54 protein-coding genes (1 of these 54 running past the window's edge) are annotated in these 57,671 nt (G+C 36.0%); 48 read left to right on the top strand and 6 right to left on the bottom strand.

Annotated elements, in window-relative coordinates:
- The 16 genes from L1267_RS13385 to L1267_RS13310 form a co-directional block, all read left to right on the top strand.
- A protein-coding gene (locus L1267_RS13385) for a DUF481 domain-containing protein (protein ID WP_235383156.1) crosses the window boundary here: on the top strand, positions 1-509 show its 3' portion. The gene continues 271 nt to the left of window position 1, outside the view; the window shows 509 of its 780 coding nt (coding positions 272-780); the start codon falls outside the window, past its left edge; it ends in the stop codon at positions 507-509.
- Positions 510-614: 105 nt separating this feature from the next.
- The gene (locus tag L1267_RS13380) at positions 615-3,296 is read left to right on the top strand and encodes an SLBB domain-containing protein (RefSeq protein ID WP_138558752.1); all 2,682 of its coding nucleotides are present in this window, start codon (positions 615-617) and stop codon (positions 3,294-3,296) included.
- Positions 3,297-3,310: 14 nt separating this feature from the next.
- A complete protein-coding gene (locus L1267_RS13375) occupies positions 3,311-4,345 on the top strand; it encodes a nitroreductase family protein (protein ID WP_235383155.1) in 1,035 nt (344 codons plus the stop codon).
- A 75-nt stretch (positions 4,346-4,420) separates the two neighbouring features.
- On the top strand, positions 4,421-4,816 hold the full coding sequence (gene gspG, locus L1267_RS13370) for a type II secretion system major pseudopilin GspG (RefSeq protein WP_235383154.1): 396 nt from the start codon (positions 4,421-4,423) through the stop codon (positions 4,814-4,816).
- On the top strand, positions 4,816-6,471 hold the full coding sequence (locus L1267_RS13365) for a GspE/PulE family protein (RefSeq protein WP_235383161.1): 1,656 nt from the start codon (positions 4,816-4,818) through the stop codon (positions 6,469-6,471). Before gspG ends, L1267_RS13365 begins: the two co-directional genes overlap by 1 nt.
- Complete coding sequence (locus L1267_RS13360; protein ID WP_235383153.1) at positions 6,471-7,670, top strand: type II secretion system F family protein; 1,200 nt, start codon at positions 6,471-6,473, stop codon at positions 7,668-7,670. Before L1267_RS13365 ends, L1267_RS13360 begins: the two co-directional genes overlap by 1 nt.
- Complete coding sequence (locus L1267_RS13355) at positions 7,654-8,055, top strand: type II secretion system protein (protein WP_235383152.1); 402 nt, start codon at positions 7,654-7,656, stop codon at positions 8,053-8,055. The genes L1267_RS13360 and L1267_RS13355 overlap by 17 nt, the downstream gene beginning before the upstream one ends.
- A complete protein-coding gene (locus L1267_RS13350; RefSeq protein ID WP_135923340.1) occupies positions 8,048-8,455 on the top strand; it encodes a type II secretion system protein in 408 nt (135 codons plus the stop codon). The genes L1267_RS13355 and L1267_RS13350 overlap by 8 nt, the downstream gene beginning before the upstream one ends.
- Positions 8,449-9,153 carry a prepilin-type N-terminal cleavage/methylation domain-containing protein gene (locus L1267_RS13345; RefSeq protein ID WP_135923341.1) on the top strand — a complete coding sequence of 235 codons (705 nt, stop codon included), beginning with the start codon at positions 8,449-8,451 and terminating at the stop codon, positions 9,151-9,153. Before L1267_RS13350 ends, L1267_RS13345 begins: the two co-directional genes overlap by 7 nt.
- Positions 9,153-10,052, top strand: coding sequence for a general secretion pathway protein GspK (locus tag L1267_RS13340; RefSeq protein WP_135923342.1), 900 nt, complete (start codon positions 9,153-9,155; stop codon positions 10,050-10,052). The genes L1267_RS13345 and L1267_RS13340 overlap by 1 nt, the downstream gene beginning before the upstream one ends.
- A complete protein-coding gene (locus tag L1267_RS13335; RefSeq protein ID WP_135923343.1) occupies positions 10,039-11,145 on the top strand; it encodes a hypothetical protein in 1,107 nt (368 codons plus the stop codon). Before L1267_RS13340 ends, L1267_RS13335 begins: the two co-directional genes overlap by 14 nt.
- Entirely contained in the window at positions 11,135-11,698 is a 564-nt protein-coding gene (locus L1267_RS13330; RefSeq protein ID WP_135923344.1) for a hypothetical protein, read from the top strand. Before L1267_RS13335 ends, L1267_RS13330 begins: the two co-directional genes overlap by 11 nt.
- A complete protein-coding gene (locus tag L1267_RS13325; protein ID WP_138558750.1) occupies positions 11,695-12,162 on the top strand; it encodes a hypothetical protein in 468 nt (155 codons plus the stop codon). The genes L1267_RS13330 and L1267_RS13325 overlap by 4 nt, the downstream gene beginning before the upstream one ends.
- Positions 12,155-14,236, top strand: coding sequence for a secretin N-terminal domain-containing protein (locus L1267_RS13320; RefSeq protein WP_138558749.1), 2,082 nt, complete (start codon positions 12,155-12,157; stop codon positions 14,234-14,236). Before L1267_RS13325 ends, L1267_RS13320 begins: the two co-directional genes overlap by 8 nt.
- A gap of 474 nt (positions 14,237-14,710) precedes the next feature.
- Positions 14,711-16,174, top strand: a complete 1,464-nt coding sequence (locus tag L1267_RS13315; protein WP_135923347.1) for a hypothetical protein — start codon at positions 14,711-14,713, stop codon at positions 16,172-16,174.
- A gap of 274 nt (positions 16,175-16,448) precedes the next feature.
- Entirely contained in the window at positions 16,449-17,033 is a 585-nt protein-coding gene (locus L1267_RS13310) for a hypothetical protein (RefSeq protein ID WP_235383151.1), read from the top strand.
- A gap of 62 nt (positions 17,034-17,095) precedes the next feature.
- On the opposite strand, the gene L1267_RS13305 is transcribed toward L1267_RS13310, so the two are convergent.
- On the bottom strand, positions 17,096-17,983 hold the full coding sequence (locus L1267_RS13305) for a sulfotransferase family 2 domain-containing protein (RefSeq protein WP_235383150.1): 888 nt from the start codon (positions 17,981-17,983) through the stop codon (positions 17,096-17,098).
- Positions 17,955-19,286: a flippase gene (locus tag L1267_RS13300; RefSeq protein ID WP_235383149.1), complete on the bottom strand. Its 1,332-nt coding sequence runs from the start codon at positions 19,284-19,286 to the stop codon at positions 17,955-17,957. The genes L1267_RS13305 and L1267_RS13300 overlap by 29 nt, the downstream gene beginning before the upstream one ends.
- Before the next feature lie 129 nt (positions 19,287-19,415).
- Here L1267_RS13300 and L1267_RS13295 point away from each other — a divergent pair, with 129 nt between their 5' ends.
- From L1267_RS13295 to wzx, 8 genes are all read left to right on the top strand, one after another.
- On the top strand, positions 19,416-20,564 hold the full coding sequence (locus L1267_RS13295) for a polysaccharide pyruvyl transferase family protein (RefSeq protein WP_235383148.1): 1,149 nt from the start codon (positions 19,416-19,418) through the stop codon (positions 20,562-20,564).
- A 145-nt stretch (positions 20,565-20,709) separates the two neighbouring features.
- On the top strand, positions 20,710-22,182 hold the full coding sequence (locus tag L1267_RS13290) for a hypothetical protein (RefSeq protein WP_235383147.1): 1,473 nt from the start codon (positions 20,710-20,712) through the stop codon (positions 22,180-22,182).
- A gap of 452 nt (positions 22,183-22,634) precedes the next feature.
- The gene (gene wecA, locus L1267_RS13285) at positions 22,635-23,699 is read left to right on the top strand and encodes a UDP-N-acetylglucosamine--undecaprenyl-phosphate N-acetylglucosaminephosphotransferase (protein ID WP_235383146.1); all 1,065 of its coding nucleotides are present in this window, start codon (positions 22,635-22,637) and stop codon (positions 23,697-23,699) included.
- Between the two features lie 50 nt (positions 23,700-23,749).
- The gene (locus L1267_RS13280) at positions 23,750-24,697 is read left to right on the top strand and encodes a Wzz/FepE/Etk N-terminal domain-containing protein (RefSeq protein ID WP_268842617.1); all 948 of its coding nucleotides are present in this window, start codon (positions 23,750-23,752) and stop codon (positions 24,695-24,697) included.
- A 3-nt stretch (positions 24,698-24,700) separates the two neighbouring features.
- The gene (locus L1267_RS13275) at positions 24,701-25,966 is read left to right on the top strand and encodes an O-antigen ligase family protein (protein WP_138558741.1); all 1,266 of its coding nucleotides are present in this window, start codon (positions 24,701-24,703) and stop codon (positions 25,964-25,966) included.
- A gap of 143 nt (positions 25,967-26,109) precedes the next feature.
- Entirely contained in the window at positions 26,110-27,249 is a 1,140-nt protein-coding gene (locus L1267_RS13270; RefSeq protein WP_235383145.1) for a glycosyltransferase family 4 protein, read from the top strand.
- 4 nt (positions 27,250-27,253) lie between these two features.
- On the top strand, positions 27,254-28,180 hold the full coding sequence (locus tag L1267_RS13265) for a glycosyltransferase family 2 protein (RefSeq protein WP_235383144.1): 927 nt from the start codon (positions 27,254-27,256) through the stop codon (positions 28,178-28,180).
- Positions 28,180-29,511, top strand: coding sequence for an O-unit flippase-like protein (gene wzx / locus L1267_RS13260; protein WP_235383143.1), 1,332 nt, complete (start codon positions 28,180-28,182; stop codon positions 29,509-29,511). Before L1267_RS13265 ends, wzx begins: the two co-directional genes overlap by 1 nt.
- Positions 29,512-29,540: 29 nt before the next feature.
- Here the strand turns inward: wzx and pssE are convergent, their stop codons facing one another.
- The 4 genes from pssE to L1267_RS13240 all read right to left on the bottom strand — a co-directional run bounded on the left by pssE (position 29,541) and on the right by L1267_RS13240 (position 32,470).
- Entirely contained in the window at positions 29,541-29,990 is a 450-nt protein-coding gene (pssE, locus tag L1267_RS13255; RefSeq protein WP_135923358.1) for a PssE/Cps14G family polysaccharide biosynthesis glycosyltransferase, read from the bottom strand.
- Complete coding sequence (pssD, locus tag L1267_RS13250; RefSeq protein WP_205994291.1) at positions 29,987-30,469, bottom strand: PssD/Cps14F family polysaccharide biosynthesis glycosyltransferase; 483 nt, start codon at positions 30,467-30,469, stop codon at positions 29,987-29,989. Before pssD ends, pssE begins: the two co-directional genes overlap by 4 nt.
- Before the next feature lie 76 nt (positions 30,470-30,545).
- Positions 30,546-31,598, bottom strand: coding sequence for a glycosyltransferase family 4 protein (locus L1267_RS13245; RefSeq protein WP_235383142.1), 1,053 nt, complete (start codon positions 31,596-31,598; stop codon positions 30,546-30,548).
- On the bottom strand, positions 31,595-32,470 hold the full coding sequence (locus tag L1267_RS13240; protein WP_276605827.1) for a glycosyltransferase: 876 nt from the start codon (positions 32,468-32,470) through the stop codon (positions 31,595-31,597). The genes L1267_RS13245 and L1267_RS13240 overlap by 4 nt, the downstream gene beginning before the upstream one ends.
- Positions 32,471-32,710: 240 nt before the next feature.
- On the opposite strand from L1267_RS13240, the gene wecB reads away from it, so the two are divergent.
- The 24 genes from wecB (at position 32,711) to L1267_RS23815 (ending at position 57,433) form a co-directional block, all read left to right on the top strand.
- Positions 32,711-33,826, top strand: a complete 1,116-nt coding sequence (wecB, locus tag L1267_RS13235; RefSeq protein WP_135923361.1) for a non-hydrolyzing UDP-N-acetylglucosamine 2-epimerase — start codon at positions 32,711-32,713, stop codon at positions 33,824-33,826.
- Positions 33,827-34,327: 501 nt separating this feature from the next.
- On the top strand, positions 34,328-35,443 hold the full coding sequence (locus L1267_RS13230; RefSeq protein ID WP_135923362.1) for a polysaccharide export protein: 1,116 nt from the start codon (positions 34,328-34,330) through the stop codon (positions 35,441-35,443).
- A gap of 8 nt (positions 35,444-35,451) precedes the next feature.
- Positions 35,452-35,886 carry a low molecular weight protein-tyrosine-phosphatase gene (locus tag L1267_RS13225; RefSeq protein ID WP_135923363.1) on the top strand — a complete coding sequence of 145 codons (435 nt, stop codon included), beginning with the start codon at positions 35,452-35,454 and terminating at the stop codon, positions 35,884-35,886.
- Positions 35,887-35,899: 13 nt separating this feature from the next.
- Positions 35,900-38,143 (top strand): polysaccharide biosynthesis tyrosine autokinase, encoded by a 2,244-nt coding sequence (locus L1267_RS13220; RefSeq protein WP_235383141.1) that lies wholly within the window; start codon positions 35,900-35,902, stop codon positions 38,141-38,143.
- Between the two features lie 197 nt (positions 38,144-38,340).
- Positions 38,341-39,426: a dTDP-glucose 4,6-dehydratase gene (gene rfbB, locus L1267_RS13215; RefSeq protein ID WP_135923365.1), complete on the top strand. Its 1,086-nt coding sequence runs from the start codon at positions 38,341-38,343 to the stop codon at positions 39,424-39,426.
- 18 nt (positions 39,427-39,444) lie between these two features.
- Positions 39,445-40,317, top strand: coding sequence for a glucose-1-phosphate thymidylyltransferase RfbA (gene rfbA / locus L1267_RS13210; protein WP_135923366.1), 873 nt, complete (start codon positions 39,445-39,447; stop codon positions 40,315-40,317).
- 2 nt (positions 40,318-40,319) lie between these two features.
- Positions 40,320-41,399: a DegT/DnrJ/EryC1/StrS aminotransferase family protein gene (locus tag L1267_RS13205; protein ID WP_135923367.1), complete on the top strand. Its 1,080-nt coding sequence runs from the start codon at positions 40,320-40,322 to the stop codon at positions 41,397-41,399.
- Positions 41,396-42,085, top strand: coding sequence for a WbqC family protein (locus tag L1267_RS13200; protein ID WP_135923368.1), 690 nt, complete (start codon positions 41,396-41,398; stop codon positions 42,083-42,085). Before L1267_RS13205 ends, L1267_RS13200 begins: the two co-directional genes overlap by 4 nt.
- Complete coding sequence (locus tag L1267_RS13195; protein WP_135923369.1) at positions 42,085-43,047, top strand: hypothetical protein; 963 nt, start codon at positions 42,085-42,087, stop codon at positions 43,045-43,047. Before L1267_RS13200 ends, L1267_RS13195 begins: the two co-directional genes overlap by 1 nt.
- Entirely contained in the window at positions 43,044-43,991 is a 948-nt protein-coding gene (locus L1267_RS13190; protein WP_135923370.1) for a sulfotransferase, read from the top strand. The genes L1267_RS13195 and L1267_RS13190 overlap by 4 nt, the downstream gene beginning before the upstream one ends.
- Entirely contained in the window at positions 43,988-45,502 is a 1,515-nt protein-coding gene (locus L1267_RS13185; RefSeq protein WP_135923371.1) for a lipopolysaccharide biosynthesis protein, read from the top strand. Before L1267_RS13190 ends, L1267_RS13185 begins: the two co-directional genes overlap by 4 nt.
- 193 nt (positions 45,503-45,695) lie before the next feature.
- Positions 45,696-46,655 carry a phosphoribosyltransferase family protein gene (locus L1267_RS13180; RefSeq protein WP_135923372.1) on the top strand — a complete coding sequence of 320 codons (960 nt, stop codon included), beginning with the start codon at positions 45,696-45,698 and terminating at the stop codon, positions 46,653-46,655.
- 80 nt (positions 46,656-46,735) lie between these two features.
- Positions 46,736-47,782 carry an O-antigen polymerase gene (locus L1267_RS13175; RefSeq protein WP_235383140.1) on the top strand — a complete coding sequence of 349 codons (1,047 nt, stop codon included), beginning with the start codon at positions 46,736-46,738 and terminating at the stop codon, positions 47,780-47,782.
- Positions 47,760-48,794: a glycosyltransferase family 2 protein gene (locus L1267_RS13170; RefSeq protein WP_168246711.1), complete on the top strand. Its 1,035-nt coding sequence runs from the start codon at positions 47,760-47,762 to the stop codon at positions 48,792-48,794. The genes L1267_RS13175 and L1267_RS13170 overlap by 23 nt, the downstream gene beginning before the upstream one ends.
- Positions 48,791-49,627, top strand: coding sequence for a glycosyltransferase family 2 protein (locus tag L1267_RS13165; RefSeq protein WP_135923375.1), 837 nt, complete (start codon positions 48,791-48,793; stop codon positions 49,625-49,627). The genes L1267_RS13170 and L1267_RS13165 overlap by 4 nt, the downstream gene beginning before the upstream one ends.
- 21 nt (positions 49,628-49,648) lie before the next feature.
- A complete protein-coding gene (locus tag L1267_RS13160) occupies positions 49,649-50,509 on the top strand; it encodes a sulfotransferase (RefSeq protein WP_135923376.1) in 861 nt (286 codons plus the stop codon).
- On the top strand, positions 50,506-51,252 hold the full coding sequence (locus L1267_RS13155) for a glycosyltransferase family 2 protein (protein WP_235383139.1): 747 nt from the start codon (positions 50,506-50,508) through the stop codon (positions 51,250-51,252). The genes L1267_RS13160 and L1267_RS13155 overlap by 4 nt, the downstream gene beginning before the upstream one ends.
- Positions 51,253-51,849 carry a sugar transferase gene (locus tag L1267_RS13150; RefSeq protein WP_135923378.1) on the top strand — a complete coding sequence of 199 codons (597 nt, stop codon included), beginning with the start codon at positions 51,253-51,255 and terminating at the stop codon, positions 51,847-51,849.
- A gap of 1 nt (position 51,850) precedes the next feature.
- On the top strand, positions 51,851-53,026 hold the full coding sequence (locus L1267_RS13145) for a DegT/DnrJ/EryC1/StrS family aminotransferase (RefSeq protein ID WP_235383138.1): 1,176 nt from the start codon (positions 51,851-51,853) through the stop codon (positions 53,024-53,026).
- 56 nt (positions 53,027-53,082) lie between these two features.
- A complete protein-coding gene (cysD, locus tag L1267_RS13140) occupies positions 53,083-53,988 on the top strand; it encodes a sulfate adenylyltransferase subunit CysD (protein WP_135923380.1) in 906 nt (301 codons plus the stop codon).
- Entirely contained in the window at positions 53,988-55,403 is a 1,416-nt protein-coding gene (cysN, locus tag L1267_RS13135; protein ID WP_235383137.1) for a sulfate adenylyltransferase subunit CysN, read from the top strand. The genes cysD and cysN overlap by 1 nt, the downstream gene beginning before the upstream one ends.
- Positions 55,404-55,425: 22 nt before the next feature.
- Complete coding sequence (locus L1267_RS13130) at positions 55,426-57,153, top strand: SLC13 family permease (RefSeq protein ID WP_135923382.1); 1,728 nt, start codon at positions 55,426-55,428, stop codon at positions 57,151-57,153.
- 54 nt (positions 57,154-57,207) lie between these two features.
- Entirely contained in the window at positions 57,208-57,351 is a 144-nt protein-coding gene (locus L1267_RS23820) for a hypothetical protein (RefSeq protein ID WP_442960564.1), read from the top strand.
- Entirely contained in the window at positions 57,332-57,433 is a 102-nt protein-coding gene (locus L1267_RS23815; RefSeq protein ID WP_442960563.1) for a four helix bundle protein, read from the top strand. The genes L1267_RS23820 and L1267_RS23815 overlap by 20 nt, the downstream gene beginning before the upstream one ends.
- Positions 57,434-57,671: the final 238 nt, after the last annotated feature.

Genomic DNA, 57,671 nt, shown 5'->3' with positions numbered 1-57,671 from the left:
ACTCAATCTCAGCGCAAGGTAACTACAAGTTAAACGAAAAGCACTCACATTTATTCATCTACGGCTCGCACGTATCTGATTACTTTGGTGCATACCGTAACGAGTCAGTTATCTCAGCGGGTTATGGTTTACGTTTAATCGACCGTTCTGACATGTGGCTTAATGCTGAAGTTGGTCCGGGTTATAAGTATTTCCAATACCCAGATGACAGCACTGAAGTTGATGACAACGGTAATTCGCGTGCTGGTGACCGCGAAGGCGAAGTAATCGCACTAGGTAAAGTTGATTACAACTGGCAAATTTCAGACAGCGCACGTTTTACTCAGTTAGTATCAGTTGAATACGGTGATACCAACACCAAAACACGTTCAGAGTCTGCAATTCTTGCTAAAATCAACGGCTCACTGCAAATGAAAGTGGCATATAACATCACCCACAACTCAGATGTTGCCGATGACAAAGAAAACACAGATACAGAAACGTCATTGACGCTTGTGTATAGTTTCTAATTTTTAAGTTAATAATAAATGGGTAAACTTGTTTACCCATTTTTTTTGCTTATAAAATGATGTAGTATGCCGCGGTTATCTTTATTTTCTTAGAAGGGAAACTTTGTGAAGTTTTTTAGACTTGTAATCGCTCTTTTTATCTCGCTTATATTCATAACTGAGGCTCATTCAGTCACTCCAACTAAGCAACAAATAGAACAATTTAAAAAGCTACCTAAGTCGCAACAAGAAGCGCTCGCTAAGAAATATGGCTTAGATCTTAGTATGTTGGATTCAACAGGTCAAAACGCGAATCAGTTAGAAAATGAAAATACTGATACTGTTTTGTCTCGAGGGATGTTTGACGATAATAAAGATAACAAAGAAATTACAGAAGAAGATAAGTTTAAACCTGAAGAAGATAAGCTTAAACCATTCGGTTATGAACTTTTTTCTGGTGAACCAACCACGTTTGCACCGTCAGAAAGTGCTCTAGTGCCTGATTCTTATATTGTTGGTCCAGGTGATACTTTCTCAGTTAGCTTATTTGGTAAAGAATCTTCTACAGAAGAAGTTGTAATAGACCGTGAAGGCCGCTTAACAATTAATAAACTTAAGCCAGTCACAGTTAGTGGTATGCAATACAGTGATGTAGTTGAACTTATTAAAGCTAAAGTTAAACAAGAGGTTATTGGTACTGAAGCCTTTGTGTCAATGGGCAAAACACGCTCAATCCGTATTATGGTTTTAGGTGAGGCATACAAGCCTGGTGCTTATACTGTTCCTTCATTAGCTTCAATTACCCATGCGTTATTCGTGAGTGGTGGTGTATCAGAGATTGGTTCTCTTCGAAATATACAACTAAAGCGTGCAGGAAAGACAGTAACAACTCTCGACTTATATAACCTGTTGATAAAAGGTGATAGTAGTAATGATGTCATTTTAAAGCCGGGTGATGTTGTGTTTATTCCACCTGTTGGTATGCAGGTGAGCGTTAAAGGTGAGGTACGTAGACCTGCCATTTTTGAGCTTAAAAAAGATGAGTCTAGTCAAGATTTAATAGCTATGGCTGGCGGATTTAATGCCGCTGCATATCCGCAGAAAACAGTTGTAGAGCGCTATACCGGTAATAGCTCGAGAACAGTTCTGCAACTTAACTTATCTAATAAAAATGCGTATAAACCAAATGATGGTGATGTAATTCGTGTTCCATCTTCTAGCCAAGAGCTTGATAACGCTGTGACCCTGCTTGGTGCTGTTGCTCATCCTGGCAATTATGCTTGGCATGAAGGAAAAAAAGTGAGCCAGCTATTTGGTTCACTTAAAACTGATTTATTGCCAATTGCTGATTATGACTATTCTTTAATTGTCCGAGAAATTAATCTTCGTGGTGATATAGAGGTACATCAATTTTCACTTCTAAAAGCGATAAGTGGAGAAGAAGACCTAGAATTAAAACCTCGAGATATTGTGGTTGTATTTAGCCGCTTCCAATCTTTAGAAAATGAAGAAAATGCGCTTACTGGTATGGCGTTAACTCAAGAGCAGTTAAAGCAACAAGAAAAAATCAAGCTTTGGGATGAGTACGAAGAGCGCAAATTCTATGAGTTTATTGATCTTGGTACAGCCTTGGATAAAGAGCTTGCAGAGTCTTTAGTTGAAGAAACTAAGCAGGAAGTGCTATCAATAACTGAGCTGTTGACTAACAAAGAAGAGTTGAAAGAAGATGAATACGCAGTATTTAGCCGTAAAAAGCTATTAAAGCCTATCCTTTCTAAGTTGAATCAGCAAGCTACAAAAGATGGTGGACTTCAAATTATTGGCGTGCGTGGCGAAGTATTTTATGAAGGAGTTTATCCTCGCCCTGTAAATGCTAATGTGGGTGATGCAATTATTGCGGCTGGCGGCTTAAAAGAGTCAGCGTATCTTCAAAATGCAGAAATTACGCGCTATAAAGAAAATTCTGTACTTGAGCACATCGGTGTTGATTTATCCAGCTTAAAAGATAAAAGCTCAATCAGTAAATATGAGTTAAAGAGCAAAGACACGATCAATATTTATCCAATTCCGAATTGGCAGCAAGATCGAAAAATCAACATTATTGGTGAGGTAAAGTTCCCTGGTGTGTACAGTATAGCTAAAGGTGAAACGCTATCTAGTGTTATTGAGCGTGCAGGGGGCTTCACTGAGTTTTCATTCCCTGAAGGTGCTATTTTTACTCGAGAATCTATTCGTTTACAACAGCAGCAGCAATTAAATAAAATATCTGAAGACTTGAGAAGAGATATTGCCTCTAAGAGTTTTAACAGCTCAATAACTGATGCTTCTTTATCATATCAAGATATGAATAGCTTACTTACAGATCTTGCTAAAGTTAAAGCCGTTGGCCGACTAGTTATTGACTTACCTTCGATCGTTAATGGAAAACGCCGTTTAGAAGTAGAAGATAGTGATGTTTTATATGTTCCTTCTAAGCGTAATAGCATTAATGTTGTCGGTGAGGTTAATTTCTCAGGTTCTCATCTATTTCAAGATGAGCTATCACTTGATGATTATTTAAATCGAAGTGGTGGTCTTAAACAGCGCGCTGATGAAGAGCGTATTTATATCATCAAAGCAAGCGGTTTAATTGAAGTTCCTGATGCAGGCTCTTGGTTTGCAGTTAACAATGACTTCCAGCTGTCACCAGGCGACACAATTGTTGTTCCACTCGATACGGATTACATTGATAATTTGACCCTTTGGAGTTCGGCAACACAAATTATGTATCAAATGGGTGTAGCTGTTGCAGCAATAAGCTCACTGTAATTAGTTAGAATTTGATGAAAACAACGGTAATCAAATTATTAAAAAAGGTAATAGAGCAACTTCAAGCTGCTCTTTTACCTTTGTGTAGCAAATCTGCAATTCTATCTGGACTGTATTTCACTTTCTTCTCACGAGATTTTTTCTATGAGCATCAAGCCATACTGAAAGCGCGTTTAGCCTATAAAAGACAGCAAGGCATGCATGGGAAATCAAGTGCATTATTGCGTAGAAATATACATCGCTTAGAGAAAGGCTTAATTATGCAGCCTAGGAGAAGTATTTATGCACTTGATTATATAAGTGAAACCATTGCTGCTTATCGTGTTGCGCTAAGTAACTCTGAGGTAGACCAGTCAGAACTGCAGTGGGCGTCAGATGTAATAACGGAGTACTTTTCTGTAGTAGATAAAAATAACCCTGTTATTAATGAAAGCTTTTTAGCTTTTAACCAGCTATCAACTTTGTGTTCAACCTCGAAAAAACCATACTCTTACCATCAAAAAGCTCCTCACAAAGTAGAGTATGAGGATTTCTTAGCCTTAACAAAGTTTCGTACGTCGGTACGCTGGTTTCAATCAAAAAGCGTAGAAATAGAAAAAATAAAAAAAGCGATCGATGCTGCTTTACAAGCTCCAAGCGCATGTAATAGGCAGCCTTTTCAATTTTATTCTATTTCGAGTCAGCCATTACTTAAAAAGCTAGCTAATCTCCCAGGAGGAACAGCTGGTTTTGCAGACAACATTCCACATTTAATTGCGGTTGTGGGTGATTTATCTTATTACCCACTTTCACGCGACCGCCATGTAATATATATCGACAGTTCGCTTGCATCAATGCAGTTTATGTTAGCACTTGAAACTTTAGGGTTAAGCAGTTGTCCTATTAACTGGCCTGAATTAATTAATCAAGATAAGACTGTCGCTAGTTTACTCAACTTACCACAATATAAGCGTGTTGTTATGTTCATTGCTGTAGGTTACCCATCCAATTCAGGAATGATACCTTATTCTGATAAAAAGCAAGCTAAAGACATTCTAAAACATGTTTAAGACATATTAATTCGTTATATCGACAGCTTTTTTCCCGCTTGATATACTCGAAAAAGTTAAATTTAAGGAGTTCTCATGAAAAAAAATAAAGGTTTCAGTTTAATGGAACTAATGATAGTTCTTATCATACTTGGGCTGTTAGGTTCTCTAGTCGCTCCTAAATTATTTTCAAAGGTAAGTTCATCTAAAGTTAAAACCGCGATTGCTCAAATGCAAATGTTTGAAACAGCAATTGATACATACCGTCTAGATATGGGGACTGTACCTCCATCTCTTCAAGCATTACGAAAAAGTGACTCAGCAAATTGGGATGGACCATATTTGCCAAAAGACATTCCTCTAGACCCGTGGGGTAAAGTATACATCTATAAGGTGCCTGGTGAAAATGGCTCTCCTTACAGCATTATGAGTTATGGACTTGACGGCCAACCTGGTGGTGAAGGTGAAAACGAGGATGTAGTTCATAAATGATGGAGCTAAGCCAATTACTTGCTGAACAATTTAAAATATCTGCGGCTGATATAGATAAAGCTAAGTCATATCAAAGTCGCTATGATGGCAGGCTAGAACAAATTTTAGTTAATATGGGCTGCTTGACAGAAGAGGACTTAGCACCACTTTACAGCAAGTTATTAGGCTACCCTCTTTTTAATGCTGAAGATTATCCAAATTGGCAACTACCTGAAGACATCAATGTCGAAATACTTCGAGCGTTAAAAGAGCTTGATTGTGTTTTACTCGAGGCCAATGAGGTATGGACTATTGCATGTAAAGATCCATTATCTTTGTCACTTGCACAATTTATACAGCAGCATAATGTTGATGTTATTATTTTGGTTGCAACAGAAGCTCAGCTTCAAACTTTCTTTTATGAAATTCAAAGTTCATCAGAGAATAGTGTTGAAGAAGATGAGTTAACAGGTGACGAGGAGGCAAGATTAAGAGAGTTAGCTTCAGAAGCTCCTACGGTTAACCTTTTAAACTCACTGATAACTAAAGCATTAGCTAGAGGTGCTTCTGATATGCATCTTGAGCCGCATCAAGGGCGCTTTCGCGTTAGATATCGAATTGATGGGGTCTTACATGAGGTTGATAAGTTAGCTCCAAAAATGCAGCTTCCTATCACAACTCGACTTAAAATACTTTCTGGAATGGACATTGCTGAAAAGCGCCGACCTCAGGATGGAAAAATAGAACTACGCATAGCCAATCAAGAGCTTGATATTCGTGTTTCTGCTTTGCCATTGAACGATGGTGAAAGTATTGTTTTGCGTTTCCTGCTTAAAGACTCGATTCGTTATGATATGTCTGTTCTTGGGCTTTCCAATGATACACAAAGTCTAATTCAGCAAGACTTACGTAAAACAACAGGTGTAATCTTGTTAACTGGGCCTACAGGCTCAGGTAAAACAACAACACTTTATACATTCTTGAATGAGCTTAATCGTCCAGACGTAAAAATCATTACATTAGAAGACCCAGTTGAATATCAGTTAGAGGGGGTTAACCAAGTACAAATTAATAACGATATCGGTTTTAACTTTGCCGCAGGTTTGCGCTCTATAGTACGACAAGATCCAGATATTATCATGGTGGGTGAGATACGTGATGCAGAAACAGCACGTATCGCTTTGCAGTCGGCACTAACTGGGCATTTAGTATTCAGTACTGTGCATACAAATGATGCTGCAAGTGCTTATACGCGTTTACTTGACTTGGGTGTCGAAGAATTTTTACTAAATGCGGCTTTAGTTTCTGTTGTCGCGCAACGTTTGGCTAGACGTTTATGCCAACACTGTGCTGAGCCCTTAGAAGATACTAGCGAATTGCTTTCTCAGTATCCATTAGAGCTGGTAGCTAAAAACGCAGCAATTAGTGAATTAAATATTAAACAGGCTGTAGGCTGTGAGCATTGCAATCATACTGGGTTCAAAGGCCGAATCGCTATAAATGAATATCTTCGTTGTGATGATGAAATTAAGCAATTACCTAAAAACGATCAATTTATATCTCGTGCGCAAGCCCATAATGCTCAGCTAAAGCGACGTAATTTAATGCAAGATGGTTTGTATAAAGTAATTACTGGCGTAACCACCATTGATGAAGTTCTACGAGTAGCTGGCTAATGGAGTTTGAATATAAAGCGATTGATAATCAAGGCACGCGTCATCAAGGTGTTGTTAGTGCAACTAACCAAGCAGATGCACAAAAAAAACTCTTAACAGAAGGGCTCAATGCATTATCGATTAAGCCCATTGATAATACAAAAAGTATTAGCAGTCTGTTCTCGCAAAAAGTAACCCTTGATCAACTCGAGTTTTTTACGAGTGAGCTAGCTCTACTTTTAGAAAGTGGAATTCGCGTAGATCGCGGAATTGATATTATTAAAAAAGCAAATGGTCATCCTGCATTGACACGTTTGTTAAGCCAAATTTCTGCATCTTTAAAAAAAGGTGCTTCGTTAAGCGAAGCGTTCTCACAGCATGAGCAGCTGTTTGGTCCTTTGTATATTAGCCTACTTAAAATAGGTGAAACGTCAGGAAATCTACCAGAAGTTTTACAGCGCTTATCAAACGACTTAAAGTTTCAAAAAGATTTACGTTCTCAAATAAGCACCGCATTAACTTATCCTAGCGTTATATTCTTTGTTTGTATCATGGCGGTTTATTTTGTGCTTACATTCATTGTCCCCAAAATGTCAGGTATTTTTACTGACCTTAGCCAAGCTCCCTGGTACACACAAATGATTATTAATGTCAGTAATTTTTTTGTGGATTATCAAGTGATTATTATCAGTGGGATTGTTGCGGCAATTACAGGTTTGACATATGGCTTAAAGCAACCTGAAGTGAAAAACTGGTTTTATGTCAAAATATCGCATTTACCAGGTATCGGAAGTGTAATTTTAACGGCTGAGCGTATCCGTTTTTCCCAATCAATGGCAATGATGTTAGAAGCTGGTTTACAGCTAGATACAACACTGGAGTTGACAGCCAACACTTTAAAACATCCAGAATTAAAACGAGATGCCAAACTAGCACTTAAGCAGCTAAAAACCGGTAAACAGTTGAGTCATGTGTTAGAAAAAACACGCATATTTCCAGACTTTTTTCTATCGATAATCAAAGTTGGCGAAGAAACAGGGCGTTTACCAAGAGTTTTTTCAGAAGTTGCTCAGCGTAGTAAATCTGAATTGGAAGGAATTATTAAAAAGCTGACCACTATGCTAGAACCTATAATGCTTATTTTTATGGGTGGTTTTGTTGGTGGTATCGTAATCACTATGTTGATGAGTATGGTATCAATTAATGATGTCCCCTTTTAAAATCAAAGGATTCTCTCTCATTGAGCTAATGGTCGTTATGGCAATAATGGCTGTTTTAATGGGGTTGACGGGCGGTGTTATTGTTAAGAATGTTGCTCAACAGACTCGTTTAGTTGAGCTTGAAAAAACCCAAAATTACTTCAAAATGCTGAGTTATAAGGCATATTATGGCGGCTATCCTATAAAGGTTGATCTTGATGGCAGCATGTTCAAAATCAGTATTGCCGATCAAGTCACGAATCTTGAATTTGAAGAACTTGAGTTTGAAAAGTCAAGTTATACCATAAACACAAAATCAGCCATTATGCCGAACTCCTTCACTGTAAAGTGGAATGAAACTAGTCGTGAATTTTCAATAAATACAATGTTCAAGCCTTATGAATAAAAATAAAGGGTTTACGCTGCTTGAAGTATTAATCGCGGCGATTATTTTGTTTACAGCATTAGCTTTAGCGAGTGAAATTTTTAAAAGTGCTACATTATCAACTGATATTGCAGTTAAAAATGCCAAGTACTTCCAAATCACCCCTTCAGCTATCACTGCTATAAAATTCGATCTGCGAAGTAAAGTAAAAAATCGCGACATACCAGAAGCAGATGGTGAATTGGAGTTATTTGGTATTTATTACTCTTGGCAAGCAAATCGAGAAACTTTTAATAGCCCGCCGACAGATGAGTTATCTGATTTTTCAGAGCGAAACCGTTTCTCAATTTATAATGTAGATATACTTGCTAAAAGTGCAGGCCGAGAAAGAGAGTTCTCTTTTAAGGTTGCAACATGGTGAGAATACAAAGTAAACAAACTGGCTTTACATTAATCGAGCTTTTGTTAGCTACAAGTGTATTGATGCTAGTGTTATATGCAGGATATTTTGGCTATGGTTTGTACACTCAAAAATGGCAGACAAGAACCAACTACTTTTGGCAGCAAAGCCAACAAGCACTTGCATTCGATGCAATTACTCGAGTCTTTGAATCAGCAAGCACATACGTTGTTGAATCGGATAAAAACGAGCCTGCACAATATTTTTCAGGTGACAAAGAAAGAGTCATATTTATAAGCACTTCACCTTTATTTAACCATGAAGCTTCTGTCGTAGAATTTAAGATACTACAAAATGATGGAGTTTATTCACTCGTATATAATGAGGCTTCAATGAGAAATAACTTACTGTTGAAACAATCTGATGTTATTGAGTGGGAACATCAAGTTACGTTGCTTGAGAACTTAAAAAGAATCTCTTTTGTTTATTATGGGTGGTCTGGCTTAGATGAGGTTTCTAGAAACTACAAAGAAGATAATGTAAATAGTCAAACTAAGCCACAGCTTTATGCCAAACATGTTATGGAAGATATTCGTATATTACCAATTAGCTTAACACTCGAAATAGAAGGGCATGAGGGAGAGCGAAGTCATTTTCCTGTAGCTCTACCAGAAGAAGCTTTCTCTGTTCTGATCGATTACTTAAGGTTAGAAATATAATGCAGTTCCAAAGAGGTATTGCTCTGGTGCAGGTACTGATAATTACTCTTGTCCTAAGTACCCTTGGGTTATATATAATAAAATCCTCGAGAGAACAGGTCGCCACAACGTTCGAAATTAAGGAAGCGTTGTCTTTGCGTATAAAAATTGAAAATACCGAGGCTCGAGTTATTAATGCGCTATTAAGTCAGTTTCGGATTCAAAACGTAACAAATGAATCTGACATCGCCAAAAACTGGAATTTTTATAATAAACCTTTTGAAGTAGAGGGGGTTTCAGTCCAACTTCAAGACTTAAACGGCTTAATTAGCTTGAATGTTGCAGATTTACAACTACTTAAAGATGTTCTGATGAAGTTAAATGTTTCGCCATCTGAGAGTGATATATTTATTGATTCGCTAGCTGATTGGAAAGATGAAAATGACCTTAAAAGATTGAATGGAGCTGAAAGGGCATATTATGAATCGCAAGATATGCCAGGTCCTAGGAATGGTTACTTGCAATCATTGGCTGAAGTTAGTCACATTAGAAATAGCGATATATTAACCCCTCAGCAATGGAGTGAGTATTTTACCGTTGAACATATCACAGGCTTTAACCCGGCAAACGCTCCGGAGCCAATTTTGCAGGCATTTATTAAAAATGATACAACGGTAGCTAATTTAGTTGGACTGCGCGATAATGCAGGATTAAATGGTAATACCTTTTACAGGGAATCAGGCATTGAGCCTGACGAGTTTATTAACTTTCTCCCTGGCGATAGTGTAAAAGTTACTCTAACAGCAAAAAAATCTAATCAACGAGTGTCAAAAAGCTTTACGGCGAAAATAAGAACGCGTTCTTTAACTCGCCCTATTGTTATTACTAATGTTATCTGGAATCAAAATGAAGTTGAGTGAGTTACTTCAAAACGTTAAAAATAAAAAATGGTTGCTCAATAGCATTGCTTACTACCACGAAAATTTATTTTTACTGGCAGCAAGTGAATTCAAGGTAACTGACAAAAGTAAAAAAGTAATCATAGTCTCTCGCCGTAATTATAACGAAAAATGGCAGACTTACCCTTCAGTAAGCTTAAAAGAGTTGAAAGACATTTTAAAGCTTCAAAAAGAGACTTCGAATAGCCTTATAATTGAAAGCTTTTCTAAAAATGAACAGCAAGAGGGCTACGATGTAAAGACGATTACTTTTTCAGAAAAGCTTACCGATGAGTTTTCTAAGCATATACTCATCCCCGAGACTGAATTAATTAATCACTACTATAAAGATCAAAAGGTTGTTATCGAAGCACAGACACCTGCCGGTAATCTATTTTATAGTAAAGTGGAAGGTAAAACGAAAAGTGCATACAAACAAGGTTTAGTATCATCATTAGAATCGTTCTGCTTAAGTATTGGCGTACATAGTGATGTAGCTAAGGTATCGCTTACACAGGACGATTATGCATCTTTGTTAAATGAAGCTATTTTGAATACACCTTTCTTAAGCCTTTATAAAACTGCTGCTTTTGATTTTAAATCGAGCGTAGATTACAAGCTCTTACATAGTCTTTATTATGGGCCGTTAATTTCTGCAGGGATATTCATTGCAGGAGTAAATGCCTTTTATATGTATAAAGCCAACTCTCTAGAAACAACACTATTAAGCTATCAAGGCGGGGTCTCTGAGCTTCTGGAGCAAAAGCAAAAAATTGATCTAGATAAACTATATGTTGAACAGGTATTACAAGAGTTTGAACTCTACCCTAATGTTCATAGCCATTGGGATATTGCATATAAAGCGATTTCAGAAGGAATGGACATACAGGAGTTTTCTGGTTCTAAATCGAATGTTACACTCAGGGGTTTTGCAGATTCAGCTTCAAGTATTCTTGCGGTCATAAGTGAGTTGCCAATGGTTGAAAGTGCCCAATTTAGTGGTCCCGTCAGGAAATCAGGCAAGAGGGATTACTTTATCATGGAGCTAAAGGTAGTGGGTGAAAATGAAAAGTAACCTTTTAAAATATAAAAATTATCTTTTTGTCTTGTCGGCTTTGATTGTTGCAAATTTTGTATTGGATCCTATGTGGAAAAATATTGAAACGTTGCAGCAAAAAGTTTATTTGGATGAATCCAAAGTAGTTAAGGTTGAAAATTTAATAGCTAATAAAAAGCAAATAGAAAAACAAAGTGGTTTATTATCTATTAATAAGTTGAAGTTACAGCCGTATCTATTTACTGCAAGTACAGAGTCCGAGTTCAAATTAACAGCTCAAGGAAAAATAGAAAAACTGTTGCAAACCAATAATTGCAATGTTGAGCGAATAGGTTGGGCGGGTAAAAGTAATATTGAACAACAATTAGTACGCTGGACATTAGAAGCCAGATTTAGAGGTAATCCGGAATGCGTATTGAATGTATCTAGACAATTAGAAAGTTTAGAGCCAATGGTTAAAATTGCTGATTATTCCTATGCAGGTAAAGAAGTATCAGGTGATAAACAAAATTATATGGTTGTCGCTCTTACTTTGATAATGTGGCAAAACGCAAATGAGGTTGCATTATGAAGTGGCTCATAGCGTTTTTATCTGCTTTAACAGTTGTTGTTCTTTTAAATTCATTAGATATGCCTGAGGATGTGGCTTCTGGGAAAGGTAATGAACTAAAAGAAGTTGGTAAAATTAATTTACGTAATAAACAACCTGAATTAGAAGTAGAAAAACAGTGGTTAAAAAAAGAAATTGAAAAACCTAAAGTAGAAGAAAAGGTAAGTGCACCACAGGAGAAAAAAACAGCATTTCCTGTTTTAGAAATAGAAGGGCAGAAGTACCAACTACTGGGTATATTTAAGCAAAAAATGAAACCTTTTGTGTTATTGAAAAATACTGAAAATAACTTGGTTAAATTACAAGTTGGAGATGAGCTTACTAAAGGTATTTTCTTAGAGGAAGTTACCGCATCAGCGATAATCATCAAAAAAGGTAGCGACACAATTAAATTTAAACTTTTTGAACGTAGTGACAATGGCTAATAAACTTTACAATTTAACCCTTTCAACCTGCTTGGTGTTAGGGGCGACAAGCTGTGCATCGCTTGTAGATCCAAATTCAAGTGTTGAAACAGAAAAAGTAACTGTTTCAGAATCTTACCTTGATTTACCGCAGGGTGAACAACGTGAAGAGGCTGTTGAATTAGAGCAAGCAGAGCAGGTAAACGGTAAAACTGAGCGATTGAATCGACTATCAGATTCAAGACAGGCAACAACATTAGAAATCGATTTATCAAAGTCTTTTTCTCAAAACCCTCAGTTTCAAGTGTCTGTGAATGCATTGCCACTTAATGACTTTATTCATTATGTATTCGGAGAATTGCTTGATACATCCTATATTTTAGAAGCGAGTGTAAAAAGCAACACTACGCCTGTAACTTTAGATTTAAAAGAACAGTTAAGCGCTAAAAAATTATTTTTACTAGTTCAGCAAATTTTGTCACAGAACAATGTCAGTATTGTTAAAAATGACGGGATTTTTTATCTACATACTAACAACGCAAATACTAGAACAGATAAGGCATTTGGGTTTGGCCGTAATGAAGAAGCGGTACCAAATGTATCAGGTCAAATAGTTCAGCTTGTACCAATTCAGTATGGTATGCAACCTGGTCTGCGTAATATTATGAGCCAACTTGTCGATACCAATAATACCTATGATGCGTCGCAAGCATTATTAACGATTGAAGGCAAAAGAGAACAAGTACTCAGAGCGCTTTCGTTAGTATCTCTGTTAGATAGCCCTGCAATTTATAATAAAGCAACAGCTCTTATTGGATTTGATTATTTGAGCTCGGAAACTTTCATCAAAAAAGTTACCGAAATACTCAAAGAAGAAGGAATTACAGTTGCTGATGGTGGCCCATATGCAGCGAGTGTGAAGTTTGTTCCTTTAGAGCACTTGGGTAAAGTGGTGGTTTTTGCTAGCAGTGATGAAATTATTGACCGCGTAGCGTTTTGGCGCAAAGAGCTTGATAAACCTGCTGCTGGTGCTGAACAAAGCTTTTACATCTATCATCCTAAATATGCGCGCGCCTCTGATTTAGGGGCAAGTTTAGCTCCTCTTGTTGGTGGTAGCCTTTCTGGTGGAAGTAATCGTTCAAAACAAACTACAAATGAACGAACTTCTTCAGCGAGTACGCGCAATACCGATTCTCAATCACAAAGTGGTAATGAAGTACAGACAGTTGAAGGCGACAACATGCGCCTAGTGGTTGATGAAAGAGCAAATGCACTTATTTTTTACTCTACAGGTCAATATTATCAAGAGCTGCAACCTATTATTAGACAGCTTGATATCATGCCTAAACAGGTCATGATGGAAGTCGTTATTGCTGAAGTTAAATTAACGGGTAGCTTCTCTAAAGGGGTTCAGTATGCAATTCAAAATGGACCATCTACAGGACGTAATGAAAATATTAGTTTCAATACTGAAGGAAAAGGCGGGTTTAGCTACTCAGTAGTTGGGCTTCCGGGTAATATAAGTATTAACTTGTCTCAAACAGATGGATTAGTAAATGTATTGTCTCGCCCTACATTATTGGTGCGTGATGGCGTTTCAGCCAATATCAATGTAGGTGACGATATACCTACCATTGGCAGTACCACTGATGATCCACTGGATGGAACTGGAAGACAAACAACTACAATTGAGTATCGCCAAACAGGTGTTAATTTAACAGTAACGCCGACTATTAATGCCCAAGGTACTGTTATAATGACTATTGATCAGAGTATTTCAAATATTTCTGATACAGATGGCTCAAGCAGCACCCCAGCATTTTTTGAGCGTACATTAAAAACGGAAGTAGTAGCCGGTAATGGGCAGACAGTGATGTTAGGTGGTTTGATCAGTGAAACTAAATCTAACGGGGCTTCATCTGTGCCATTTTTTGGTACTATTCCAGTGTTAGGGCACCTATTTAGAACGGATAGTAGCTCAGCTGATAAAACAGAATTAGTGATTTTAGTTACGCCAAAAATAGTACAAAACACCGAAGACTGGCAGCGTGTTAAAGAAAGCTTTATTAAAGGTCTAGAAAATCTTAAGTTTTAATGTTTTTTTTAACAAATAATTACTTGAAAAATGACCAGTTAAACGATAATTTAGCTATGTTCAGTGAAAGTTAACTTACGTATTCAAAAAAGCGGTAATAAAACTATAACTGTACGTGCTTTAACGGGTTTACTTAAAACTTCTTAAGTAACTTTTGTCATAAAAATGTTGGTATTGCATGTTACGATACTCAGAAGCTTAAAAACTGAGTCATCAGCATGCAAACGAACAAATTAAATTAAGAGGGTTGGCTAATAATAAATGCCTATTTTAGTTTCTATATTGTACTAAAATGTGTGAAAATACTTTACTTGTTCATAAAGTGTGCATGTAAGGTTAATTACTTGACAAGTTTATTGTTAACCCTTAAATTTAGCTTGATCTGGCAAAACTCCAGCCAGAACAATAAAAAATCTTGGTGTATTGCCTTCATTAACAATACATCAGTTTCATGAAACTAGGAGAATGGAAATAATGAAACTATTCAAAAAAGCGCTTTTAGCTACTGCTGTAGTAGGTGCAATGGGTGCACAAGCGGCAACTATCTCAAGTGACGCTAAAAAATTATCTGCAGAAGGTGTTGCATTAAAAGTAGCAGCAACTGCTGATACTCTAACTTTCGACATCGTTGTTGATAAAGACCACCCGTCTTCGTCAGTAATCACTTTAAACTTCGATTCAAACGTTGATCTTTCAAGCACAGCTGGTGTTATCACTGGTGGCGCTGTAACTCAAGGTGTTGCATCAGGTACAGCTTATGCTGGCGATGTAGGTTTTGACTACGGTACTGGTAGCTTCACATTTGACGACGTTAAAGTTACAAATGGCGACGCAACTAAAGGCGAAACAGATTCAATCTCTTTCAAAGTAAACCTTGGTAACCCACTTACAGCTAACTCAGCGTTCCGCGTTGTTTTAGGTAACCACAACTACGGTGGTACTAACGGTGTTGCTAAAGTTTTAGTTAAAGGTGCTTCTACTCTTAGCTACGTTTCTAACAAAGCTGACAAATCAGTTATCGAAACTGGTACTGGTGTGATTGCTTCTGAAGTAACTCAGTTTGGTTTCAAAGTTGATACTCAACTTGACGGCCTAATCATGCGTGACGACCTAACAAGTTTCGTAGGTACAAACGGTTCTGCAGTTAAAACTGATGCTCTTAAGTACACTTTCACAAATGATGAGTCTCTAGGTCTAGCTCTTCAAAACGTTAACGCGAAAATTAACTTCGCTGGTAACTTTAAAGGTGTAACTACAACTGTTTCTGGTACTACTTTAGGTGCTGCTTCTACTGCTGCAGCAGGTAACACAGCTGGTACAGCAGGTACTCTATCTCTACCTACTGCTACTGGTGGTACTACACCTATCGCTGTTTTAGATTCATATGTAATGACTACTCCAGCAACTCCAGTTAAAGCAACTTACGTTAACACTGTTGATTTCACAAACGGTTCTACAAGCACTGTTCAAATTCCAGTAACTGGTGACGTTGAAGCTTCTGTTACAGTAACTAGCGCTTCTAACGCAACTGTTGGTACTGACGGTTACTCTTTATACTCTAAAGTAGCTGCTGGTGAGTGGGCTGTTGACGCAACTATCATCAACGTTCCTTACGTTCCAGTAAATGCTCCTAACACTGATACTTTCATCCACTTCGCTAACGAAACGGATAAAGAAGTAGATGTTATCGTTACTGCTATCGATAACAACGGTAAAGAGTACGGCCCAATGAACCTTGGTGCTAAACTAGCTGCTAACACTGTAACTAAGATCTCTGAGCCAGCAATGGATACTCTATTCGGTCTTAAAGGTGCTACTACTAAACTAAGCGTTACTTTCAACATCGACGCTGATAAAGGCGACGTAAACGCTTACGCAGTTAGCCAAAACGACAAAGGTCGTACAGAAGTTTCTACTTCACAACAACGTGGTAACTAATATTAGTTAGTTTAACTACTTTGTAAAAGCCCGGCTTAAGCCGGGCTTTTTTATGCTTAAAAACTTATTGCTACTAACTTTTATAGGCCTGAAAAGTATTTACAAGAATACAGGGAACAAAAGTACATAAATTTATGTCAACATAAAGTGCTTAAATTATCATAGAAGTAAATTGAGCATTGCAGCGCCAGGCGAAGGTATCTAAAATAGCTTTCAACTGTTATTACAGTTCAGAAAAAGTTGTTGTCTTAAGTAATTTAATTAAAGGTAAAGCATGAAATTTAAAACAGTATTTTTAGCATCAAGCTTATTCTTTGCAGGGATCAATTCAAGCTTTTTACAAGCATCAACACCATTACTTCAGGCACAGCAAGGAAGTGAAGCTTGTGATTTCGATATTAAGTTTTCATCAGAGCCAAAAGAAAAACAGCAAACCTTAAACATCGGTAATGGCGTTGATTTAAATTTAAAACAGTTTATTTCTATAAAACAAATCAAAGCTGCGAACATTGCAAGTAATGTAACTTGTCAGCAACTCGTAGGTCAAAAGTACACAGGTTCAAAAGAAGAATGGCAAGGCTTTGTGAAAAATGCCTTACAAGGCTTAATTAACTCAGGCTTTAAAGACTTACAATTTACTCGTGTGGGTCAGGATGATGCTGTCTACGAAGGTGATCTTGAAAATATGGAATATAGCTTCACTGGAGCTATAAATAAGAATAAACAAATTATCCATAACTTAGCGGTGTTAGATAAAAGTAACAATCAGGTTGTTATTATTTCAGTGAGTGGAAATGAAAGAGTGGCGGATGAAATTAAAGAAGAGTACACCAATTTAGTTAAATCATTCAGCTTATAAAGTGAATCTTTTTATAGGTAGACGTGATAAAGCTAAGCGTCTACCTTAATTTTATACCTAACCTAACTGTAGATCTCTTTTGCTCGTAAGTAATTCTCGGTTTCAAATCGGCATAAATGTTGTATTTTTTTATTGATATGCGGCTCATTTAAATAATTTTGCAGTGTATCTTTGACACATTGCTTTTGCTTATCTAGATGGCTTTCGGTTGTATTGTGACTACCAATGTTGATCTGCTTACCAGTTAATGTGTATATCTTTGAAGAAAAACTATCCAGATTATCTAAAAAACTCACAACGCTGTACTTTTCAAGGTTATCGCTGAACTCACTTTGCAGTGTTTTAGCATCATGCTCATCGCTGGCAAATCGGCCTGTTACACACATGCTCGTTACATTAGCCATTTGCCACCCGCGTCGGTGAGATAATATAGCATCTACTTCTTGAGTAAGGTTATCAGTAGAAAGGTTGTTAGGCGACATGATAGGTAGAGAGTTAGTCAATTTATTATAAACATAGTTAGATTTAAAACGGCTTACAGGTTCACGTAATACGGTAAGAAAATGATATTGTTTTGCAAACTGATCCAACAATTGTTTGTTGGTGGTTACATGCCCACTTATGTATTGCCAGTTCTGCGCTAGGTGGTAAGCTAGTAAACCAGATAATTGCTTCGCATGGTGGTCGCTAAATTCACTAATACTATCTAGATCGTTAATTTCACGGTTCATGCCTGCTAGGCTCATCGCAATAGCACCCTCGCGGCTAAATCTTGGTTGGCCAGCTACAGCAAACTGTTCTCGAAGGGCTAAATCAATCGATATACCACCTGACTTAGGAATATGTATAAAGCAAATTGACTTTGACTGAGTATCGGAACTTTTTGCAATGCGTCTCAAAGTAAGGTCATAACCAAATTGGTTAATTAGTTTTTTTATAGTGCTTTTCATAATGTACTTTTAAATTTTGGGCTAACTTTATTAAGATAAAGGGTGAATTTAGCATCGATTGGTGAAGTATTTTGGCATAACTGCGGGTTTTGTTATTTATAAACAAAAAGCCATAGCTTGCTACCATATAAGAGATAAGTGTTGCCCAAGCAGCACCTATTCCATGGTATTTTGGAATTAAAGCCAAATTGAGTAACACATTAATTACAGCGCCAGCAACATTTGACACCAAACTATATTTATAAAGTTTTTCTATAATGAGCCATTTGGAAAGAACAGCCCTCTGAAAAATAAAGACGCTAGCAAATATATGGATACTCAGAATAGCTGCACTAGCACGATATGATTCGCCATAAATTAGTGTTATCAATTGTTTGGAAAAGAACCAAAGAAAAATGCTCAGTGTTAGTGCTATTAATGTAAGTACAACAATCAATTGTTGTAGAGTGACTTCGTAGGCATGGTAAGCCTTAAATCTCGTGTGACTTAACTGAGCTGTATATACGTTTGCAATTAATACAGGGAAAACATACCAAAACTCCGATAGTTTAGCGGCCGCAGCATAATAAGCGACAGCTTCTGTGTTAACCAACTGCGCGAGCATTATTTGATCGACTTTTAAATAAAGTGCAGCAGCAATTCCAGAAAATAGAAGCCATTGACCTTTTTTGTACAGAGCGAGGTGAGCACTTAAACTTGCTTTTCGTTTTATTTCTTTGTGGTGCCCTTGAGAAATATAAATAAAGTAATAGCAACAGCCAATAAAAACACTTTCTAAACCTTGAAGAAGAACTAAGCCTTGCAGGCTGGCAGAGTTAAGTATAGCGACAAGTTTCGCGACATTGATGAAAGTAATTATGATTAAGCGGACTCGGACAAGTGTAGTAACTTGTTTTTTTGCAATATAAAAAAATTCTAGTACGTATAAAAAAGTAAAACCTTGCATAGCAACAAGAAGGATAATGAGCTTTGATTGCTCATTAGCGATTTCTAAAAAGTGCAGGCAAATGAGAGTAGTCACTAAAACAGAAAAGCAAGCGCCGAGTAAGCGTATACGCAATGCTGATTTTATGTAGTAATGACTATTTTTGGGGTGCTTCACCACATACTTAGTAACAACATTATTTAAACCCATAATACAAAGAGGGCTAAAAAGACCAGCAAATGAAATAATATACGAAAAGTCGCCAAAAAAAGTAGGTCCTGATATACGGGCTAGCAGTACACTATTAAAAAAGCTGAGTCCTAGTAAAACTACCTTTTCTAAGATCAAAAATAGCGAATTTTTAACGTTTGAACTCATCACACGCTTTCATCGTTAAGTTAAACGCGTATCTTATCGTAAAATATAGAAATTGCACAGAACGCTTGAATGCATATTCATTGATGTATATGCTAACTGACTTTTCTTTTATATGGCTGGAAACCAATAGTGTTGATAGAGATTAAAGGTGTTCAATTTGTCAATAAAGGGGCAGAATTAATGCTTGCCTCAATTATTTCTCAGCTTGCAAAAGAATTGCCTAGTGCTGATATTTGCCTAGCACATAATAAAAATTCGCCTTATAAAAATCGAGCTAGAGTTGGCGCTTACCAAAAGATTAACTTAAGAAAAAATATCATTGATCTAAATGGTGTTTTTTATTTTTTTCCTCGTTTTATTCTTAATTATTTTAAAAACCGTTTTGGTATTGTGACAGAAGCGGATGTTGATGTTGTATTAGATGCATCAGGATTTAGTTATGGTGACCAATGGTCTGATGTAATTATTAAGCAAGTCGCAAATGAAGTGTCGAGATTTAAAAAAAAGCGTAAACATTACATATTCATGCCGCAATCATTAGGGCCCTTTACACGAAAGAGCAATAGGCTTAGCGCAAAAAAAGCTTTCAAAAATGCCAGCTTGGTATTTGCTAGAGAGGAGCCTTCTTATAAGCATGTAATGGACCTTGTTAGCGAGTCTAGCCACATAGCTCAAGCACCTGACTTTACAAATTTACTTATTCCAACTGAGCTGAGCGAATATACAAAATATAAAGATCATATAATTATCATTCCAAACTCGAAAATGCAGAGTAATAAAAATAAAGATGACTGGTGGCGTGAGCATTACGTAGAGACGCTGGCATTTTTAGTTAATAAAGCTCAAGAAGCTAACGAAAAAGTTATAATCGTCAATCATAGTGGTTTTGAAGATGCCATCCTGTGCGATGAAATTAATCAATTAATTGCTAAGCCATGCAAAGTGATTGAGCCTAAAGATGCAAAAGGAGTAAAATATTTAATATCAAATGGGAAGTTAGTAATTTCCTCAAGGTTTCATGGCTGTGTAAGCTCTTTATCGCAAGGAGTTCCATGTATTGCAACTGGTTGGAGTCATAAATATCAAGAGCTTTTTAATGAGTATGAAGTTTCGGATATGCTAATAGCCTCAGGCATTACAAATGAGCAGCTAAGTACTTTACTTAACATAACTTTAAAGCAATTAGAACAGAAAAAAAGTGGCCTAGAAAAGTACATTATTTCATATAAGCAAAAAAGTGAAAAAATGTGGTTGCAAGTATTTGATATTTTAAAGTAATTGCTTACTTACTACTTCAAGAGCTAGTTAAGTTGTCATATGGAAATTAGTCAATCTTGAGCATTTACTGTTAAATTAGATGCTATGCATTCTTTTTACCTGTTTGTGTAGCTTTGTTCCTTACTTAAATTTTTAGGATTAATAAATGAAAGGGTTTTATATAAATACTTGCCCTCCAAATATTCCACAAGTATTCCAAGAGTCACTATCTTCAAAACAAATAAGTGACCAATGTATTGCCGTATATAAGCAAGACTTTGAGTTATCAGCTAACAACTTAAATATGGTAGGTTGGTTTATATATGATGGAAAACTAAATAACATAGAAGCTCTTTCAAATGATCTTGAAAAAGTTGGTTTTCAAGCTCTAGATAATATTGAATTTGGTGTGTATTCAGGTGTTTTCTATTCAAGTGACGAAAGCTACTTCTTTCAAGACAATTTTGGCTTAAATTTTCACTACTTACATATAAATGAAAGCGAAATTATTATCGCTCCAACAATAAAAGCAATTGAAGATAGTGCTCAGTTAAAAGTATCAACTTTACATGAGTCCTTTTTAAGTAAAAGAGGGCATTTGTTTGGGTCTTGCACTAAATATCAAAAAGTAACCTGCTTACCTCTTGGAGCTATCGTTGCATTAAGTAGTGGTGAGATTGTTAAACAAAAAAAAATATCAGAAATAATTAGAACAACTCAAAGTAGCCTTGAATGCATACCAGGCATGACAAGAAGTTTAATTGATAAAATACCAGAAGAAAGTAGATGTTTGGCTTTATCAGGTGGTTTTGACTCACGGTTAATTCTTAGTCAAAGTAAAATGAAAAGTGGATACTGTTATGGTCCCGAGAGTAGTGCGGATAGACCAATTGCAAGGCAGTTTAAAGGTGATTTTGATAACTTTCATGAATTTGAATTTGATCTGAACCCAGCATCTGAAACAGAGGCTCAGGTTTTTTCAGATTTAGTGGAGTCACCAGAGCAGTATAATGACGCACAATTTATAAATGCATATCATACAGCATTCAAACTAACCAAAGAATCTGATTTCTTCTTTGATGGCTATCTAGGGGATGTATTTCAAAGAGGGACTTATCTTTATTTCCCCGGAGTTTTAGGAGAGCTGTACCGCTTTTTTCCTTCGTTATATAAAAATTTGCCATTCAATGCGAAGCAATTGCTTAAAAGACGTTACTCTAACTTGAACAAAGAAGAGTTTACAGCTTTATATGAAAGTTTTTGTAGCGAAACACAAGATCTTAATCTTTCAGATTATAACAAAGTAATTTTGTATGAGGCATTTTTCGCTAGGGGACGCAGGTATATATCAAGAGGTGCATTAAGTATAAATGGTTGTTTTAAAGAAGTAATACCAGTTTTTATGCATCCTTCACTTCAATCTATTTTTGCAGCACAGAACTATCATGATGCGGTTTCTTTTAAAAATATAAAAAAGATATGGAAAGAAGTTGACTTGAACTATAAAACAAAGAAATTTGAAAATGGATATAGTCTTAATACTCCCAGTTTTATGATGCCCAAGCTTGCCTTGTTATATCGTTTACTAATTCATTTTGTTCCAGGCTTCCAAAATTATTCAACTTCTAATAAAAAGTAACTTTAACTAAGTGCATAATGCACAAATTTGTTATTCCCAATTGTTACAATATTACAGTGCCGCTACATGTTTTAAAATAAGTGCTATTATACTAACTGTAGCGGCAGGTTAGGTTGTGTTTTGGCTCATTTTATTTAAAGAAAATGTTTAGCAACAATGAGTAGATAGGCAAATCGTTGAATGTCGAGCATTAATACTCTCCGTTTTAATTTGTTACAATAGCTGTTTGTAAACCAATTGTTATTGTAATCAAATGTAAGGAATTTGGTGGTAAATGTAATTTTTATGTTCACTATTTGATTTTTCTATATATATCAGTATGTTATTTTTTTTGAAGATATGCTTTTTATTCTTTTTTAATTTTTCTTTTTGTGCAAACCGCGTATAATCAACACGTTTTGGATCGTCGTTGGGCGTATTAAGTTTATTTATGTTTAATAAGGCTAATTTTTGTGATACTTGATATCTTAGGACTATTTTTGTGTTCATTCATGAGCCTTTTTGTTTTTAGAAAGTTTGCAATCTACATAAACTTAGTTGACCAGCCTAATGAAAGAAAACATCATACTGGTGCGGTTCCATTAGTTGGTGGACTTGCTATTTTCATTGTTGTATTCAGTTACTTAATTGTTTTTTCTGAAACAATCTCTTCATCAGCTTTATACCTATTCTGTGCCGGAACACTGTTAATTGTTGGTGTTTTTGATGATTTATTCGATATTAGCTTTCGAGTTCGACTTGTAATTCAAGTAGTCATTTCATGTTTAATGATGTTTGTTGGTGAGCTAACGTTGAATAATGCAGGACAGTTAATAGGTCCATTTGATTTAGAGTTTTCTTACTTCTGTTATCTTTTTACAGTTGTTGCGGTTGTAGGAGCAATAAATGCTTTTAATATGGTAGATGGCATTGACGGGCTTTTGGGGGCGTTGGCAACCGTTACTTTCACATCTTTGGCAATCCTATTTTATTTGAATAATCAAAAGTCTCTGGCTGTTTTTAGCACAGTGATTGTCGTTACAACAATTCCTTATATTTTAATGAATCTAGGCTTCCCTCTAGGGCAACGATTTAAAGTTTTTATGGGTGATGCAGGTAGTACCGTTATAGGTTTTACTGTTATTTGGCTTTTATTGGAAGGTTCTCAGCCAGAACAAAATTCAGCTTTTAGTGCTGTAACAGCATTGTGGCTTGCTGCTGTGCCAATTATCGATGCGGTATCTACTATTGCAAGACGAGTTAGAAAAGGACAGTCTCCATTTCAACCTGATCGTGAGCACCTTCATCATATATTGCTAAGGTTGGGTTTTTCGAGTCGACAAGCGCTGTTTGTGATATGTACAGCTTCTGCTTTGTTAGCTGCGGTTGGTATTATTGCACATATATACCAAGTGCCTGATTATATAATGTTTTATTTATTCATAGCCTTAACGCTGGCATATTATTTTTGTATGTTAAGAATATGGCGCATCAGTGTTCACGTTAGAAAATTTATAAAAAAAATAAATAGTAAATAAAGTGGCACTTCACTTCATTAATAACCTTTTGAACTAAATGGAAGTAAATTTTGAGCTCAGTAAAACACGAAACGAATCAAAACGATGAAATTAAGCTTTCTCACCTTTTTGAGATCTTGTGGAACTACAAAATCTTTATCGTTTTGTTTACTTTGTTATGTTCAGTAGCCACTGTCTTTTACGCAATTAATAAACCTAATGTATATACTGCCAGAGGAATTTACATGCCTAAATCTGATGGCGGTGCGGGTGGTTTAGCAAAGTTAGCTGGTCAATTTGGTGGTTTAGCAAGCTTAGCAGGTGTTAACCTTGGCGGCAGTGGCGAAAGTAAAACAGATGTTGCGATAGAGCTATTATCCTCGCGTTACTTTTTGCAGTCTTTCATTGAAAAGCATGACTTAGTTGTGCCTTTGTTAGCAGTGACTAAGTGGGATGAACAGTCAAACAAGCTTGTTTATAATCATGAGCTCTATGACCCACAACAAAAAAAGTGGGTTAGAGAAGCACCTCCGGGAAAAAACGTAATTCCTACCTCATGGGAAGCATACGAATATCTTAAAAAAAGCATCAATGTAGAATATGAGTCAAAAAAGGGATTAGTGAAAATCTCTTTAGTTTATTATTCTCCTAAACTTGCTGCTGAATGGTTAGAGCTTTTAGTTAAAGATATGAACGAGTTTTGGAAGCAAAAAAAGCTAGATGAAACTAAGCGCCATATTGATTTACTAACGAGTAAGGCCGATAAAACTCAAGTGGCAGAAATCAAAGAGGTCTTTTTTACTTTGATTGCTGAACAAACGAAATCTAACTTATTAGCTCAAGCAACAGACGAATCTATGTTTGAGACTGTCGCAGAGGTTATTGTACCAGAAGAGAAATCTGCACCGAGTCGCGCATTATTATGCATTATAGGCTTTATTTTTAGTGGTTTTTTTGCCTGTGTTGTGTCACTTATTATGGGATTTTCGAAAAAGCGTCAGCAACAGCTAAACGGTTAGAAAATGAAGGATATAACACTCGGAAGCTATCATAACTTTTTGTCAGAACTGGCAGTTATGATGATGTCTTTTTATATTTTAGCTGATATGCTTTCTGGTTTTTCAATCATTTATCTTGGTGTAGATATTAAAGCATCATTAATTTATAAAATGCCTCTGCTAATTTTGATATTAGCTTTAATTGCCCGAAGTAATATTAACCTATTCAATTTATTGCTATTATTTATTCTTATCATGTTTGTCGGTCCATTCTTTCAGTTTCTGGACCATGCACGTGCAGATTTTTTTATAGCTGATTTCTCCACTGCGATAAAAATTCTAATGCCAATCTGCATTTTCTTCTTATACCGAGAGTGGTACAAGAAGCAGCCCAAGTTTGCTATTGAAAGTACTCATAAAATTTTAACTTGCTGTTTTTTCATCCTAAGCATGAACTTCATGCTTGGGGTGCTTGGTTTTGGTAAAAGCACTTACGATTTTGGTAATGGGACTACCGCAGGTACAACAGGGGTGATAATGGCGGGTAATGAGCTAGGTGGGGCCTTTCTTGTAGCTTATACCTATATGCTTCATAGATTCTGGAATGAGCGAGGTATCTTTTGGTATGTATTGCTATCATTTTTTACAATCTTTTGTGGTGTTACTGTATCTACCAAAACCACAATTCTTGCAGCAATAATTATTGTATTTCTAGTGCCAATTGTTAATGAGCGAGAGAGGCTTTATCGCTTAACCCTATTAAAGTTAAAAATTTTTGCACCGATCATAATATTAATAATAGCAATTGTAATTATGATCATTGATCTTCTGCAAACTTTAGGACTATATGACCGCTTTATTTGGCTTTATAACAAGGGTGGCTTGCTTGGTATGTTACTGTCTGGTCGTGAAGTTATGGTTGCACAAAATTTTGAAATAGTTCAACAAAATAGCAACCTCTTTGAGCAGCTATTTGGTCAAGGTGAGGCTATTTCATTGAAACGAGTCGATGGTTCAGCTACGACTGAGGTTGATGGGGTAGATGTATTTATTTTCTTTGGCATATTTAGCTTCTTATTTGTATTAAGCTTTTATGTTTATACTTTTTACAAGGCTCATCAACAGACATTATCCAGGACTAATTATTTCGCTCCCTTTGTTTTTTTAGCAAGCTTCATTTTGTTAATTCTTTCGCAGCTAAGTGGGCATATTTGGGGCTCTGGAACGGTAGGAATTTTAATGGGAGTCATGCTTGGCTCTATTAATAACACTGAAAAGCAAAAGTTATGAAACCAAGTTTCTAATTTTATTTTCTTAAGGTGTTATAATTCATTTTTGCTATCACAACCATTAAAGTAACAGTGATGGATATGATTATTTTTGAAGTAGGTAACGTTACTTCAATTAGATATAAATAAGTTTAGGATTAAAAGATGAATCTAGTTGTTCTGACTGGGCGTTATCCATCAACAGATAGCCCTTACAGCCATATGTTTGTACATACTCGCTCAAAACAATATATTGCTCAAGGACACACCGTAACAGCGCTTGTGCCAAGTGAAAAAGAAGAAAAATACACAATAGATGGTGTAAATGTAATTCTTGGCCCTGTAAACAAGTTAATAAAATATCTTGCGAACGTTGATCGCGTCATGATTCACTTATTATTGCATCGCTTTTCAAAGGCAATTGATGCAAGTGTGCTTTATCGATACGTGCTTGATCATAAGCTACCTACTTTGTTCTTCATACATGGTGTTGAAGTGCAAACAATCTGGAATGATAGACGTGATGATATATCTTGGTTAGCTCCTAAGAGTATAGCTCGCTGGCTATATCGTGATTGTTATTTGATCAAAAAGATGCAAAAAACCTTAGCAGAATTTGTTGAGTCAGATATACCAGCAAAATTTATAACGCCTTCAGATTGGATGCTACAAGAAGCAATAAATAATACCGGAGTAGACTTACGCCAAAAGTCATTGGTTATAGCAAATGGTATTGATACTGAAAACTTCAAATTTACTGAGCGTTGGGCTGATAGAGAAAAGCTTCTTAGTATTAGACCTCTAAATTACCGAGGAAAATATGCAGTTGATTTAGTGTTAGAAACAGCACGTCGTATGCCTGGAAATATTCAAACCGCACTTTACGGCAAAGGTCCAGATGAAGATAAAATTAAGTCAGTAATTTCAGAGCAAAATTTATCAGACAGACTTACATTAAACTCTCGTTTTTTACAACCTGTAGAAATTCCATCTGTGCATCAACAGGCTGGTATATATTTAGGTGTTACTAGAATGGATGCCCAAGGGGTATCTATGTGTGAAGCTATGTCTTCAGGACTACCTACAGTATCTTTTTCTACTTGTGCTATCCCTGAGTTTATAGAGCACAATAAAACGGGCTTACTAGCCAAACCATATGATATGGATGAATATTGTTCTCTAGTTAATGAACTTATAGAAAATAGAGAACTATTTGAAAAAATTGCATGGAGTGCTCATCAGTCAATGGTTGCGATCGATATTCGCAAAACCTCAGAACAAGAGCTTAGCGCTAAGCTAGATTAATACCATGTCTTTAGATTTTTCAATTTGTACACCTGTATACAACAGAGCCCATCTATTACCAAGGTTATATGAGAGCCTAAAATCGAGCTGTTCAGAGGGAATTTCGTTTGAATGGCTCATTGTCGATGACGGCAGTATTGATGATATTCAAAGCTTCATAAAAGAAGTTGAGTCTGAGGGGCTTTTAGATTATCGATATATCAGAAAAGAAAACCAGGGGAAGCATTCATGTATGAATGTGTTCTTTAAAGAGGCCAAAGGTGAACTTACATTAATTCTTGACTCTGATGACTTGTTGGCTCCAAACGCGCTTAAAGAAGCTAATAAAATATGGAAACAGATCGGAAAACAAGAGAAGTTTGCTGGGATTGTAGGTTTGTGTATTGATTTAGCTACGCAAAAGCCTAGCGCGCAAGAGTTTCCTAAAGACCCTATGGAATCGACGATCTTAGAGAATGCATATAAATATAATATGAAAGGGGATCGTTGTGATTTCATCAGAACATCTTTATTGAAGGGCAAAGCTTTCCCTGTATACAGTGACGAAAAATTTATGCCCGAAGCTGTAATAACAACAGCGTTTGATGCAGATAAAAAGTATTATTGCACAAATTCATCTTTTAAAATTATTGAGTATCAAGCAGATGGCTTAACAAATAGCTATGATAAGCTAGCGATGAGAAATCCTAAAGGCATGTGTTTACGGTTTAAGCTAATCCTCGAAAATATCAACTTAATAAAGCTGCCATCGGGCAAGAATAAGCTAAAGTTTTACGGTAATTATATGCGTTATTTATGCCACCGCGACGGGGTAGTAAAAGCGTTAGTTGAATACTGTAAGATACCCAAGTTTTTCTTGTTGAATTGGTTTATAGGTGCGCCTGTCGGAAGCGTTATGTACGTGAAAGATAAATTAATGAAGGGCAGTTAATGGCACTGTTTTGGGGGTACTTCTCTCGCTTTTCTAGCCTAGCGAGTAGCTTAATTATTATGCCATTTGCTTTAGCAAATTTTACTGAAGCAGAGTTTTCTCTTTGGATGATTTTTGTTGCCTTCTATGGGCTAATTGTTGTTTTTGACTTTGGCTTAAGTAGTACCTTTTCACGCCAAATGAACTATGTGCTATGTGGTGCGCAAACACTAGAAAAGCAAGGCGTTAGCGGTGAGTTTGACAAGTCAAATATCAACTATGCTCTTTTCTCTACGGTTATTGACAGCGCAAAGTTCATCTTTTTAATTATTGCTGTATTAACCACACTCATATTAGCGATTGCGTATTTCTTCTATCTAGAAACCGTGGCATCTAACTCAGGTTTAAATATTCAATATGAGTGGTTACTTTATAGTGCTGCGGTTGTTATTAATATATTTTGCCTTTTGTACAATGCACTTTTTTTTGGAACTAACAACGTTGCCAGCATTTATAAAGTAACAAGCTACAATAATATTGCATTTTTTATTGTGGCCATTTCGATGATCTTAAATGGTTACACCTTAATAGCAATTGCAGTAGCAAGGGTTGTATCCGCATTTGTTTACTTTGTAGCTTCTAAGTATGAAATCAATAAATATAAGATGCTGCAAGGGTACCAATCAGTTAACTTTGATAAAGTGAAACCAACACTGTTTAAAATTTTACCTAATGCTAGCCGTATAGGCATAGTATCGTTAGGTAACTTTATGCTTACTAAAATATCAATATTAATTATTGCTTACTATTTCAGTGCATCAGACTCGGCAACATATTCATTGGCATTAAACCTATTCACCATATTAAGTGCCGTAAGTTTATTGTATATGACCGTTGTTACGCCTTCTTTAAACCGTGCTATGCAAGAGAAGAGCTATCAAACAGTTAAACGCTTACAGGGTCGTGTTAGGCTAGTATCAATGTTAATGGTTGTGTTGGGGTGTATAGGCATTAGTATTATTGGACCATTTTTACTAAAGTTGATTGGTTCAGAAACAAGTTTACCAGAGCTACCATCATTACTATTTTTTAGTTTAATGATCTTATTAGATGTTAATAGACAGATTTCAATGAACTTTATTGCGGCTAATAACCATGTGCCATTCTCAAAAGCTATCGTGCTTTCGGGGTGTATCACTTTATTAGCAACCATTGCACTGTTTGAACTAGGGTATCAGCACTTCATATTACCAATAATTATTCAAATAATTGTTCAGTCAGCTTTTAATAATTGGTATTGGACTGTTGTAGAAAAGCGCACTCTAAAGGAAATGGCTGTAAATGCAGCATAATGGCATAGGTTTTAATCGTTTGTGAAAGCTTAAAGTAACTTTAAGCTTTCACAAATTTGCTTTGCTTTTGTAAACTCGCATTTTTTATATGGAGTAGGTGTAAAAGTTTTAGCTTGTTTAATTTTATCTATCACTTCACAAGGGTTATAACAGCCAAGGCCATAGCCGTTAGTGTCAACAAAGCGCACTAAATCTTGCTGATGAGGATCAAGGCGTTCGGTGTTTTGAACTACAATTATTTTTTTACCCATTTCCAGTAAGTTATAAACGCTTCCTGCACCAGCATGAGTAATTACTAAGTCAGCTTGTTCATAATATTTATGAATATCACTGACAAACTCGATCGTTGTCACTGATGGGTTTTTATATTCGCCATCAGCAATTTGAAAAATAGCATCATCTTCATCAGTCAACGCTTTTTCTATTTCAAAAAATAGCGAGTCGTAGCGGGTACTACCGACGGTTGCAAATATTTTCATAAACGGCCTGAATAAATTGCGTTAGGGTAAAGCGCGAGTAAGTCTTCGTTTTGTACAAAGAAAGTATCGGCAATGCGATACATCACTTTTCCAGTTAAAGAACGGCTATAGAAGCGCGACCACGATTCTAAAAAGATGACTTTTTTACCTAATAGCTTAAATATTAAAGCGGGCAAAATAACCATTCCTGGCCCTGTAGAAACAAGCCCAGTTACCTTGTAATTACGAGTGATTTGTATGCATTGCTTTGATGTTGTAAAAGCATTCTTTAGCAACTGAAATGGGGCTTTCCACTTGCTAAATTTATCTCTAGGCTCATTACACTCAAAGTGTTTTAGAGAATTAAAATTATCTTTTGTATCAGATATTGATACAAAATCGAATTCAGCATGCGTTTTCATTAAGGCCAAAAGCCTTTTCATTTGTTCTTTGTGACCACCACTTCCATAAATGATGAGCGTTACAGGTTTTTTTTCCAAAAAAGTCACCGTTGTAATTTAATTGGGGCGATTATAATAAAGGCCTGCCAGTATTTCTATTATTTATAAAAAGTAGCTACTTCAGAATGTAGTCAATGATGACTTTGGTTAGTCTTGTAGGATCATAGTTTTCTATGACCTCTTTTTTACCGGCAGAATCAAATTGCTCAATATTGTTTGTCATAGTTTGAATCGCCGAGCACAAATGTTCTTTGTTGTGAGTATCGATAGTGATTCCAACATGGGGTTTAACAATATCGGCAACAGGACCGTTATTAAAAGCAACAATAGGTAAGCCCAAACTCATCGCTTCAATAAATACAACACCAAAAGAATCATAGATAGAAGGCAAACAAAAAATATCAGCGCTCTGTAAAGCCTTAGTTTTATTTGAGTCAGCCAGCCAACCTAAAAACTCAACACGGTCAGCAACCCCTAAGTTTTCAGACAGAGAAACAAGTTGGTTCTTAAGTGGTCCATCGCCAATCACCTTTAGTTTTACATTAGGTAAATCTGGCAGTGTTTTAATAACTAAATCAAGCCCTTTCCCTTCTATGAAACGAGCCATTGATACAAGAGTTACATTGTTTTTATCAAATTGTTTTTGAGGAGTCGGTTCGTGTGCATGTTCAAAAAGCTTATAAGCTAAAGGGTTAGCAACAACAAGAGTGTCTTTTACAAGCCCTTTTTCTTCTAATAGAGTTTTCCACCAAGGAGTAACAACTACTACTTTATTGGCAGGTAAAAGAAAAACCTTAAGAGCCCACATACCAAACTTGCTGTTAGTATATTGGTATAGAGTAGGTGAGTGAAAGTGAATAATCACTTCGCCGCCAAGTGCTTTTACAGTTAGTGCTACAATAAACTTACGAGTCATTGAAAACCATGGGCCACAATGAAGCCAATAAATCCGGCGGCGCTTAATATTTTTTAGTGAACTAAAAATAAGCTTAAACCAAGCATTAACAAAATAAAGTATGGTGCCTTTACTATCGTTGTGAGTATTGATCCGTTCGAAAGGTTGCCCTAACTTTAAAAAAGCTTCTTCAAAAGCTTTTAAAACTGTACTTATACCGCCTTTTGTTTCTGTTGAATGCGTACCGACGATATATATTAAAGGGTTTCTCATTTTAAAAGCCTGTTACGAAAATGAGCAAGAATAGGTAAATTGCTGGATAAAAAATAACGCATTTTCTTTACCTGAAGGCCACAAAAAAGCTGTTTAACAAATAAACTTAAAGGGTAGCGTTTCTTTTGTGCTACCAAAATCAAAAAAGAGAGGTTTTCTTTGTTACAGCGTGACATGTCTTGATGATGCTTTTTAATATACTGGTTGTAACCAGTCACTTTATTTTTAACAGTTGTGATACGGGTTTCTTCGTGGCCTTGATGCTGTATGTAAGAATAGCCTTTTAACATTTTTGCAGGGCCAAATTGCTTTATTAGTCGCGTCCATGTGTCGTAATCCTGGCAAGCTTTGAAAGAAGTATCAAAACCTTTTATCAATTTAAGTTTGTAAGTTTCAGTAAAAACTTGGTTTGTTGCATAGTTATAACTCAAGATTTTAGCGAGCGAGATTTCACCTCCGCCAGCATCAATCACTTTACCTTTTTTGCCATAAAACCATAACACGCCATGGGATAAAAAGGCGTAGTTTGGATCATAGTTACTAACAAGCGACTCTAACCGGTGAGGTAAAAACTCATCGTCGTCATCAAGGCCTGTAATGTATTTACCTTCAGCTATATTAATCGCTTTATTTCTGGCTGCACACGCCCCAATGCTTGTTTGTTGATGAATTACTCGAACACGAGGTTCAATACTACTTAATTCGTCTAACCAGCTTTTTGTTTGCGCGCTGTCAGTAGAACCATCATTAACTATTATTAGCTCAAAGTTAGTAAAGGTTTGATTTAAAACAGATTCAACTGCTCGCTTTAATAATGGCAAACGGTTCTTAGTGGGAAGGTATATTGATACTATTACATTTTTCTCTTCCACTATACTGCATGCCCATATTAATCAATTATTTTTCTACGCTTATGGTATCTGTATCAACTGTAAATATCAAAACACAGAACCATAAACAGATCGTTTTATATTAACATTATTCCGTAGTAGAATGCTGGAGTTTTTGCAGTAAAAAGTTAGATGACACGTTCAAGCACAAACAAAAGGCAAGCATTAATAATTTAGTCTCTTAAACCGATCGCAACTTTTGAATCGATCTTAAGGAAAACAATGAAAGTATTAACAGTATTTGGTACCCGCCCCGAAGCAATTAAAATGGCGCCGCTAGTTCTTGCGCTCGAAAACGATGCAAGAATTGAAGCAAAAGTGTGTGTAACAGCGCAACACCGAGAAATGCTTGACCAAGTATTGGATCTTTTTCAAATTACGCCTGATTATGATTTAAACATAATGAAAGCAGGCCAAGACCTATACGACATCACCAGTAAAATTTTACTCGGTTTACGTGATGTGCTTGATGAGTTTAAACCAGATTGGGTGCTTGTTCATGGTGATACAACCACTACATTTGCAGCATCAATGGCCGCTTTTTACAAGCAAATTAAAGTAGGGCACGTAGAAGCAGGTTTACGTACAGGTAATTTGTATAGCCCATGGCCAGAAGAAGCAAACCGCACATTAACGGGCGTATTAACAGCAAAACATTTTGCCCCTACGCAAGCGTCTGCAGATAACTTATTACGTGAACACGTATCAAAAAACGCTATTTTTGTAACGGGTAACACGGTAATAGATGCATTACTGCAAGTTAAAAATAACGTATTGCCAAAAGACGATGTACAGCAGCAGCTAACCGACAAGTTCGCTGAAATTTTAGATAAACCTTATGTACTCATCACAGGTCATCGTCGCGAAAGCTTTGGTGGTGGGTTTGAGCGAATTTGTCAATCAATTTCGTCGTTGGCCTCAAAATACTCTGACTATAACTTTGTATATCCTGTGCACTTAAACCCAAATGTACAAGAACCGGTTAAACGCTTGCTGGCAGATAAAAGCAATGTAAAGCTTATCGATCCACAAGACTACTTACCTTTTGTATTTTTAATGAATCAAGCGTATTTAATTTTAACAGACTCAGGTGGCGTACAAGAAGAAGCGCCAAGTTTAGGTAAGCCTGTGTTAGTAATGCGTGATACCACAGAACGCCCAGAAGCAGTAGCTGCAGGTACCGTTAAGTTAGTAGGCACAGACACCGATAAAATTATAAACGCGGTGAGTGATCTGATTGAAAATAAAGAAACATACAAAGAAATGAGCTTTGCACATAACCCTTATGGCGATGGAAAAGCATGCGAGCGCATTATTGAAGGGCTATTTACTAATTAAATAACCTACACCTGCCTACAATAGGTTAAGAGCTTAGCCATTTCCAATGTAAGACTAGGCTTGCTTGTGAGCATAACTATTTATGCTTACAAGCATTTTCTAGTACTCTTTTATTTAAACCGCTTTTAGAAACATTCCCAAGCTTGAAATATGCAGACTTGCCTGTATAATGCGCCCTACTTAAGGATGTTCCAATGTAAATGGATAGTAATGCAAAGTTGCTAAATTACGAATAATCAAGTCAGTTATGTCTTCGACTTTAATTACTTCTTAAAAGAACTCCATAGAAATTGTAAAAGCTTTACTACTAAAGTGCTTTGAAAAGCTGCCTTAGCTGCATTTTTCAAGTGAATAGTACTGTCATGCTTTTGTATATAAATAGATGTGTTTAGCCTTGATTCAAGGCCTTGTTAACTTGCGTATAACAAGCCGTCATGCTTTAATTGATCAGCTTTAAAATAAGTAAGTGTAAACTTATATAATAATCTTTTAGGAAGAAGAATGGCGTTCAAATTTAAACTCCTTGCAGCAACTTTATCTCTCCTCTCTGTAAGTGCATGTACAATCATACCAGGTAGTCATTACGAAGGTATTGATTCAGGCGCTCAAGTAGAAAACTTAGAAAAAGACCTCGAAAAAGTCAATATTCAAGTTATTGATTCTTCTTTAATAAATATTCAAAAACGCGAAGTTAAACAGGTTAATACAACCAACCGAAAAGGCATTGATACCTCTGATTATCAATACCGCCTAGGGGTGGGTGATGTGCTAACCATTGGTGTATGGGATCATCCAGAGTTAACTATTCCTGCAGCTGTACAACGTACAGCCGAGTTTGATGGTTTTCGTGTAGCAGAAGATGGCACAATAACTTATGCATACGCACCTAAAATACCAGCAGCAGGCCGCACTGTTGCAGAAGTACGCGCTGACTTGGTAAAGCGCTTAAGCCGCGTAATCGAAAACCCGCAAGTTGACATAAAAATAGTTGGCTTTAGAAGTCAAAAAACTTATGTAACAGGCGAAGTAGAAAACCCAGGTGTATACCCAATTACAGAAATTCCACTCACAATTATAGACGTATTAAACAACGCAGGTGGTATTACTGATCGTGCTGACTGGCGAGAAGTAACTTATACATCGGGTAACAAAACAGAAATAATCCGCCTTGATGACTTTTACAGCCATGGTGATATTTCGCAAAACCGTTTATTAAAACATGGTGATATTGTACATGTTAGCCGTAACGACAAACACCAAGTGTATGTATTAGGTGATGTAATTAAAGCAGGCACGGTAGATATTGACCGCTATGGCTTAAACCTAGCTCAAGCATTAAGTGATACCGGTGGTATTAGAGAAGCCACTGCTGACGCAAACGGTATTTTTGTATTACGTAAGCGCGACCTAGCCAAAGATGGCGTAATTGCAGACGTATACCAATTACACGCTAAAAATGTAGCAGCACTGGTATTAGCAGAGCAATTTGAGTTAAAGCCACACGATATTGTGTATGTAACTTCTGCACCGCTTGCACGCTGGAACCGCGTAATAAGCTTATTGTTACCGTCTATTTCTACGGTTGACTCAATTAACGATGTAGCCAATACAAACTAAGGATAAGTATGTTTGACTCTGTATTAGTAGTGTGTGCTGGCAATATTTGTCGTAGCCCAACTGCCGAGTATGTACTTAAAAGTAAGTTACAAAACAAAGGGATTACTGTTACTTCAGCTGGTTTAACTGCATTAGAAGGTAAGCCAGCCGATGCCACTGCTCAGCAAATTGCTGAGCAGCATGGTATTAATATGGCAGAGCACCGTGGCCAACAAATAAATTCAGCATTAGTACAGCACAACAGCGTTATTTTAGTGATGGAACAGCGTCATTTAACTGACTTATGCGCACGTTATCCTCAAGCAAGAGGTAAAACGTTTTTGTTAGGCAAATGGTTAAACGACACCGAGATCCCCGACCCATATCGTCAGAGCTTAGAAGCATTTACCCATGTTTATGAGCTAATCGATAGCGCTTGTAGCGCTTGGCAAAAGTATTTATAAGGAAACTGCATTAATGAATGCTCAGCCTTCAACGCTAAATAATAGTAACCGAACAACACAAACTAGCCCGCAAGAGTTGCAAGAAATTGATTTAATGGCGCTACTGGGCGCTTTGCTCGACCGTAAATTATTTATTATGGCCATTACCGGCGTGTTTATGGTGCTGGGTGTAATTTATGCTTTGTATGCAGCGCCTGTTTACCAAGCCACTGCCATGATACAGGTAGAAGACAACAGTGCTACAGTTCCAGGCTTTGACGACATGAGCGGTATGTTCGAAAGTACCTCGGCTGCAGTAACCGAAATAGAGCTATTAAAATCACGCTCTGTAATTGGCGAGGCAGTCGACAAATTAAACCTAGATACGGTAGTTAAACCTAAACTATTCCCATTAATAGGTAACCGCGCATACCGAAGCTTTAAACCAAGCTCACCGGGTGAACTGGCTGAGCCTAGTTTTGGTGCAAGCTCATATGCATGGGGGGGCGAGAGCATTGATGTATTTAGGTTTGATGTACCTAGCTTTAATATTGGAACTGAGTTTGTTGTGGTAGCACAACAAAATAACCAATTGGCACTATTAAACGAAGCTGGTGAAACAGTATTAACTGGGCAAGTAGGGCAAGAGCTTTCTAACGGTATTATTGAGCTAACTGTACGTAGCTTAAATGCACGCCCAGGTACCGAGTTTATTATTACCAAACGTGATCGTTTAAATACAATTTTAGATTTACAAGCAGCTATAGGTGCCAGTGAAAAGGGCAAAGACTCGGGCATTATTAACTTAACCTTACAAGATACCGATTTTAGTTATGCTGAAAAAGTGCTTGAGCAGGTGGCAGGTATTTATGTGCGCCGCAATGTAGAGCGCAACAGCGCTGAGGCACAAAAGTCACTTGAGTTTTTAGAGGTACAATTACCAGAGGTCAAAAAACAGCTCGAATTTGCCGAAAAACGCTTTAACGATTACCAAATTAAACAGCAATCAGTAAACATAACGCTAGAAACACAAGGCGTACTTGATCAAATTGTTCAGCTTGAAACTAAATTACAAGAGTTAGAGTTACAGCGCTTAGAGCTTAGCCGTAAATTTAAAAAAGGTCACCCTGCATACCAAGGCATACTTGAGCAAATAAAAGCAGTTAAAAAACAAAAAGATGACCTAACAAGCGAAGTAACTAACTTACCCTCTACCCAGCAAGAGTTATTGCGATTAACCCGTGATGTAGAAGTAAGCAACCAAATTTACACTATGCTACTGGCTAAAACACAAGAGCTCGATATTGTTCGCGCGGGTACAGTAGGTAACGTACGTATTATTGATCACGCAGAGGTGAATACATCAAAACCGGTTAAGCCTAAAAAAGCGCTTATAGTGGTTATGGCAACTATGCTAGGTGGCATGATTGCTGTAGCGATTGTATTAGTGCAAAAAGCGCTCCATAAAGGTATTGAAGACCCTAGCGAAATTGAGGCCATGGGCTTACCAGTTTACGCAAGTGTGCCGTATTCAGACCATCAAGATCAGTTAGTCTCGTTTGGTAAGCTTAAAAATCGAAAAGCCACCCAAGCCAATACCATATTGGCGGTTGAAAACCCTGCGGACTTAGCAATAGAGGCACTACGTAGCCTGCGTACTAGCTTACATTTTGCGATGATGGAGGCAAAAAACAACGTTATTGCAATATCGGGCCCAAGCCCAGGTGTAGGTAAATCATTTATATCGGTTAACTTAGCAACCGTATTAGCGCAAAGTGATAAAAAGGTACTAATAATTGATGCAGATATGCGTAAAGGTTACTTACAAAAAGCGTTTAACGAAAAATGGGAAAACGGCTTAAGTGACTTTTTATCGGGCCGATTAGAGCTTAAAAATGTAATTAAGCAAACTAAAATACCAAACCTGCATTTAATTACCCGCGGCCAAGTACCACCAAATCCGTCTGAATTATTAATGCATGAGCGTTTTTCAAAACTGGTAGATACCATTAAAGAGCATTACGACTTAGTAATTATAGATACGCCACCTATTTTAGCAGTAACAGACCCTGCAATTGTGAGTGCCCATGCAGGGAGTACCTTACTTGTTACCCGTTTTGGCCAAAACCATGTACGTGAACTAGAGCTAACCCGAAACCGTTTTGAACAAAATGGCATTGATGTAAAAGGCGTAGTGTTTAACGGTATTCTAAAAAAAGCCAGTAATGCTTATGGATATTATGGCTATTACAATTATGAATATAAATCGAGTACATAATTGTATCGAGGCTACTTTTTAATGCTGTGAAAATAAATAGTCATAAGCTAGATAGTTAAAATTGATTGTTTCCAATGAGCAAAGTATCTCAGCGATTCTTTATAATGGCTGAGATACTTGAACATAGAAATTAAAAGTTGTAAGGCTTTATAAAGTAGCCTTCACACGGAAAATACAAAGTACAAAAGGCTTTTATTGTGAAAATTTTAGTAACAGGTGGTGCCGGTTTTATCGGCAGTGCAGTTGTTAGGCACATCCTTTCAAATACTAAAGATAGCGTAGTTAATGTTGATGCCTTAACCTATGCTGGCAATCTTCAATCACTTCCTGGTGCAGAGAATTCTGAGCGATATTTTTTTGAACACGTAAATATATGTGATCGCGCTGAACTTGATCGTGTTTTTTCAATACATAAACCAGATGCAGTAATGCACTTAGCAGCTGAAAGCCATGTAGATCGCTCAATTACAGGCCCTGCTGAGTTTATTCAAACAAATATTGTGGGAACTTACAATCTATTAGAAGCAGCACGTGAATATTGGAATTCATTAAATGGTGACTCTAAAAAATTGTTTAGATTTCATCATATTTCTACAGATGAAGTCTATGGTGACTTGCCACACCCTGATGAACAAGAAGATGGTGCTTTAAGTGAGGGATTACCTCTATTTACTGAACAAACCTCATATGCTCCGAGTAGTCCTTACTCATCAAGTAAAGCATCAAGCGATCACTTAGTACGTGCTTGGTTACGCACTTACGGCTTTCCAACCATAGTGACTAATTGCTCTAATAATTATGGGCCGTATCACTTTCCAGAAAAACTCATTCCATTAGTGATTTTAAACGCCTTGGAAGGCAGGTCTCTACCAATATACGGCAAGGGGGATCAAATTAGGGATTGGCTCTATGTAGAAGATCATGCTCGGGCTTTATATAAAGTTGTTACCGAAGGTAAAGTGGGTGAAACCTACAATATTGGCGGCCATAATGAAAAGCAAAACTTGGAAGTAGTGCAAGCAATTTGTGCGATATTAGACATTTTAGTACCTAAGGAAAGTAAATACGCAGAGCTAATCACTTATGTAGCAGACCGACCTGGCCATGATAGGCGTTATGCTATTGACTCTTCGAAAATACAAAGAGAGCTTGGTTGGACACCTAACGAAACATTTGAAACTGGTTTAAAGAAAACAGTTCAGTGGTACTTAGAAAATCAAAAGTGGTGTGAAAATGTTCAAAATGGTTCTTATCAGCGAGAGCGCTTAGGCGAAATCGCATAAATAAGGAAGGAGTACCTTGTGAAAGGAATAATCTTAGCTGGCGGATCAGGCTCTCGCTTATACCCAATTACTCTTGGAGTGTCTAAGCAATTACTACCTATTTACGATAAGCCTATGATTTATTATCCATTATCGGTATTAATGCTAGCGGGTATACGTGAAGTTCTAATTATTACTACCCCAGAAGATAGCGATTCTTTCAAGCGCTTATTAGGTGATGGTTCTCAATTTGGTATCGAAATAACCTATACAGTACAGCCTAGCCCCGATGGTTTAGCTCAAGCCTTTGTACTAGGAGAAGATTTTATTGGTAACGATGATGTGTGTTTAGTCCTGGGTGATAATATTTTTTATGGTCAAAGTTTTACCCCTAAACTTAAACGTGCGGTTGAAAATGCAAAAAACGGTAATGGAGCGACCGTATTTGGTTACCAAGTCAAAGATCCTGAGCGTTTTGGTGTGGTTGAATTTGATCATAATAAAAAAGCAATTTCGATAGTAGAAAAACCAACAAAACCTAAATCGCATTATGCTGTAACTGGCTTATATTTTTATGATAACTCGGTAGTTGAATTAGCTAAAAAAGTTAAACCATCAAACCGGGGTGAGTTAGAAATAACATGCTTAAATGAAATATTCCTTGAGCATAATAAGTTAAATGTAGAAATATTAGGGCGTGGTTTTGCTTGGTTAGATACAGGCACACACGAAAGCTTACTTGAAGCAGCTCAGTTTGTTGAAACTATCGAAAAACGACAAGGTTACAAAATTGCCTGTTTAGAAGAAATAGCCTTTAATCAGGGATGGTTAACAAAAGCTGAGCTAGAGAAGCTTGCTAAGCCATTACTAAAAAATGGTTATGGGCAATACTTAATGGATTTAATGGAATAGTAATGAGTATAGCGTTAAATAGCCCTGTTGCGCCTAATTTAGGAAAGTTAACCCAATATTTAGAGCAAGTGAATAATAGCGGTTGGTATACTAATTTTGGCCCGCTTCATCAACAATTAACCGAAAGGTTAGAGGCTTATTTAGGGGTTAAAAACCTACTGCTTGTTTCTAATGGCACTTTAGCTTTGCAAGTTGCAAGTAAAGTACTGGGTATAACTCATGCGGTAACCACGCCATTTAGCTTTGTTGCGACAACAAGTGCATTACTTTGGCAAAATATAAATACACAATTTTGTGACATAGACTCAAAAACTTTTAACTTATCACCTCAAGCGACTAAAAAAGCGTTGCAACTAGAGTCGTGTATTAACGGTATAGTCGCCACACACGTTTATGGTAACCCCTGTGATGTTGATGTGTTTGAACAGCTGTCACAGCAATATAATATCAAGGTGATTTATGATGCTGCACATGCTTTTGGCGTTAGAGTTAATGAGCAGTCGGTACTTAATTTTGGGGATGCGAGTACACTGAGCTTTCACGCAACTAAGGTATTTCATACCGTTGAGGGGGGGGCGATAGTTTTTAAGCGTAAAGAAGATTATGAAAAAGCAAAGCAACTGATTAACTTTGGTTTAGATAATGGTGAAATAACCGATGTGGGTATTAACGCAAAATTAAACGAGTATCAATGTGCGGTAGGTTTAACGTTACTTGATGACATTGACGAAGTAATAAAGCACCGATCTTTGCTTTTTAGTACATACCGGCAACAACTTGAAAAGATTGTAGAACTGCCAGAGTGGCATAAACAAGCTAATAGCAATGGTGCCTACTTCCCAATTAAGCTGCAAAGTAAACAACAATTAGAAAAAGTGTGTGAAGCGTTAAGCAAAAACGAAATTCAATATAGACCTTACTTTAAGCCCTCGTTAGAAACTGTATTTAGTCATTTAAAGTGCCATGGTGTTGAAGTATCAGCTGATGTAGCTGAAAAGATATTGTGTTTGCCTCTACATGCTAATATGACTTTAAAAGATATAAATTTAGTAAGTGATACAATTAAAGGAGCATTGAGATGAGCTTTGCCGTAATGCAGCCTTACTTGTTCCCTTATTTAGGTTACTACCAATTAGTTAACTCAGTAGATACCTTTGTTTTTTACGATGATGTTACCTACATTAAAAATGGTTATATCAACCGTAATAATATTTTAGTAAATGGCCAAGCTCAGCGTATAACTGTACCTGTACCTGGAGCGTCTTCAAATAAGCTAATTAAAGATTTACATTTTGATATTAATATAAAAAAAGTGCTCAAAACTATTCAGCAAGCATATATAAAAGCACCTTATTTTACAGCTGTTTATCCTATTATTGAGAAGGTGCTAACCAGTAAAGAACGTCAAGTTGCAGTATTATGCGCAAAAAGTATCACTTCAGTATTTAACTATTTAGATATTAGTAAAGAGTTTCTATTTTCAAGCGTTTTGGAGTATGAAAGGTCATTATCTGCCGCAGATAAGTTGCTTGCAATGGGGAAGGTACTTAATAGTACAGAGTACATTAATAGCCCTGGCGGTAAAAAATTGTATAGCAAAGAGTACTTTTCTGAAAAAGGTGTCAATTTATCTTTTATCGAAATGCAGAGTGTTAACTATGAACAAGCACATAATGATTTTGTACCTCATTTGTCGATGATTGATGTGCTCATGTGGAATAGTAAAGAACAAGTGAAATCGCTTTTTCAAGAATATAGGTTGGTTTAATGACGGCTATAGGCGGATATAATCAAATTACATTACCAAGTCTTAATACGTGTTTTCAACCCAATGTTTGTGAATTCCAGTCTGCGAGAGCTGCTTTATATGCGTATTTAGAAGCAAAAAAAATAGAGATGCTTTATTTACCAGATTATATTTGTGACAGCATATTCCCTGCAATTGAATCATTAAAAATCGAAATCAAGTTTTACTCTGTGAGTGAATTATTGTTGCCAAAGCAACAGTTCTTAAATATTGATGATGTAAGATCAAGGGTCATTTTAGTTAATTACTTTGGTTTGTTGACAAAGCCTATTAAAGAATTCGTAAATCAAAATCCTAGACTATTCATTGTAGATAACTCACAAGCTTTATTTGCTGAGCATATAGAAGGTACTGTAAGTATTTACTCACCTCGTAAGTTCGTAGGTATACCTGATGGCGGTTATCTCCTAGCGTCATGCGATATTCCAATGCCAAATGAAAGATTTGATTCTAGCCCTTATTTAAGTCACCTACTATTAAGAGCATCAGGAGATGTTAGTAAAGGGTATGAAAAATTTTTATCCGCGGAGCGAGCGCTCGATAGCTTTTATCCTAAGAGAATTTCTCAGATTTCTAGTTACATTCTTGCATCTACAAATAAAGAAAAAATAATACATAGCAGAAAAAGTAACTATGAATACTTTCAAAGAAAATTTGACGAAGCTAATAAATTGAACTTACCTCTTAATGATCAGGTTCCTCTATGCTATCCACTTAAGTTAGACTTTCCAGTAAATGAAATTTGTGAAGCACTAATCAAAAAGTCAATTTTTTTACCTCGGTATTGGCCAAGTAAATATAATGGTGAGGTTGGAATGGGTATGTTTGATAAGACACTGTTTTTACCCATAGATGAAAGGCTAAATTATAAAAAAATAGAGTTTTTATCTAATGAAATATCGAAGGTTGTAGGCATATTATGAAAGAAATTGATTTAATAAATACCTTTAGCTCTCTTGTTAATGGTGAGCATGAAAAGGTAACAGATAAAAAATACCCGTCTACATATATTGTTGGTTGTCCTAGAAGTGGAACGACCGCACTTTTACAATTGTTATCGCAAAGCGGAGCGTTTGCATATCCTACGAACTGTCTAACTCGATTCTCTGCTTCAATGAGTTATGCGACAGTAATACAAGAGTTGTTATTCAATGAAGAGTTCGGGTTTATACGTACAACAGATACGATAGATTTTAACTCAGAATACGGAAGGAGTAGTGGACCGTTAAATGCTAATGAATTCTTTCATTTTTACAGACGTTTTTTCCCTAATACTGATATTAAGCACTTAAATAAAACAGAACTTACCCAAGTTGATTGTGAAGGTTTAGAGGCAGAGCTAAAAATATTAAGCCAGTTCTATGATAAGCCATTTATAAGTAAAGGTTTAATGATGCAGTATAACTTAGAGTATTTTTACCGTAAGCTTGATAAACCAATTTTCTTGCATATCAAAAGAAATGAATTATTCGTAATGCAATCTATTTATAAGGCAAGAGTTAAAGAAAAGAAATCTGCTAATAATTGGTGGTCAGCAAAACCTAAGCAATTTGAAACTTTAAAAGATATGGATAAGTTTAGCCAGATTGCAGGACAGGTTTTCTATACTAATAATGCTATAGAAAATGCTTTACTAAATATTCCTGATAAATCAAAACTGATAGTCTCTTATGAGGATTTAGTGAGAGACCCTGTAGAAGTGCTAATAAAACTAAAAGAAAAATATCTGCAGAATGGCTTTGAATTACACTTTGAGGATATGCAAAAAATTTCGAAAAAGCTGAAGAACGGAAACGTAATTACCCTTGATGAGCAAATACTTACGCAGCTAAAACTTGCGTACGAAAAGCTAGCAAAAAATAAATGAGTAACTTGTCCTTAAAAAAGAATATAGGATTTAACTATTTAGGTAAGCTCTATAGTACCTTCATAGGTATATTGATTTTACCTATGTTTTTACAATATATGGGGGCTGAGGCTTATGGCTTAGTTGGCTTCTTTACGCTATTACAAGCATGGTTACAGCTATTAGATGTTGGAATGTCGCCAACTCTTGGCCGTGAAGTGGCACGTTTGAAAAACAATCATGATGAAGGTTGGCGTTTAACAACGGTTGTTAACACTGTCGAGCTTTTATTCATAAGCGTTGCCTTAGTTGCCGCAGTATCTTTATTTTGTTTGCAAGATTGGATAGCCACAAGTTGGTTAACTGTTGAAACTCTTAATGTAGACATAATAACAACAGCTATATCAATAATGGCGTTTATTGTGGCACTTAGGTGGGTAGCGTCAATAAACCGTAGTGGTATAAACGCTTATGAGCAACAGGTATGGATGAATGTAGTTGATATGATTATCAACACATTCCGATTTCCTGGGGCGTTATTACTAGTTATTTATTTGGATGGTGATGTACTTGCATATTTCTATTTTCAACTAGCTGTTGTGGTTGTTGAAGTTATAGTTATTCGCATAAAAATGCGAAGTTTATTACCTAGCCAACATGATAGGGTTAAATTATTTTCATTAGCTGAGCTAAAACGTATCGCGCCTTTTGCGCTAAGTATAGGTTACACAAGTGCAATCTGGATTTTATTAACGCAGCTAGATAAGTTGCTATTATCGAAATATTTAACTTTATCTGATTATGGTTACTTTATTTTGATTGGTATTGTTGCTAACGGTATAACAATGCTAAGCAGTCCTGTAACTAAAGCTTTATTACCAAGAATGACATCCATGCTGGCTGAGCAGGGCGAAAAACAAATGCTAGCACTTTACCAAACAGCTACTAAGTTTGTTGCATGTTTTATTTTTCCTATTGCTTTAGTCATTGTTTTAAATGCTGAAGTGGTTATATATACTTGGACAGGAGATACAACCGCTGCAAAATGGGTAGCTCCAATATTACCTTTATTTTGCTTAGGGAGCATGGTCCTAGCGGTTATGGTATTTCAATACCAATTACAATACGCACATGGTGTACTTAAATACCATGTACGTTGGAATACATTTTCGGTGTTAATTAACATTCCTCTAATCACTTACGCAGCTACCTATCATGGCGCACTTGGAGTTGGATGGGTTTGGTTTGCTTACAGATTATTCTCCTTAACGGTTTGGTGTGCATTTGTACATAGTAAATTTGCACCTGGTATGCACCTGAAATGGTTAAAAAATTGCGTCCTGCTCCCTTTTATTCTATCAGCTTCACTTGTTGCGATATTGCATTATATACTACCTCTAAGTGTAGATATGAGTAGATGGAAATTGTTTATATTACTGAGCTTGATTTCACTTATAAGTATCGTGCTATCAACGCTATTATTATTTAAAGATTTAATTCTAAGTAAACTTAACGACAAAAGAGCTGTTTGATTAAAATCATAAAAACGAGCTTCGCCAATAGAAAAGCGTTTTTTCGATTTTGTATTGAAATACAGAAGCCAGAATGTGGCTATACAACCTCAATATTTTTATAAGGTGTGGGTTAATATTGAGTTTATAAAAATTTAAAGAGTGTTAAATGTGAAGGTTAGTGTGGGAAAGTTAAAATGGAGCGTAGTCAATTATGAATTATAGAACAATTGAAAATATGAATGATTTAATTCAAAAAAACATTAAGAATTTTCATGACTTCGATTTAATAGTTGGCATACCTCGGAGTGGAATGCTACCAGCGTCAATAATATCTTTAAAGGTCAATGCTAGTTTATGCTCTTTAGATGAGTATATAAGTAATAGTGCACTTAAATCAGGAATAACCGGTAGGCATAAATCAAAATTTGAAACTGCACATGATGTTAAAAAAGTGTTGGTGGTTGATGATTCTATTCAGTCAGGGAGATCCATGCAGGATGCTAAGTCAAAAATTCCACTAGAATTAAGAAAGAATTGTAAATTTTGTGTGATATTTGGTACGAAAATAGCGCCAGAAGGGCTTGTTGATTTCTCATTGGAAAGAGTTGAAAGGCCAAGAGTATTTGAGTGGAATATTTTTCATCATTCAATTTTATCTAGTTCATGTGTAGATATAGATGGAGTTTTATGTGACGACATTGATAGAAGTGATGATGATGATGGCGTAGAGTATATAAAAAAACTTGCTGAGGTTAACGCATATATTAAACCAACAAAAGAAATTGACACTTTAGTTACTAATAGGTTGGAGAAGTATAGAAAAGAAACAGAGCAATGGCTTGATGCTAACTCTATTAAATATAAATGCCTTATTATGAATCCTGCTAAGACAGCTGAAGAAAGGAGAGCTCTAAATAATTATTCGAAGCACAAAGCTAAGGTTTATATTGAATCAAATAATTTGTTATTTATCGAAAGTAGTAAAAGGCAGTCTATTGAAATTGCAAATATATCAGGAAAGCCAGTTATATGTACTGATGATAATAGCATAAATTACCCAGGGGTTTTGAATTCTATATCAAGAAAAAGTGGTCTTATATATATTTTAAAAAAAGCACTTTTTAGAAATCAATTATTCATGAACCTTTATAGGAAGTGGAAAAATAAGTAATGCCATTATTTTTTGTTTTAATAATTATAAACTTATTATCTCTACTTTATCTTAATGCTGTAGATCCGGGGTTCTTGATATTGGGGACGGAAATCCCCCTTGTTTTTATTATTGATACGACTCTAACTGCGGTTATGTTCTTTTTTATATATCGCACATTAGACAAGTCTTATTTTGAAAGCTATTTCAGCTATTTCTGTTCTGAATTTAAAGGGAAGTATATTGCGATATTTTCTTGGGTTTATTTGGTTTATTATGTTTTTAATGTTGGGCACCTTTATTATATAGAGGGGAATAGAGAGTTAATTATTGAGAGTTACAATCCTACCTACTTGACCTTGTTAATGAGTAAAGTTGTTCTTTTTATAATTTGTTATAAGGTTTTTGAGTCATCTAAAAAGCAATACATGACAATAATACCTTTAGTGCTAGTACTTATTCTTCATGTTTTTCTATTGCAGTCTAGAACTGAGTTGTTACAGTTGATATATTTAGCTATAACCTTTGTAGTTATGTTTAGCCTTAAAGTATCGAAATTTAAACTCATGATAAGCATCTTTTTCTTGTTCTGTATTGGGACTTATATCTCAGTAATACAAGGGCGGGTAGCTGCGTCAGATTCATTTTTATTTACTTTTAACACTTTTTTTCGATATAAAGTATCAGCATTTCAATTAGCAGAATATTCTATCTCATTAGATTATAGTGCTGATAATATACTTACTCCCTTCTTTGGGTTTTTATCTGAGAAAATAATCTCTCCGGTTTTTGGTGTAAACGTTCCAATTGTAACATCAGGTTCAAATTTTTTGTCTGATTTTAAACCTGTTCCGCTATCTGGAGTAGCTAATGTACTTTATCCTCATTGGTCTTGGTTTTATGGAGCATTTGGATTGTTAGGTCTTTTTATAAAAGTGTTTTATTACGCTATATTACTAAAATTAGCTTTGAAGTTTCGCTTGATTAATACATTTCTATCCCTGGTCGTAATAATTATATTTGTACAAAGCTGGCGCCACCCCTTTATAAGTACTAGTGACTTTTATTCATTGGTAGGTATTATTTTATTAGATTGTTACTTAATTAAAAGAATAAGGATATATAGTGAAAATAATAGACTGGCCTAATGAGGGAGATGTTACATCTAATTGGGGAACTGATGAAGTTAAAGTAAGTGTTTGTTGTCTTTCATATAACCATGAGGATTATATTGAAGAGTGTGTTTTTGGCATGGTTAGCCAAAATACTCAATTTGCATTTGAAATTATAATACATGATGACGCCTCGACAGACGGTACTAGAAAAATTCTAGAAGACTTAAAGAATCGATATCCAAAAATAATTAAATTGATTTTACAAGACGAGAATCAATTCAGAAATGAAAAGATTATAGCTCCTAGATTCCTATTCCCCTTAGTTAAAAGCAAATATATAGCTATGTGTGAAGGCGATGATTACTGGACTGATAAGTTTAAGTTACAGTCTCAATTTGATTGTTTAGAAAAAAATAAGCATTTGGGCATGGTTGTTCATAAAGCTGTTGTTTTTGATTGTAATACTCAAAAGAATGTGAAAACTCGCCACTTTGCTGCTCTAAATAATAATGCTGAAACGCTCCCTTTTAAGGATTTCGCGCTTTCATACCTGCAGTTCGCGCCCACTAGCTCATATTTTTTTAGAACAAACCTAGTTCATGGATTGTATAATAAGATAAAAGGTTATTATGCAGGTGATTTATTTATTGAAATAATAACTGGTGTTAATGGTTTTGCTTTTATTAATAAAGAAATGAGTGTTTATAGGGTTTTTACTAAAGGTTCCTATTCTTATAATAATCAAGATAAGAAAAATGCTATTGAAGGTAAAATGATAGTTGCTAGTCAGCTTAGAGAGTTCAAAAACCATTTTTCTGACTACTCTGTTTCAAGAGTGATATTGAATAAAGCAATAAAGTACGAAGAGAGTGCACTCTATTTAAAGTTGAAGACAGATAAGGACTATGATTTATCGGTAATGTTTAAAGATGTTACCTTAACTGGGTTTTTGAGATCATTAAAGAGTATTAAGCTTACATGGGTACTGCTTCTTTGGTTATCTTCATTATGTATAAAAAAATTAAATTTTTCTAAAAAGCAATGAATACTACCTTATCTATTATTATTCCACATTTTAATTCTGTGGATTTGTTATCAAGACTTTTAAGCTCTATTCCTAATGATAGAGGTTACCAAATTATTGTTGTTGATGATAACAGTGCTGATTTTGAAATGGTTAAAGAGATTGTTTCTAATTATGATTCCGCTGAATTATATATTAATAGCTCGAATAATAAGGGCGCTGGAGCTGCAAGGAATATAGGGCTGAAAAAAGCTAAAGGTGATTACATATTATTCGCTGATGCCGATGACCTATTTGTTGATGGTGCCTTTGAAATAGTTGAGCAGTATTTTAAGTCAACTTTTGATATTGTGTTTTTTTCCCCTACTTCTGAAAATTTAAATACCGGTTTGGTAGGGGGGAGACATCTAAGGTATTCAAAACTTATTGATGAATATGTTGACAATGATAATGAGATAATAAGGTATAAATTTATAGTACCTTGGAGTAAACTTTATAGCCGATTTTTTCTTGAAAAACACAAAATAGCATTTGATGAGGTAATTGCATCTAATGATTTGTTTTTTTCCATTAAATCAGGCTGCTACGCTAATGCTATTAAAGTTACTAACTCTACAATTTACTCTGTTTCAGAGTCCTCATCTTCGATGACAAAGAATAAAAGTTTAGATAATTTTAATGTGCGCTTTAATACGGTATTAAAATGTAATAACTTTTTGAAATCACAGCCAGGTAACAGTTATCAGATCTCTTTTAAGATATTTTTAATTCGGAGCTTAAAATTTGGACCTCTTAAGTTTTTTAGTGTGTTACTAACTGTAATTAAAGAAAAGCTTTCTTTGGTTTTGGGATGAATATTCATAGGTATTCTATTAATGTTAAATAAAAGGTTAGTTTTTATCATTGGCCCGGCTCGTTCAGGCACTCATCTTGTTGCTTCGACGATTTCCAATGCTTTACCATCAGCTAAATATTTGGCTGAGATTAATGAATTCTGGAGTCAATATACTATCCAGAATCAAGATAAAGTGAATTTTGAAAATTATAATAAAGAAATGCTAGAAACTATTAGGAATGATTTTCTGAAATTAAGTGAGGGGGCTGATACAGTTATTGAAAAAACAGCTGCAAACTCCCTTCGAATTCAGTTTTTGAAATTATTATTTCCAGATGCTAAGTATATTTTTATAAAACGCAATTGTTTTCAAGTCATAGCATCAGTTTTAAAAAAGCAAAAGGGTAATATAAATAAAGTTACTAATAGTGGTAATGTTACTTTCTCATCTAGATTAGAGCTACTTATAGAGAGGGTTAGAAGTAAGGTATCAAAAGTAGAAAAGAGCCCTTCGAAAATGTGGAGGCTAATTTGTGACAATTTTGCCAATATATTAAATATCTTGAATCTGAAAAATGATACGCATTGGGGTCCAAAGTTTTGTTCTAAGTCATCTAGAGCTAAAGTAAAACACCCTGAGCTATATGCTTTTTTACAGTGGGCTGCTTGCACTTCTGAGATTGAAAATGTTAACAATGAAGATCGCAATAATTTATTTTTGGATTTTGAGGAAATAATTGAAAATCCAACAGAATTTTCTCAAAAAATTAATCATTTTTTAGGTTGTACAGATGTCAGCTTTAATATTGATTCAAGAGCAAACTTAATTGTCAATAAAAATGATTTTGAGTTTTATGATTTAATACAAAGCTTAAGCTCTATTCAGAAGGAGGGAGAATGAGTTTAGTCAGTATTATAACGCCTTCATACAAGTCAAAAAAATTCATAAAAGAAACACTATTATCAATACAGAACCAGACTTTTACTGATTTTGAAGTGCTAATTGTTGATGATGCTTCTCCTGATGACAGTGCTGATTATATTGAGGCTAATCTACCAGATGATCGTTTTCGATTAATTCGCCTTGAAAACAACCTTGGCGCTGCCGAAGCGAGGAATGAAGCCTTAAAGATTGCAAACGGTAGATATATCGCTTTTTTAGACTCTGATGACTTATGGAAAACTGAAAAGCTTGAAAGACAAATTCAGTTTATGGAAAGAAAAAATATTGCTTTTTCTTTTTCTGCCTATGAGGTCATAGATGAAAATGGCATTATAGTAAAAGATAAAATACCTGTTCCAGATAAAATAACTAAGTCGCAATATCTTGGAAATACTATAATAGGTTGCCTAACAGTTATATTAGATCGTACTAAGTTCAAACAGGATATTATAATGCCTAACTTACGTAGTAGTCATGATATGGCTCTATGGGTTAATTTGTTGGACGAGATAAAAGTAGCTCATGGATATAAAGATATTTTGGCTAGTTATAGACTTGTAGGAACATCTAACACTGCCAATAAAACTAAAGCAGCCAAGGAGGTTTGGCAAGTGTATCGAAACTACCTTCAGTATAACTGTTTTAAATCTTCGTATTACTTCATCAAGTATGCATTCAACGCTGTATTAAAGAGAATTTAAATGAATAAGACGAATAAAATTCTTAAAAGGTTATTTGATGTTGCACTCTCATTTTTTGGGTTGCTTCTATTTTGGCCTATTATTTTTATCGCATGGTGTGTTGCATCACTGGAAACTAAGTCTAATGGGTTTTTTATCCAAGTAAGGGTAGGTTTAAATGGTAACCTTTTTCATGTAATAAAAATTAAAACCATGAAGAAGGTACAAGGTGTTAGTACAAGTGTCACATCAAAAAATGATTGTAGAATTACTAAAAGTGGTTCTTTTTTTAGAAATACTAAAATAGATGAGCTACCACAGTTATGGAATGTTCTTATTGGTGACATGAGCTTTGTTGGCCCTAGACCAGATGTACCTGGCTATGCGGATCAGTTGCTCGGTGATGACAGAATTGTGCTGTCTATACGCCCAGGCATAACTGGTCCTGCTTCAATAAAATATAAGAATGAAGAAGAGCTTTTAGCTAACCAAAATGATCCGGAAGATTATAATAGGAAAGTTATATGGCCGGATAAAGTAAATGTTAATAAAGCTTACATTGAAAATTATTCATTCTTTAATGACATAAAATATATTTGGCAAACAATTGTAGGTTAATATGTTAAATACACCATTTTCACCATGGCCTAGCTTCTCACAAGAAGAAGCTGATGCAGTAAGCCGTGTTGTTTTATCAAATAAAGTTAATTACTGGACCGGCACTGAGTGTCGTGAATTCGAAAAAGAGTTTGCTGAATGGGCAGATAGTAAATATGCCGTTGCATTAGGTAATGGTACCTTAGCTCTAGATATTGCTTTGAAAGCATTAAATGTAGGTGACGGTGACGAAGTTATTACAACTCCACGTACATTTTTAGCTTCGGCTAGTAGCATTGTTACCGCCGGTGCAAATCCTGTTTTTGCTGATGTAGACTTAAACAGCCAAGCTATTACTGCAGAGTCTATTAAGGCTGTACTCACACCAAAAACTAAAGCTGTTATTGTTGTGCACTTGGCTGGTATGCCTGCTGAAATGGATGACATAATGGCCTTAAGTAAACAGTATGGCTTTTATGTGATTGAAGATTGTGCGCAAGCGCATGGAGCGAAGTATAACGGTAAATCAGTTGGGAGTATTGGTCATATTGGTGCTTGGAGCTTTTGCCAAGATAAAATCATGACTACGGGTGGCGAAGGAGGTATGGTTACTACGAACTCTAGAGCACTTTGGAGTAAAATGTGGAGCTATAAAGATCATGGTAAAAGCTTTGATGCAATATATAACCGTGAGCACCCACCAGGCTTTAGGTGGCTTCACGAAAGTTTTGGCACTAACTGGCGTATGACTGAAATGCAGGCTGTTATTGGTCGTATTCAGTTAACTCGTATGAGCGATTGGACTGCGAAACGACAAGAATATGCTGCAAAGCTTGATAATGCAGCAAGTGAGTTTAATTGCATTCGTTTAGTTGAAGTTCCCGATAATATAGAACATGCTGAATATAAACATTATATGTTTATTAAAACTGAGCATTTAGCAAAAGGATGGGATCGTGACCGTATAGTACACGAAATCATGGAGCGCGGCGTACCTTGTTTTCAAGGCAGTTGCTCTGAGGTTTATTTAGAAAAGGCTTTCGATAATACCCCATGGCGCCCTGAAAAACGCTTACCTAACGCAGTTGAATTAGGTGAAACTTCCCTTATGTTTTTAGTTCATCCTACTTTAACAGAATCTGAGATAGCTAAAACAACCCGAGTAATTCAAAATGTTTTACTCTTAGCCTCTAGTTAACTTTCAATTTAGTTTGCTAAGAGTGAATGGATAAACTTTTAAACAAGAAAATTTATATGAATCAAAAATTAACTCACCTCAAAGCTTTAGAAGCCGAGGCTATACATATTATCAGGGAAGTAGCTGCTGAGTTTGACAACCCTGTTATGCTTTACTCAATAGGTAAAGACTCATCTGTTTTATTGCATTTAGCTCGTAAAGCATTTGCTCCCGGCAAAATCCCGTTTCCTCTACTTCATGTTGATTCTCATTGGAAATTTAAAGAGATGATTGAGTTTAGGGATCGCATTGCCAATGAATATGGTTTTGATCTCATAGTCCACAAAAATATGGAAGGTGTAGAAGCTGGGGTAGGCCCGTTCACACATGGTAGTTCAAAGCACACTGATATAATGAAAACTCAAAGCTTAAAACAAGCTCTAAACAAAGGTAAATATGATGCAGCCTTTGGTGGAGCGCGCCGTGATGAAGAAAAATCGCGTGCTAAAGAACGAGTGTATTCATTCCGTGATAAAAATCACCGCTGGGATCCAAAGAATCAACGACCAGAATTATGGAATATTTATAACTCAAAAGTTGAGCAAGGCGAGAGTATACGTGTTTTTCCTTTAAGTAATTGGACTGAGCTTGATATATGGCAATATATTTACTTAGAGAATATTGAAATTGTCCCTCTTTACTTAGCTAAAGAGCGCCCTGTAGTTGAACGTGATGGTATGTTAATTATGGTTGATGATGAACGCATGCCAATTAAAGATAAAAGCGAAATTCAACATAAAATGGTTCGCTTTAGAACGCTTGGTTGTTACCCGCTTACAGGCGCTGTGGAGTCTGAAGCAACAACACTTCCAGAAATAATACAAGAGATGCTTTTAACTAAAACATCAGAAAGGCAAGGGCGCTTAATAGACCATGACTCGTCAGGCAGCATGGAAAAGAAAAAAATGGAAGGGTATTTTTAATGAGTCACGCATCTACGCTAATTGAATCGAATATTTTAGATTATCTTGATCAACACGAAAATAAAGAGTTGTTACGTTTTATTACTTGTGGTTCAGTTGATGATGGTAAAAGTACTCTAATTGGTCGCTTGTTACATGATTCAAAAATGATTTTTGAGGATCAGCTAGCAGCTATAGAGAAAGACAGTAAAAAAAGTGGTACTACAGGTGAGAAAGTAGATTTAGCATTATTGGTTGATGGATTACAGTCTGAACGCGAGCAAGGCATTACTATTGATGTTGCCTATCGTTATTTTTCGACAGATAAACGTAAATTTATAATTGCAGACACTCCTGGGCATGAGCAATATACAAGAAATATGGCAACAGGCGCTTCGACCGCTGATTTAGCTATAATTTTAATTGATGCTCGATATGGTGTTCAAACACAGACTAAGCGACATAGTTTTATTGTATCGCTGTTAGGAATAAAACACGTTGTTGTAGCAATCAATAAAATGGACCTTGTTGATTTCTCTGAACAAACATACAACGCTATTTGTGAAGATTATAAAAAACTAGCTGAATCTTTAAATATCCCAGATATTCACTTTGCACCAATTTCTGCTCTTAATGGTGACAACGTCGTTAATCAAAGCTCAAATACACCTTGGTATAAAGGTGGAGCATTGATGTCGTTATTAGAAGGTATTTCTATTGAGTCAGCTGAAACTTTAGACGAATTTCGTTTTCCTGTGCAGTATGTGAATCGTCCAAATCTTAATTATCGTGGTTTTGCCGGAACAATTTCTTCGGGTTGTGTTGCTGTGGGGGATGAAATTAAAGTTTTACCATCGGGCAAGCAAAGTAAAGTAAAAAGTATTGATACATTTGAAGGTTCAATTACAGAAGCTTGCGCTCCATTTGCGGTAACAATTACTACAGAAGACGAAATAGATATCAGCCGTGGTGATATGCTTGTTCACTTAAAAAGCTCTGCTAAACTTGCTGACCAAGTATCTGCACATATTGTATGGATGGACGAAAAAGTATTATCGCCTAACAAAGAATACTTAATGAAGTTTGCAACAAAAGAGGTAACGGGGTTCGTTTCATCTATCAGCAATAAAATTGATGTAAATACTCTTGAGAAGGAAAGTGCGGAATCTTTAGAGCTTAATGAAATAGCCCTGTGTGAACTAAAATTAAATAGCCAAGTTACTGTAGACCCATATAGCTTAAATCGTCAAACAGGTTCATTTATTATTATTGACCGTTTAACTAACGGAACTGTTGGTGCTGGTATGGTTGTTAATGCAACAAATAGTTCATGTACTAAACACCTTGAGAAAAAGCAATATACAGAAGCAGAAATCCAGTTAAATAAATATATTCGAACGCATTACCCTGAGTGGAATGCAAAAGAAATTAGCTAGTAAATATAAGTAAAGGGAACTTATGAATATTGAGCAGTACTTAATAGTTGCTATTTTCATAGCAACTATTATTTTTTTAGTTAAGTTTCAAAAGTTTCCTGAACGTGTTTTTGCCGCATCATGTTTGGCGTGCAGTGCGGCTAACTTAGTTTCAACTGAGCAATTACTCACGAATGCTGTTAACCCGGGCTTAGTAACGCTATTGCTTTTAGTTGTATGCGCATTTTCTTTTGAGCGTACCAGTTTTTTGCGAAAACTGGCTAATGTTTTATTGAATGGCTCAGTAGCTAAGTCTTACATTAGAACCTTATTAGCAACAATTGTAGCGTCAGGCTTTTTGAATAATACTGCGGTAGTCGCTACTTTAATTAGTCCAGTAAAAAACAATAAGCTGATTGCTCCGACCAAACTTTTATTACCTCTTTCTTATGCCGCTATATTAGGCGGCACTCTTACACTAATAGGTACTTCAACAAACTTAATAGTTAACTCTATGCTTATTGAGCGAGGCGCTGTGGGTTTTGAGTTTTTTGACTTTTTACCAATTGGATTAGCTGCAGTCGGAGCTTGTGTAGTGATAATGGCATTAACTATTAACCGACTTAAAGGTAAAGTAAGTAAAGTTGAGAGCTCTAGTGATTACTTTGTTGAAGCTAAAGTGAATACGGGCTCACCTTTAATAGGTAAAACAGTAGAGCAGAATGGGCTACGTAGTTTAGAAGCTCTGTTTTTAGTTGAGATAGTACGTGAAAAGCGCTTAATTTCGCCTATAACACCCTCACAAATTATTCAAGAAGGCGATAAGCTAATTTTTTCGGGCGATGTAACTAAGGTATTGGTGTTGCAACAATTTGAAGGTTTGAGCTTATTTGCTGAACAAGATGGCTTGTTGCGTGATAACTTAACCGAAGTCGTCATTAAGCCTGGAGCTGCTGTGGTAGGTAAAACATTAAAGACTGCCAGTTTTCGTGCTCGCTTTGATGCTGCCGTTGTCGCTGTGCGCCGTGAAGGCGAAAAGCTTTCGGGTAAGCTGGGTGATATCACTATTCAAAGTGGTGACTTTTTGATTCTTGCAGTCGGCCCTGACTTTGCCAAACGTACTAACTTAACTAAAAACTTTTTTATACTTAGCGGTGTAAAAGCCGATAACATGCTTAAAGGGATAAAAGAGCGTATTGTTATTTGGGGCTTTGTTGCAACCATTGCAAGCTCTCTGATTTTTGATATTAGCCTATTAAAAAGCTTTATATTTTACCTTGCAGTACTGGTGGGTTGTCGTTGTTTATCGCTAAACGAGATTAAGCGGCGTTTTCCGCTCGAGCTTTGGCTCATTGTAATGAGTGCTTTAACTCTAGCTACAGCCCTAGATAACTCAGGGGTCTCAAGGTTAATAGCCGAGCAAGTCAAAGGCTTGCTTGCTGGGCAAAGTGTTTATATCGCCTTTGTTGGTGTATTTTTACTTACTCTATTATTTACTGAGCTAATAACCAATAACGCTGCAGCAGCGCTGACCTTTCCAATTGCATTTACCATTGCTCAAGGTTTAGGTGTTAGTTATTTACCATTTGTACTCGCGGTTGCATTTGCCGCTAGTGGTAGTTTTATTAGCCCTTACGGTTATCAAACCAACTTAATGGTTTATAATGCCGGCAACTACAAATTAAGCGATTTCATAAAGTTTGGCCTACCGATTTCTATCACTTATAGTGTGGTCGTATTGGCCTTGATACCCATATTTTTTCCATTTTAAAAACGAGCACTATAGAGGTAAGATATCAGAGAAAAGAAGTAAGAAGGAACTGCGATGAATGTTGAAAAGTTAGATATTTGGAAAAGAGCTGTTAAATTAAGTGCAGAAATTTATAAAACCACTTCTGAAGTAAATAACTATGCTTTCAGGAGTCAATTAACACGTTCAGGCACTTTCAGTGCCAAGCAATATTGCTGAGGGTGTTTGTAGAGATAGCTTTAAAGAAAAGAGTCGCTTTATTGATATTGCTAGAGCTTCTTTAGCTGAAGCTAGAACTTAAATTTACATAGGTTTAGAGGTTGGTTATATAGGGCGTGAAGTCGCTTTAAGCTGGATTGCAGAGTCAAAAGAGTTAGCTGCTATGTTGACAAGTTTAAAGAATCGTTTTGACTCTGAAATCTGAAATCTGAAATCTGAAATCTGAAATCTGAAATCTGAAATCTGAAATCTGAAATCTGAAATCTGAAATCTGAAATCTGAAATCTGAAATCTGAAATCTGAAATCTGAAATCTGAAAT

The sequence above is a fragment of the Pseudoalteromonas sp. OFAV1 genome (genome assembly GCF_021532595.1).
Taxonomy (GTDB): Bacteria; Pseudomonadota; Gammaproteobacteria; order Enterobacterales; family Alteromonadaceae; genus Pseudoalteromonas; species Pseudoalteromonas lipolytica_C.
This window is presented reverse-complemented; position numbering and strand designations above follow the sequence as displayed.

Bases quoted from the DNA above. Each gene is read 5' to 3' on its own strand.
- L1267_RS13245 (WP_235383142.1), bottom strand. From the start codon at position 31,598: ATGAGAAACCCTTTAATATATATCGTCGGTACGCATTCAACAGAAACA.
- L1267_RS13310 (WP_235383151.1), top strand. From the start codon at position 16,449: ATGAAATTTAAAACAGTATTTTTAGCATCAAGCTTATTCTTTGCAGGG.
- L1267_RS13375 (WP_235383155.1), top strand. From the start codon at position 3,311: ATGAAAACAACGGTAATCAAATTATTAAAAAAGGTAATAGAGCAACTT.
- L1267_RS13365 (WP_235383161.1), top strand. From the start codon at position 4,816: ATGGAGCTAAGCCAATTACTTGCTGAACAATTTAAAATATCTGCGGCT.
- L1267_RS13360 (WP_235383153.1), top strand. From the start codon at position 6,471: ATGGAGTTTGAATATAAAGCGATTGATAATCAAGGCACGCGTCATCAA.
- L1267_RS13275 (WP_138558741.1), top strand. From the start codon at position 24,701: ATGAAGGATATAACACTCGGAAGCTATCATAACTTTTTGTCAGAACTG.
- cysD (WP_135923380.1), top strand. From the start codon at position 53,083: ATGAATCAAAAATTAACTCACCTCAAAGCTTTAGAAGCCGAGGCTATA.
- L1267_RS13185 (WP_135923371.1), top strand. From the start codon at position 43,988: ATGAGTAACTTGTCCTTAAAAAAGAATATAGGATTTAACTATTTAGGT.
- L1267_RS13315 (WP_135923347.1), top strand. From the start codon at position 14,711: ATGAAACTATTCAAAAAAGCGCTTTTAGCTACTGCTGTAGTAGGTGCA.
- L1267_RS13205 (WP_135923367.1), top strand. From the start codon at position 40,320: ATGAGTATAGCGTTAAATAGCCCTGTTGCGCCTAATTTAGGAAAGTTA.
- L1267_RS13290 (WP_235383147.1), top strand. From the start codon at position 20,710: ATGAAAGGGTTTTATATAAATACTTGCCCTCCAAATATTCCACAAGTA.
- L1267_RS13165 (WP_135923375.1), top strand. From the start codon at position 48,791: ATGAATACTACCTTATCTATTATTATTCCACATTTTAATTCTGTGGAT.
- L1267_RS13320 (WP_138558749.1), top strand. From the start codon at position 12,155: ATGGCTAATAAACTTTACAATTTAACCCTTTCAACCTGCTTGGTGTTA.
- L1267_RS13220 (WP_235383141.1), top strand. From the start codon at position 35,900: ATGAATGCTCAGCCTTCAACGCTAAATAATAGTAACCGAACAACACAA.
- L1267_RS13130 (WP_135923382.1), top strand. From the start codon at position 55,426: ATGAATATTGAGCAGTACTTAATAGTTGCTATTTTCATAGCAACTATT.
- L1267_RS13195 (WP_135923369.1), top strand. From the start codon at position 42,085: ATGACGGCTATAGGCGGATATAATCAAATTACATTACCAAGTCTTAAT.
- L1267_RS13305 (WP_235383150.1), bottom strand. From the start codon at position 17,983: ATGAAAAGCACTATAAAAAAACTAATTAACCAATTTGGTTATGACCTT.
- pssE (WP_135923358.1), bottom strand. From the start codon at position 29,990: ATGAAAATATTTGCAACCGTCGGTAGTACCCGCTACGACTCGCTATTT.
- L1267_RS13335 (WP_135923343.1), top strand. From the start codon at position 10,039: ATGAAGTTGAGTGAGTTACTTCAAAACGTTAAAAATAAAAAATGGTTG.
- L1267_RS13270 (WP_235383145.1), top strand. From the start codon at position 26,110: ATGAATCTAGTTGTTCTGACTGGGCGTTATCCATCAACAGATAGCCCT.
- cysN (WP_235383137.1), top strand. From the start codon at position 53,988: ATGAGTCACGCATCTACGCTAATTGAATCGAATATTTTAGATTATCTT.
- L1267_RS13355 (WP_235383152.1), top strand. From the start codon at position 7,654: ATGATGTCCCCTTTTAAAATCAAAGGATTCTCTCTCATTGAGCTAATG.
- L1267_RS13265 (WP_235383144.1), top strand. From the start codon at position 27,254: ATGTCTTTAGATTTTTCAATTTGTACACCTGTATACAACAGAGCCCAT.
- L1267_RS23820 (WP_442960564.1), top strand. From the start codon at position 57,208: ATGAATGTTGAAAAGTTAGATATTTGGAAAAGAGCTGTTAAATTAAGT.
- wecB (WP_135923361.1), top strand. From the start codon at position 32,711: ATGAAAGTATTAACAGTATTTGGTACCCGCCCCGAAGCAATTAAAATG.
- L1267_RS13300 (WP_235383149.1), bottom strand. From the start codon at position 19,286: ATGAGTTCAAACGTTAAAAATTCGCTATTTTTGATCTTAGAAAAGGTA.
- L1267_RS13325 (WP_138558750.1), top strand. From the start codon at position 11,695: ATGAAGTGGCTCATAGCGTTTTTATCTGCTTTAACAGTTGTTGTTCTT.
- L1267_RS13225 (WP_135923363.1), top strand. From the start codon at position 35,452: ATGTTTGACTCTGTATTAGTAGTGTGTGCTGGCAATATTTGTCGTAGC.
- L1267_RS13155 (WP_235383139.1), top strand. From the start codon at position 50,506: ATGAGTTTAGTCAGTATTATAACGCCTTCATACAAGTCAAAAAAATTC.
- L1267_RS13230 (WP_135923362.1), top strand. From the start codon at position 34,328: ATGGCGTTCAAATTTAAACTCCTTGCAGCAACTTTATCTCTCCTCTCT.
- gspG (WP_235383154.1), top strand. From the start codon at position 4,421: ATGAAAAAAAATAAAGGTTTCAGTTTAATGGAACTAATGATAGTTCTT.
- L1267_RS13180 (WP_135923372.1), top strand. From the start codon at position 45,696: ATGAATTATAGAACAATTGAAAATATGAATGATTTAATTCAAAAAAAC.
- wzx (WP_235383143.1), top strand. From the start codon at position 28,180: ATGGCACTGTTTTGGGGGTACTTCTCTCGCTTTTCTAGCCTAGCGAGT.
- L1267_RS13145 (WP_235383138.1), top strand. From the start codon at position 51,851: ATGTTAAATACACCATTTTCACCATGGCCTAGCTTCTCACAAGAAGAA.
- L1267_RS13160 (WP_135923376.1), top strand. From the start codon at position 49,649: ATGTTAAATAAAAGGTTAGTTTTTATCATTGGCCCGGCTCGTTCAGGC.
- L1267_RS13200 (WP_135923368.1), top strand. From the start codon at position 41,396: ATGAGCTTTGCCGTAATGCAGCCTTACTTGTTCCCTTATTTAGGTTAC.
- L1267_RS13150 (WP_135923378.1), top strand. From the start codon at position 51,253: ATGAATAAGACGAATAAAATTCTTAAAAGGTTATTTGATGTTGCACTC.
- L1267_RS13190 (WP_135923370.1), top strand. From the start codon at position 43,044: ATGAAAGAAATTGATTTAATAAATACCTTTAGCTCTCTTGTTAATGGT.
- L1267_RS13330 (WP_135923344.1), top strand. From the start codon at position 11,135: ATGAAAAGTAACCTTTTAAAATATAAAAATTATCTTTTTGTCTTGTCG.
- L1267_RS13340 (WP_135923342.1), top strand. From the start codon at position 9,153: ATGCAGTTCCAAAGAGGTATTGCTCTGGTGCAGGTACTGATAATTACT.
- L1267_RS13345 (WP_135923341.1), top strand. From the start codon at position 8,449: ATGGTGAGAATACAAAGTAAACAAACTGGCTTTACATTAATCGAGCTT.
- L1267_RS13350 (WP_135923340.1), top strand. From the start codon at position 8,048: ATGAATAAAAATAAAGGGTTTACGCTGCTTGAAGTATTAATCGCGGCG.